Below are 56203 nucleotides of genomic sequence, written 5' to 3' on the forward strand. Positions count from 1 at the left end.
CCGGCGTCGCGGGTCGATGGCTCTCGCCTGGCGGCGTTGTCGTCGGTCGCCGCAGCTCCGCTGCGTCTCCCTTCTCCGCCTTGCCAAACTCGGCCCTCGACCCGCTCCTTTCTCCACCCCGCCTATCCGCGCAGACCTCTTAGCTGTCGTGAGCAGCGAGCCTCTCGGTCGCCCGCGTCGGCAACCCCCCGCCACGCAGCTGCCGCAACGTCCCCGTGCCCGCGAGACTCCGGGCCCCCCAGAGGGGTCGCGAGCCCGCCCGGCACACCGGTCACCCAGGAGTAGCCGCGCACATCCGTGCGGGACTCGCACAGGGCTGTGCGCGGGCCCGGCGCAGGGCGGTATCCAGGCGATGCGTGGAAGTCCCGATGCCCCGCACGTGCGAAGGACGGGTCCTGTCGCCCAGTTCGGTGACCAGGAAGTCCGTGAACCGGGCGCACAGTTGCGGGTCGGCCGTCCGTTCCGCAGCCCGCGGCGCGACGTACGCGCCCTCCAGGTCGGGTCCGAGCAGGTTCCTCGACCGGTGCGGCGGTGAACGGCGCGAGCTGCGAGGTCGGGCTGAGGCCGGCGCGGGGTTGCACGGTCCTGGCTGCCGTGATGACAGCGGGACCCCGGATGCCCCCGTCGCGGGCCGCGGCTGGTCATCGAGAGACGTCTCCGACTGGCTCCGCCCGTCAGGCCGGGCGCACTATGGAGACAAGAACACTACTGTCCAGTCGCGGAGGTGAACCGCGATGACCGTGCCCGCCCACCGCCGGCCCGGCCGGCTCATGGAAGGGTTTCCCGCCCTCGGCTGGGGCGAGCCGATGGCATCCGAGTTCGACGAACTCTTCAGCCGCATGAACGAGCTGCTGGCCTCGGCCGCCGCGACCGGCCCAGGCGCCTCGTCGCCCCTTGCGGACATGCACGAGACCGAAGACGCCTATGTGATCGAGGCCGAGCTGCCCGGCATCACGCGCGAGGACATCGACGTCGAGGTGGACGACCAGCACCTGCGCATCACCGGGGAGTACAAGAAGCGCGAACGCGAAGGCATTTTGCGCCGCAGCACCCGGCGGACCGGACGCTTCGAGTACCGTGCCCTGCTGCCCACCAGCGTCAACGCCGAGGAGGTCAAGGCTCAGTTGGCGGACGGCGTTCTGACCGTCACCGTACCCAAGTCCCAGAGCGCCAAGCCCCGGCACGTCGAGATCACCGGAGGCTGACGGGCGCCCCGTCCCACCTGGCGCCCCGGTCACGGCCCGGCGTGGCCGACGTCCCCGGACGGGGGTAGAACGCGTCGTCCGCGGCCGCGGACGAGCGGCGCTGAGAGACTGCGCTCGGCGCCGCACCATCGGCGCGGCCCGTCTTCGCGCGATGTGACCGCCACCAGCCGCACCGACGCCGCGCACGCGTCTGATCACGGCGGCCGGCGGCGGTCTCATCCGGCGAAGACAGGAGGACCGGAAGCATGCAGAAGCTCTCGCTCGACGCGCTCGCCCGCGAGCACCTGGAACACGCCGCAGCCGCCTCCTCGGGGCGCAGCGCGGCCACGGTCTACGGCGGTCAGGAACACTCCCTGCGCCAGACACTCCTCGCGCTGACCGCCGGCGCCGCCCTCGCCGAACACGAGAACCCCGGCGAGGCCACCCTGCTGGTGTTGCGCGGACGTGTGCGGCTGACCAGCGGCGACGCTTCTTGGGAGGGGCGGAACGGTGACCTGATCAGCGTCCCCGAGGCCCGCCACAGTCTGCAGGCCGTCGAAGACGCGGCGGTGCTCCTCACGGTCGCCGAACGCGGCTGACGCCGGGTCGCTCAGCAACAGGTCGGCGGGCCGGACGAGGCCGTGTCCGTGACGTTCCGTCAGCCGGAGTCCGAGGACATGCGCGGCAGGCTCCGCTCGCCTCATCGAACACCGCCCGCGGCTGCCCTGACGGAGGGGGCGTTACTCTGCGTGGGTGACAACGCGATCGAACACCCCGGCGGGCTGGTACCAGGACCCGCACGGCACGCACGACCTGTTGCGCTACTGGGACGGATTCCGGTGGACGGAACACACCCACCCGGGCGGCGCCCAGGTCCCGCCGCAGGCCACGGCGAGCCCCTGGGAGCTCGGCGTCGACGGCGCCCCCGACCCCTCGCGCGTCCAGCGCCAGGTGCAGCAGCAGGCGGGCGTGGCCCCCACCGGCCACGGCGGGGGGACACTCTTCAGCGAGCCTGTGCTGGTCGTCAACCAGAAGGCCAAGCTCATCGAGCTGAACAACGAGTACAGCGTCTTCGACCAGCAGGGGCGCCAGCTCGGCTCCGTCGTCCAGGTCGGCCAGAGCACCGCGCGCAAGGTGCTGCGGTTCGTCTCGAGCGTCGACCAGTTCCTGTCGGTGCGCCTGGAGGTCCGCGACGCGCACGGTCGGCCGCAACTGCTGCTGACGCGCCCCGCGAAGTTCATCAAGTCGAAGGTGATCGTGCAGCGCGCCGACGGCACGACGCTGGGCGAGATCGTCCAGCAGAACGCCATCGGAAAAATCAACTTCTCCTTCGAGGTGAACGGCCAGAAGATCGGCGCCATCAAAGCCGAGAACTGGCGCGCCTGGAACTTCGCCGTCGTCGACCACACCGGCGCCGAGGTCGCCCGGATCACCAAGACGTGGGAGGGCTTGGCGAAGACGATGTTCACCACGGCCGACAACTACGTCCTGAAGATCCACCGACCGCTGGCCGAACCCCTGCTGAGCATGGTCGTCGCCTCCGCGCTCACCGTGGACACCGCTCTCAAACAGGACTCGCGCGGCCTCGGCTGAGCGGAACACGCATACGGTGCCGGAGTGGCGCGGACCCGGCGCCGTATCAGGACAGAACCGGACAGGTGACGCCTGCGACGGCCCCGCCCGAACAACCGACCGCGCAAAGGCACTAGCATGCCTCGCCATGAGCACTGCCGAAGGCCCCGCAGCCGGCCTGCCCGTTCGTATGCCCCGCCCCCGCCAGCCCGGACGGCACCGGCGGCCGGAGCCGCTGACCGCGCCCGAGGGCGCCCCCGCGCTGGTCCTCGCCGTGCCCGGTACCCCTTCCTCCGCGATACGGAGTCTGGCGGAGGAGATCGTCAGCATCGCCCGTATCGAGCTGTCCGGTCTCGACCCGCGCATCGGCTACGTCGACGGCGACGGCGAGGAGTTCCCGACGCTCGAATCGGTGCTGGCCCAGGCTGCCTCCGAGCGCGGCGACGAGGCTCCCGCGGCCGTGGTGGTCCCGCTGCTGGCCGGCCCCGAGGCCTCGGTGATGCGCCGCGTGCGCCAGGCGGTGGCGGACAGCCGTGCCGCGGCCGAGGTGACCGACGTGCTCGGCCCTCACCCGCTGCTCGCCGAGGCGCTGCACGTGCGCCTCTCGGAGGCCGGCCTGGCACGCGCCGACCGCGCCCGCCTGTTCACGGTCGCCACGGCCGCCGACGGCATCATCCTGGCCACCGTCGGCGGCGAGGAAGCCGTCCAGGCCGCGGGCGTGACGGGGCTGCTGCTGGCCGCGCGCCTCGCGGTGCCGGTGCTGGCCGCCGCGCTGGACATCGAGGGCTCGGTCGCCGCGGCCGCCGAGCAGTTGCGTTCCTCCGGCTCGACCACTCTGGCGCTCGCGCCGTACGTGATCGGTCCAGAGGTCGCCCCCGAGGTCCTGCACGACGCCGCCAAGGAGGCCGACTGCTCCTCTGCCGACGCGCTGGGCCCCTACCCGGCCATCGGCAAGCTGCTCGTGACCACCTACACGGCGGCCCTCGGCGTGGCCCAACCGGTGCAGGGTGCTCCGCTGGTCTGAGCCCGCGGAGCGTCAGACGCTCGACGACGGCGGGCTGGCGACCGCCCGGGATTCCGGGGCGGCCGCCAGCCCGCCGTCGCGCGTACGAGGCAGCTGTCGTCAGCCGAAGAGCACACAGGACGCGGCCGGTACGGCCACCGACCCCGCGAGCGTGGGTGTGCCGGTGGCCGGGTCCACGTCGAACCAGCTGACGTCGCCCGATCGCTCATTGGCCGCGTAGAGCCGCTTCCCCGCGGGGTCGAGCGTCAGGTGGCGCGGCCACTCGCCGCCGCAGGGCACGGTCTCCAGCAGCTCCAGCCGGTCTCCGCTCCCGTCGACGGAGAGCACGGCGATGCTGTCGTGACCGCGGTTGGCGGCCCAGGCGAACCGGCCGTCGGCGGAGACGACCAGCTCGGAGGGGTAGTTCGGGCCTGAGGCGCCGGCGGGCAGCACGGAGACCTCGGCGACGGGCGTCAGCCGGCCGATCCGGGCGTCCCAGTGGCACACCGTCACCACGGAGTCCAGCTCGTTCATGACGTAGGCGCGGTCGCCGCGGGGGTGGAAGGCGAGGTGGCGCGGTCCGGTGCCGGAGCGCAGACCCATCTCGCGCTCCACCTCCAGCTCCCCGCTGTCCGCGTCGAGTGCGCAGACCCGCACGGAGTCCGTACCGAGGTCCACGCTGAGAACCCAGCGCCCGGAGGGGTCGGGCAGCACCATGTGGGCGTGCGGTCCCTCCTGGCGCTCCGGGTTCGGTCCGTCGCCCTCGTGCTGCAGGATGTGGCGCGGCGCCCCGAGCGCGCCGCCGTCCCCGAGCGGCAGCACGCTCACGGTGCCGGAGGCGTAGTTGGCGGTGAGCAGGTGGCCCTGGTGCAGGCACAGATGCGTCGGGGAGGCACCGCGCACCGGCACGGTGGCGCCCAGCAGTTCGGGGCGGGCGGGGTCGGCCAGCGAGAACACGGCAGCGCCGCCGTCCTCGGCCTCACTGACGGTGTAGAGCAGGCCGCGGTCCTTGGAGAGCGCGAGGAAGGAGGGGTCCCCCACCGAGGAGTCGGCGCCCAGCAGCGTCAGCGCTCCAGAGTCGGGGTCGACGGCGGCGGTGGTCAGTCCCTTGCCGCCCGCCGAAGTGAACGACCCGATGTAAACGTGCCCGGCCACTGCCGTACCTCTTCCGCAGGTTGTCTGTACGGCGGCTGAGAGTAACGCAGTGGCCGGAAACCGATCCCGCTGCCCCCGTCACACCAGCGCCTCGCCGCGGGAGAGGGCGAGTGACTCGGGGTGGTGGACATAGGCGGGCGTCAGGTCGCCGGTGTCGTAGTAGCGGTGGAAGACACCCGTGGCCGAGCCCGAGATGGGCGGCACGATCCACGACCAGTCGGCGGGCACCGACCGGCCCTTGCGCTCCTCCCGCTCGATGTGGGAGAGGAAGCGGCGGGATTCGGTGTGGTGGTCCGTGATGCTGACGCCGGCGCGGTCGAAGGAGTGCAGGACGGCGCGGTTGAGCTCGACCAGGGCGCGGTCGCGCCAGAGCGAGCGGTCGCTCGTGGTGTCCAGGCCGAGCCGCTCGGCGAAGCGCGGCAGGAGGTCGTAGCGATCGGTGTCGGCGAGGTTGCGGGCGCCTATCTCGGTGCCCATGTACCAGCCGTTGAAGGGTGCCGCCGGGTAGCAGACGCCGCCGATCTCCAGGCACATGGAGGACACGGCCGGGACGGCGTGCCAGCGCAGGCCCCACTCCGCCAGCCAGTCGAACTCCGGGTGCCCGATGGGCACCTCGAGCGCCGCGTCGGCCGGCAGCGGGAAGTGGCGCGGCGGCTCGGACCCGCCCTGCACGATCAGCGGCAGGACGTCGAAGGGTGTGCCGGGGCCGCCGGGCCAGCCGAGTTTCCGCGCCGCCTCGGTGATGCCGGTGTTGCCGGGGTCGCCGAGCACTCCGCCGTCGGGCCGGGAGTAGCCGGCGTAACGGATGAGCTGGTCGTTCCAGATCCTCGGGCCGGGGCGCTCCGGGGTGTCCGGGGCGAAGACGGTGATCACCGGGCGGATGCGCCCGCCGTTGGTCGCGACCTTCAGATGGGCGGCGGCCTCCCGGGCCACCCCGTGTGCGGTCGCGATGTGGCGGCGGTCGCGGACCTGCAGGGAGTTCCAGTACAGGCGTCCTATGCAGCGGTTGCTGTTGCGCCAGGCGACGCGCGCGCCGAAGACGAGTTCCTCGCCGGTGTGCCGGTAGGTGCCCGTCTCGTCGATCTCATCGAGCACCGCGGCCAGCCGTCGCCGCGGGTCGCGGTCGCCGCCGGGTAGTTCGCGGTGGTACTGCAGGATGAAGTCCGTGGCCAGGGCGCGGACGTCCACGTCCTTGTGCCGGACGGCCGGGGCGCCGTCCCGCCCGGCCGCGCCGCCGACGGGGCAGGCGGACACCGCGTCCTGCGGGCGCCAGGCGTCGGCGCCCTCCTCCACCGGCTGCGGGTGCCCGGCCGGGCACCCGGCCAGCGGCTCCGGGCCGTCCATCCGCGCATGCTCCGACGCGGGCGAGACCCGGCCCGGTCCGGCGTGGCGTTCGTTCTTTCCCTCGGTACGGCGCAGAAACCTCAGCACGCCTGGCACCCCCCAAGACCGTCCTGCGCGGAGCGTTTCCTCACGGTCCGCGGGTACGGCACGAGACTGGAATCGGTATGACCGCTGTCCGGAGTCAGTCATCCTGGCACGCGCCGCCGAACGGATCGCCGCATCAGATGAATTGACGACATCCCGCCCTGCGTCGGACACAGCCGGTCATGGCTCGACCGCTACCGGTCTCGATCGATCCGAGGGTGTGCATGAATCCGGCAGGACCGCAAGCCGTCACCGATCGTGCGGTCTGCGCCGCGGCGCGGCACTGAAAGGCGGCGGCGCCCGGGTACGGGTGGGACCCGCGACCCCGCGCCCTCTGCCGTGGCCGCCCCAAACGCCTGGGCGCCGCTCCGCCCCCGCCGCGTGCAGCGGCACGAACAGTGGGCCCTCGGCTTCGACGCCGCGGACACGCACGGTGGGGCACACAGGACAGGCACAGGCATCGGGAGGCGACGACGCGACGCCCTCAGGGCGAGTCCTGCGGTGGCGCGAGACCGCCGAGCGCGAAGGGGGCAGGCAAGGCCGGCAGAACAGGGCCGCAGCTGCCAGGGCCGCTACCCATGCCGAAACACTTGTTCGGCGTATATTTGAGAGGAAAGCCGTCTCTATAGACGCGAAATGGCCGAACCCACCTTTAATAACGCCTGACGAACCAACTCACCGGATCCGCCCCAGGAGGGGCTCGAGTCGTATCCGACCCGTCCGGAGGAGGACGCGATGAGGGACGTGGCGCACCAGCGGGACGTGGACCGTCCCGCAACCATCGAGCGTGTCGTGACACTCGACGTCAACGGCCGGACCTACACCCTGCGCCTGGACACCCGGGTCACACTCCTGGACGCCCTGCGGGACCGGCTCGGCCTGACGGGCACCAAGAAGGGCTGCGACCAGGGAGCCTGCGGAGCGTGCACGGTGCACCTCGACGGCAGGAGGGTGCTCTCCTGTCTGACGCTGGCCGCACAGGCCGAGGGCCAGGCGATCACCACCATCGAGGGCGTCACCGGCACCGACGGACCGCACCCGGTGCAACAGGCCTTCATGGATCACGACGGCTTCCAGTGCGGCTTCTGCACCCCTGGGCAGATCATGTCGGCGGTGGCGCTGATGACCGAGGGCCGGGCCGGCTCCGACGAGGAGATCCGCGAGTTCATGAGCGGCAACCTGTGCCGCTGCGGCGCCTATCCCAACATCGTGGCCGCGATCCGCGAGGCCGCGTCCGGTGGAGGTCACGATGCGCGCGTTTGAGTATGTACGGGCCACCGACACCCAGGAGGTCGTGCGGAAGCTGGCGGAGGACCCTTCGGCGTCCTGCCTCGCGGGCGGCACGACCCAGCTGGACCTGATGAAGGACGGGGTGCTCGAGCCGCCGACGCTGATCGACATCACCCGGCTCCCCCTGCACGGCATCGAGCGGCGCGGCGAGGCGCTCCACGTGGGGGCGCTGGCCACGATGGAGGAGCTGGCCGCCGACGCCACGGTCGCCGAACGGCTGCCGGTGGTGCGCGAGTCCCTCCTGATGGGCGCCTCGGTGCAGTTGCGCAACATGGCGACCATCGGCGGCAACCTGCTGCAGCGCACCCGCTGCCGCTACTTCCGCGATCCCACGGTGCTCGAGTGCAACAAGCGCGCGCCGGGCACAGGATGTGCGGCCGTGCTGGGCGCGGCCAGGATGCACGCCGTGCTGGGCGCGAACGAGAACTGCATCGCGCTGCACGCCTCCGACCTCGCCGTCGCCTTGGTGGCGCTCGACGCCGTCGTCCACATCCACGGCCCGTCCGGCCGGCGCAGCGTCCCGCTGACGGACTTCTACATCACCGCCGACGAGAGCCCCGAGCGGGAGAACGTCCTAGAGCACGCCGAGCTGATCACCGAGGTGGAGATCCCGCTCCCGCCGCCGTCCGCCCGTTCGGGCTACCTCAAGGTCCGCGACCGGATGTCGTACGAGTTCGCGCTGACCTCGGCCGCCGTGGTGCTCGTCATCGAGGAGGGCACGATCCGTCAGGCCCGGATCGGACTGGGCGGGGTGGGCACGAAGCCCTGGCGGGCGTACGAGGCCGAGCATGTGCTGACCGGCGCGCCCGCCACGTCGGCCACCTTCCGGGACGCGTCCGAGGCGACGATGCGCGACGCCTGGACGGTGCCCGGCACGGCGTTCAAGGTGCCGCTGGCCCGCCGGACCCTCGTTCGCGAGCTGCAGACAGTGTCAGGAGTGACGGCATGAGCACCGTCGAGAGCAGGCCCCTGGTCGGCGCGGGCGTCAACCGGGTCGAGGGACCGCGCAAGGTCACCGGCGCCGCCCCCTACCCCATGGATTTCAGCGTGCCCGGCCAGGCGTACGGCGCCCTGGTGCAGAGCACCGTCGCCGCGGGCCGGATCGTCCGCATGGACACCGCGGAGGCCGAAGGCTCACCAGGCGTGATCTCGGTGCTCACGCACGAGAACGCCCCGCGGGTCGGCACCGGCCCCACGACGGTGCTGGGCGAGGCCCCGCCCGCCCCGCTGCGCGACGACCGGGTGATCCACCACGGGCAGCACATCGCCTTCGTGGTGGCCGAGACGCCGGAACAGGCCGCCGCCGCGGCACGGCTGGTGCACGCGGAGTACGAGGCCACCGAGCCGCTGCTGGACCTGCAGGACCCGCGGGCGCAGCACCTGGTGGACCCGTGGGAGATGGACCACTCGCGGGGCGACGCAGGCGCCGCTCTGGAGACCGCCGACGTCGTCGTGCGCGGTACGTACGTCACGGCCGACAACACCAACAACCCGCTCGGGCTCTTCGCCACGCTGGCCGCGTGGGAGGAGGACACCCTCACCGTCCACGACACCAGCCAGTGGCCGTCGATGGTGCGCACCACCCTAGCCATGGTCTTCGGTATCCCCGAGAGCTCGGTGCGCGTACTCGTGCCCTATGTGGGCGGCGGCTTCGGCGCCGGACTGCGGGCGTGGCCGCACGTGATCCTCACCGCCATGGCGGCCCGCGCCGCCAAGCGCCCGGTGAAGCTCGTGCTGACCCGGCCGCAGATGTTCACCTCCGTCGGGCACCGTCCGAGCGGGGTCCAGTGGATCGGCGTGGGCGCGTCGCGCGACGGCGAACTGGTCGCCCTCGACCACCGCAGCCTCAGCTCGCTCAGCATGGAGGACAACGACTTCGAGCCGTTCTCCCACGGCACCTCCTACGCCTACCGGTGTCCGAACGTGATCACCCGGGACGAGCAGGCCAAGCTCAACATCGCGGTGCCGACGTCGATGCGCGCCCCCGCGGAGGCGCAGGGCAGCTTCGCGCTGGAGTCGGCCCTCGACGAGCTGGCGTACGCCTTGCGCATGGACCCGCTCGAACTGCGGATCCGCAACCACACCGAGGTCGACCCGCGCAACGGGCTGCCCTGGTCCAGCAAGGCGCTCCTGGAGTGCTACGAGGCCGGCGCGCGGCGCTTCGGCTGGTCGGAGCGGAACCCGGAGCCGCGGTCCATGCGCGAGGGGAACTGGCTCGTCGGCTACGGCATGGCGAGCGCGATGTTCCCGTACTTCGCCACGCCGTGCATGGCCGAGGCCACTGTCAACCGCGACGGCAGCGCGTTCGTGCGCAGTGCGGCGACCGACATCGGCACCGGCACGTACACCGTGATGGCGCAGCTGTCCGCCCAGGAACTGGGCCTGCCCCTGGAGAAGGTCCGCTTCGACCTGGGGGACTCCGACATGCCCGACTCGATGATGGCGGGCGGCTCAGGGCTGACCGGCGCGCTCGGCAACGCCGTGCACGACGCCTGCCGCAGGCTGATGGGGCTGTTCGCGGACCTGGCGCGAGGGGACGCCGACTCCCCGCTGCGGGGCGCCTCCCCCGCGGACGTCGAGGTCTCCGGGGGCCGGGTCCACCTCGTCGGCCGCCCGGACCGCGGGGAGTCGTACGCCGACATCCTGTCCCGGCACGAGATTCCCCAGCTCACGGCGACCGGCAGCAGCACGCCCCCGGACCCGGACGAGATCGGCATGTCCTTGGCCGGGGCCTACGGCGCGAAGTTCGTGGAGGTGCGCGTCGACGCCGACCTCGGGATCGTCCGGGTCGCCCGGGTGGTGTCCGCGATCGACGGTGGCCGCATCGTCAACGAGAAGACGGCGAGGAGCCAGATCATCGGCGGGACGGTCGGCGGGATCGGCATGGCCCTGTTCGAGGACACCGTCACCGATCCGCGTACCGGGCGCATCGCCAACGGGACGTTCGGCGACTATCTCGTCGCCGTGAACGCCGACATCCCCGAGCTGGACGTGATTTTCGTCGGCGAACCCGACCGCGGCACGCCGACCGGCACCAAGGGTGTCGGCGAGGTCGGCCTGGTCGGCATCGCACCCGCCATCGCCAATGCCGTCCACCACGCCACCGGGAGGCGCGTGCGCGACCTGCCGATCACCCTCGACAACCTGCTCTGACCGGCGCGGCACGCCGTCGTCGGCACGGCATGCCGCGGCCGGGATCATCGGGGACCGCCGGAGGCGTTCCCGTCCGCGGCGGCCTGCTCACCCCGACGGCCGGACGACGCCGTGGACGCCGGCTTGGCATGCTGGGGGCATGACGCTCCCCGCGGTGATATTCGACCTCGACGGCACCCTTGTGGACAGCGAGCCGCACTACTTCGAGGCGGGCCGGCGGCTGCTGGCGTCGCACGGCGTGCACGACTACACATGGGAGCAGCACCGGCGCTTCATCGGCATCGGCACCAAGGAGACGCTGGAGGTCCTGCGCGAGGAGTACGGCCTGTCGGCGCCCGTCCAGGAGCTGCTGGACGGCAAGAACCGGATCTACCTGGAGCTCGCCCGCGGGGCCACCGACGTGTTCCCGCGGATGCGGGCGTTCGTCGAGTTGCTGGCGAAGGCGGGGCACCCCATGGCGGTGGCCTCGGGATCCTCCCGGGAGGCGATCCGGGCGGTGCTGGCCGGCACCGGGCTCGACGTCCGGTTGCCGACCGTGGTGTCGGCGGAGGAGGTGGAGCACGGCAAGCCCGCCCCGGACGTCTTCCTGGAGGCGGCGCGGCGGCTCGGCGTCGACCCGGCGGACTGCGTGGTCGTCGAGGACGCGCCGCCCGGCGCCCAGGCCGCGCACCGGGCGGGGATGCGGTGCGTCGCCGTCCCTTACCTTGCGGCGCAGGCTGACGACCCCGCCTTCGCGACAGCCGGCCTGCTGGTGCGCGGAGGGCAGGACGCCTTCGACGCCCGGGGGGTCATGGACTGGCTGACGGCCCGGCAGACCGGCGGACGGGCAGCCGGCCGGGACTGACCGGCACGCAGGGCCGCCATGTCCGGCCGGTAGCGCTCGCCGGTCGTCGTTCGGCCGGGACGTGGGAGCCGAGGGGCCTCAGCAGCGGAAACACAGCCGGACCTGACACGGAGGTCGTCGCGGTTGGTGGCCGCCGAACTCCGTCAAGACAACCAACAGCATCGCCGGGCCTCACCCCGAAGCGCCGTCCTGGTGCGGGCTCCATGAGGCGCTTGTGATGTGAGATGCCGCGACGTCGCCTTCCCTGACGGCGCGGCACCTCCCACCGGCTACTTGGTCAGCCGAGGAAGCTCAGCCGGACCTGGCGCCGGGGGTTGTCGCGGTTGGTGTCGACCAGGACGACGGACTGCCATGTGCCGAGTTCCAGCCGGCCGCCGACCACCGGGAGGGTGGCGTGCGGCGGGACGAGGGCGGGCAGCACATGGTCCCGGCCGTGACCGGGGCTGCCGTGCCGGTGGCGCCAGCGGTCGTCGGCGGGCAGCAGGTCGCGGAGCGCGGCCAGCAGGTCGTCGTCGCTGCCCGCGCCGGTCTCGAGGACGGCGATCCCCGCGGTGGCGTGCGGGACGAACACATTGAGCAGCCCGTCGCGTCCGCGGGCGACGCCGTCGAGGAAGTCGGCGCAGGCGCCGGTGAGGTCGTGGACCGTCTCGCGGCTGCCGGTGGTGACATCAATGGTGCGGGTGGAGAAAGCGTCGGCCATGTGACCATGGTGGCCCACGCGGCGGTGCCGCGCGTGCCGGGGTCAGGGGGTCGGCGACGGGCGTTCCAATGGCGGAGACGCCGTTGACGCCGTGACGCCGCTCGGGCGGCCTGGCTACCGTCGTGCACACGTCGCGTCCCGTTCTGTTCACCACGCGCGGTCACATCGACCTGCGGCGAGTGGCCTCCGCCCCCTGTCGCCGCGGCTGCTGACGCTTCCCCGCCCTGTCGCGCGCCCTTCTTCCTCCGCGCGCTTCTCCGCACCTTGGTGCGCCCTTCCGCACCGGCCCCCGTACGCTCTTGACGAGTCGTAGCGCCCATACCTGGGCTGGCCCGTCCGGTTCCGCGTACCGACGGGCGTGCGCGGACGCTCGCCGCCTCCCCTACGTGGCTCCTCCCATGGGCATCAGCAAAGCGGCCGGGCATCTCTCCGGCACCTGTCGAGGTCCCGGCCGGACGTCGTGCATCATGCCCGAACTGGCCGCCGGGGGCTGCTCGATCGGGCGCCGGCCGCGCGCGTTCCCCGGGCGACCAGCCGTCCGGCGTCCGCAGAGAGCGGGGCGCCGCTACTGCTCTCCAGGGGCGGCTGAACGCGCCGGGCGACGAACGGCCGTCCTGACCCGGGCAGCCGACACCGAATTGGTCTGGACCATTAGCCTCCTTCGGGATAGGGTCGGCAGCGCCCGCTGGAGCGCCAGAGGGGGACCCACGTGTACGCACCGCACCGTGTCGCCGCCTTGGTCGACGCCTGCCTGCTGCCCGTCGGCCGGACCCGCAGACCGCCGCAATGGCTCCGGCGCGCACTGGAGCGGGCCGGGGCGGTCACCATCGGCGTCGCGGCCGCCCTCAGCGGGCCCACGGCCACCGAGCTGCTGCGGGAGGAGTACGGCGACGTCACGGTCGTGATCAGCGAGCCACTCGACACGGACGAGGTCGTCGAGGGCTGGGGCGTGCCCGGCGCGGCCGTCCTGGCCTGGCTCTCGGGCGTCGACCTGCTCCAGCTCGGACCCGGCTGCGGGGAGGGAGTCCAGGAGGCCATCCGTACCGCGGCCGCCCGCGCGGTCGCCGACGGCGACCTGCCGCTGTCCCGCCTGGAGGAGGCCGCCGCGCGCGTGGCCCGGCTGCGCGGCGAGGCGTCCTCGGGAAGCTTCCGCGAACGCGCGTAGTTGCTCTGGTCGTGAACCATGTGGACGTGGATGTCGCCGTCATCGGGGCCGGGCAGGCCGGGCTGTCCGGGGCCTACTTCCTGCGTAGGGCCGGGCTGCGGCCCGAGGAGGACTTCGTCGTCCTCGACCACTCCCCTGGTCCCGGCGGCGCCTGGCAGTTCCGCTGGCCGACGCTGACGTACGGCAGGGCGCACGGGGTGCACTCGCTGCCCGGCATGGCACTGGAGGGCGCCGACCCCGACCGGCCGTCCGCCGAGGTCGTCGCCGAGTACTTCGACCGCTACGAGCGCACCTTCGACCTGCGGGTGCACCGTCCGGTCGACGTCTCCGCCGTCCACGAGGGCCCGCGCGGGCGGCTGATCGTCGAGTCCGGAGCCGGCAGTTGGGCGGCCCGCGCACTGATCAACGCCACCGGGACCTGGGACCGGCCCTTCGTGCCCCGCTACCCGGGCCAGGAGACCTTCCGCGGCCGCCAGCTGCACACGGCGGGATACCGCGGGAGGGAGGAGTTCGCCGGGAAGCACGTCGTCGTCGTCGGCGGCGGCACCTCCGCCGTCCAACTTCTGATGGAGCTCCACGAACCGGGCGGCGCGGCAGCGACGACCTGGGTCACCCGGCGGCCCCCGGTCTACCGCGGCGGCCCCTTCGGGCAGGAGCAGGGGCGAGCCGCGGTCGCGCTGGTCGAGGAGCGCGTCAGGCGCGGTCTGCCGCCGCAGAGCGTCGTCAGCGTGACGGGACTTCCCATGACCGAGGCGATGGAGCGCGCCCGTGAGCGCGGCGTCCTCGAACGCCTCCCCATGTTCGAGCGGATCACCCAGGACGGCGTGAGCTGGGCGGACGGCCGGCACGTCTCGGCCGACGCCATTCTGTGGGCCACCGGCTTCCGGGCGGCGCTCGACCACCTCGCCCCGCTGCGCCTGCGCGGGCCCGGCGGCGGCATCCGGCTGCAGGGGCTCACCCAGGTCGCCGCCGACCCCCGTGTCCGTCTCATCGGTTACGGCCCCTCCGCGAGCACGATCGGCGCCAACCGGGCCGGCCGCAGCGCGGTCCGTGAGATCCGCGCCTATCTGCGCGGACTCGACCGGGCTCCGGGCGGGGTCCCGGAGCCGGAGCCGGCGGCCGCCGCTTGCTGAGCCCGGGACCGGCTCTCGGCGCCGCGCGAGGTGGCGGCGGCCTCTCCGTGGAGGGGGCGCCCGGCATGGGCCGGACCTACGGCGGCGCACTCCTCGGCGACGCCCCGCGCCCTCGACCGGCGCAGAGCACACGGGCCCCGGCGGATCGGCCGGCCCCGGCCCGTGACGCTGCCGGACACGGCGCGCTGCGCCGAAGGCTCAGCGCGCGGTCCGGGCGCCCCTTCCGAGGGTGGAGGCGCGTACGACGAGTTCGGGCTGGAAGACGATGCGCCGGTGCTCGTGCTCCTCGGCCGCCTCCCCGGTCTCCTCGATGAGCAGGTCCGCCGCGGCCCGGCCCATCCGGTACGCCGGCTGCCGCACGGAGGTGAGCGGCACCGCGGCCGCCGCCGCGAACTCGATGTCGTCGTAGCCGACCAGCGCGATCTCCTCGGGAACCGCGATGCCCGCGGCATAGAGGGCCTGCAGCACGCCGAGAGCGAGCAGGTCGTTGGCGCAGAAGACCGCGGTCGGGCGGTTGGCCATCCCCAACAGGCGGGCGCCGGCATCGCGTCCTGAGGGGACGTCGAGCCGCTCGGCCTCGATGTGCGCCAGGGACTCGGCGGGGAGGCCCGCGGCGGCGAGCGCGTCCAGGGCACCGGCGCGCCGGTCCTGGCACTGGGCGAGATGCATCGGACCACTCACGTAGACGATGCGTTCGTGGCCGCGCTCGATGAGGTGGTCGACCGCGAGCCGGCCGCCCTCGACGTCGTCCACGGACACCGAGCAGGCCTCCGCGCTCGGCACGACGCGGTCCACGAAGACGAAGGGGATGTTGTGCCGCCGGAAGGAGGAGATGTTCCGGCCGCTGGTGTCCGCGGGCGTCACAAGGACGCCGCGCACCCGCTGCTCGGCGAAGAGCCCCAGGTAGTCGGCCTCCTCCGCCGGGCTCTCACCGCTGTTGCAGAGCATCACGCCGAGCCCCGCCTCCCGGGCGGCCCGCTCGGCCCCCGAGGCGACGTCCACGAAGAAGGGGTTGGCCATGTCGAGAACGAGCAACGCGATGATCCTGCTGCGGCCCGCTCGCAGCTGCCGGGCGGACTCGCTGCGTACATAGCCGAGTTGCTCGATGACCGACAGCACACGGGCCCGTGTGTCCTCGGAGACCATGTCGGGCCGGTTGATCACGTTCGACACCGTGCCGACCGAGACGCCCGCCTGCCGGGCGACGTCCTTGATCCCCACCATCCGTGTCACGAGTTCCGCCCTACCTCCTGCCGCCCGCCCGCCGCAGGCCTGAGAAGACATGCTACGCACAGGAGGACGGCGCGGGGGCACACTGTGTTCCAAGGACCTGAGGACGGGAGCCGGGTCCGCTCTGGCGGAACAGTGCGATCGGCTCGGTAACGGACGGCCGGGAGGCGGGTCGGCGGCTTCCGGGGCGGGGCTGCGTCCCCTTACGGGCAGGGCGGCCCCGTCAGGCCAGGTGGAAGACCTCCGTGAGCGGCCGCATGGCCTCGTCCGGCCGGGACCCGTCCAGCGCCTCGAAGAAGTCCGCCATCTCCGCCTGCCAGCGGGCGTTGACCTCGGTCGCCGCCATGGTCGCCTGGGCGGCCGCGAAGTCCTCGGTCTCCAGATAGCCGACGAGCAGGCCGTCCTCGCGGAGAAAGAGCGAGTAGTTGTGCCAGCCGGCCGCCGAGAGCGCGTCCAGCATCTCGGGCCAGACGGCGGCGTGGCGCTCGCGGTACTCGGCGAGCCGGTCCTCGCGGACCTTCAACAGGAAACAGACGCGCTGCACGGTCGGCCCTGGCCTCTCGGGTCTGATATGAAAGGTTTCAATCGATGGCAGGGACGTTAGGACACCCCGACATGGCTCGTCAATGGCACCCTCTGCGACCCGCAGACATCCGATCTCTGCCCCCTGGTGCGGGGCGCATGCGGCAGTATGAGCTCACGGGTGGCCGTGCCGACCGTGAGGAGGCCCCATGCGCGTAGCGCTGTTCGTCACGTGTGTGAACGACACGCTCTACCCCGAGACGGGGAAGGCCGTCGTGACCCTGCTCGAGCGGCTGGGGCTGACCGTGGACTTCCCCGCCGCGCAGACCTGCTGCGGCCAGCCGCAGTTCAACACCGGCTACCGCCACGAAACGGAGCCCCTGGTCAAGCGGTACGCCAAGGCCTTCGAGGGCTACGACTACATCGTCACCCCCTCCGGCTCCTGCGCCGCGATGGTGCGCGACAACTACCCCCGCATCGGGGAGCGGGCCCGCGCGGAAGGGCGCGGGGACGGTCTTGCCGCCATCGCCGAGTTCGTCGTGCCGCGCACCTACGAGCTGACCGAGTTCCTCACCGATGTGCTCAAGGTGACGGATGTGGGCGCCTACTTCCCCTACCCGGTCACCTATCATCCGACCTGCCACGGCCTGAGGATGCTGGGACTGGGCCGCCGTCCGCTGGAACTGCTCAGCCATGTGAAGGGGCTGGAGCTGGTCGAGCTGCCCGGCGCGCAGGAGTGCTGCGGCTTCGGCGGCACCTTCGCCGTCAAGAACGCGGCCGTCTCCGCCGCCATGGGCGCGGACAAGGCCCGCAGCATCACCTCCACCGGCGCGCGCGCCGTGTGCACGGTGGACAACTCCTGCCTGATGCACATCGGCGGCACTCTCGCCCGACTCGGTTCCGAGGTCCGGCCGGTACACCTCGCGGAAATCCTCGCGTCGACCGAGGAACAGCCCTACGGAGGCATCCGATGAGCGGCACCTATCTGGGCATGCCCGCCTTCCCCGTCGCCGCCGGCGAGGCGGTGCGCGACAGCACGCTGCGCGGCAACCTGCGGCACGCCACCCACACCATCCGGGACAAGCGGGCCCGTGCCGTCGCGGAACTCGACGACTGGCAGCAACTGCGCACCGCGGGCAAGCAGATCAAGGACGACGTCCTCGCCCATCTCGACCACTACCTGGTGCAGATGGAGGAGGCGGTCACCGCCGCGGGCGGCACCGTGCACTGGGCGGCCGACGCCGACGAGGCGAACCGGATCGTGACGGACCTGGTGCGCGCCACCGGCGAGCGGGAGGTCGTCAAGGTCAAGTCCATGGCGACCCAGGAGATCGGCCTCAACGAGGCGCTGGCCGAGGCCGGCATCTCGGCCTACGAGACGGACCTGGCAGAGCTGATCGTGCAGCTCGGCGACGACCGGCCGAGCCACATCCTCGTGCCCGCGATCCACCGCAACCGTTCCGAGATCCGCGACATCTTCACCGACGCCATGGGGCGCTGGGGGCGTCCCGCTCCCGAGGAGCTGTCCGACTCCCCCGCCGAACTCGCCGAGGCGGCACGGCTCCATCTGCGGGAGAAGTTCCTGCGCGCCAAGGTCGGCATCTCGGGCGCCAACTTCATGATCGCCGAGACCGGCACCCTGGTCGTGGTGGAGTCCGAGGGCAACGGCCGCATGTGCCTGACGCTGCCCGAGACCCTGATCTCGGTGGTCGGCATCGAGAAGGTGCTGCCGAGCTGGCAGGACCTCGAGGTGTTCCTGCAGCTCCTGCCGCGCTCCTCCACGGCGGAGCGGATGAACCCCTACACGAGCACCTGGACCGGCACGACGGACGAGGACGGACCGAGCACCTTCCACCTCGTCCTGGTCGACAACGGCCGTACCGACACCCTCGCCGACGAGGTGGGGCGGCAGGCTCTTCGCTGCATCCGCTGCTCCGCCTGCCTCAACGTCTGCCCGGTGTACGAGCGGGCCGGCGGACACGCGTACGGCTCCGCCTATCCGGGGCCGATCGGCGCCATCCTCACCCCGCAGCTCCGCGGCACGGACACCGCGCTCGACGCCTCGCTGCCCTACGCCTCCTCCCTCTGCGGCGCCTGTTACGAGGTGTGCCCGGTCGCCATCGACATCCCGGAGGTCCTCGTCCACCTGCGGGAACGCGTCGTACAGGGCGGCGAGACGACCCGGGGCGGCAACAGGGTGACGCTCCGGCCCGCCAAGGGGCACGCGGCCGAGCGGGCGGCCATGCGCGCGGCGCGCTGGACCCTGGACCACCCGGCGGCGCTGCGCGCCGGCCAGCGGCTCGCGGCGCGGACCCGCAGGTTCCACCCCCGGCGGCTGCCCGGGCCCGGCAAGGCGTGGACCGACACCCGGGACGTCCCCTCGGTGCCGGCGGAGTCCTTCCGCGACTGGTGGCAGCGCACCCGCGGTGCGGGTGCCGCGGGCCCCGGCGCCCGCATCGGAGACGGCACCGCTACCAGCGCCGGCATCAGCACCGAGAACGGGGAGGGCGGCAAGTGAGCACCCGTGACCAGATCCTGGGGCGGATCCGTCGTGCCCTCGCCGACGCGCCGCAGGGCGCGGCGCCCGCGCGCGGCGTGGTGGACCGCGGCTATCTGCGCGTCCACGGGCGGCGGGACGCGGCGCAGACCGCCGACCTCCTGGCCGAGAACCTCGCCGACTACCGTGCGATCGTCCACCGCGCCACCGTCGAGGAGCTCCCGGGCCGGCTCGCGGGCCTGCTGGCGGCGCGCGGCACCCGACGGGTCGTCGTGCCGCCCGGCTTGCCCGAGCAGTGGCTCTCCGCGGTGCAGGGCGTTGAGCGGGTGGCCGACTCCGCGGAGCTGACGGCCCGCGAGCTCGACGCCGTCGACAGCGTCGTCACCGGCTGCGCGGTGGCGATCGCGGAGACCGGCACCATCGTGCTGGACGCGGGGCCCGACCAGGGCAGGCGCAGGATCACCCTCGTCCCGGACCACCACGTCGTCGTCGTGCGCGTCCCGGACCAGGTCGTCGACTCGGTCCCGCAGGCTTTGGAACGGCTCGATCCCGCCCGGCCTTTGACGTGGATCTCCGGCCCCTCGGCCACCAGCGACATCGAACTCGACCGGGTCGAGGGCGTCCACGGGCCACGCACCCTGGAGGTCGTGCTCGTCACGGACTGACAACGCACCTCTCATTTGGCGTCCGCATAGCACTCGACCGCATGAGTCTGCAGCGGAAAGGGCACCGGCGTCGGCCCGAAGAGCAGGCGCCGGGCCTCCTCCGCGGACTCCGCCACCGCACGCTCCACCGCGGGGGCCAGCTCCTGGGGTGTGTGCACGATGACCTCGTCGTGCAGGAAGAACACCAGGCGCGGCCGGTCGTCGAGCGCGGTCAGACGGCGGCGCAGGGAGGCCAGCACGGCCAGCGCCCACTCCGCCGCCGTTGCCTGGATGACGAAGTTGCGGGTGAAGCGGCCCCATGCGCGGGCCTGGGCGTCGGTCAGATCCTGCCGGTCGGCCGGCGGGGCCGGCGACGTACGCCCCAGGTGCGACCGTACGACCCCGCCGCCCTCGCCGGTGCGCGCGGCGGACTCCACCAGGCCCATGGCGTCCGGGAAGCGGCGGCGCAGCACCTCGAGCAGCGGCCCCACCTCGCCGCTGGTCTGGCCGTACATGGCGCCCAGGAGGCCGAGTTTGGCCCGTGCGCGGTCGCCGTCGAAGGCGGTGCGCGCGAGGGCGGCGTAGAGGTCTCCCTCGGCAGCGGCCGCCGCCAGCCCGCGGTCGCCGGACAGTGCGGCCAGGACGCGGGGTTCCAACTGGCCCGCGTCGGCGACGACCAGCCGGTGCCCGGGGTCGGCGACCGCGGCGGCACGGAGCTGCCGCGGGATCTGCAGGGCGCCGCCGCCTCGCGTCGCCCAGCGGCCGGAGACGACACCGCCGACGACGTATTCGGGATGGAACCGCCCGCTGGGAGCCCACTGTTCGCGCCAGGCCCAGCCGTGGGCGCTGTGGATGCGGGAGAGCTCCTTGTAGCGCAGAAGCAGAGCGGCCGCCGGGTGTCCGACCTCCCGCAGCACATGGGAGCGGGTCGAGGTGATCCGCACGCCCACGTGCTCGAAGGCGGGCAGCAACTGGGCCGGGGAGTCCGGGTTCACCGGGCGGCCCAGAGCCTCCTGGATGCCGGCGGCGAGCTCGGACAGCACCCTGGGGCGGACACCGCCCACCGGACGGGGACCCAGCAGCCCGGTGAGCACCGCGTCGTGGGCGGCCGCGCTCCAGGGCAGGCCGTCCCGGCTCATCTCGGCGGCGGCCAGGGCCCCTGCGGACTCGGCGGCGCACAGCAGGCGCATCCGGTCGGGATGTTCGGACAGCGCGGTGCGGCGCTGCTGGTCGGCGTGGACGGCGACCACCGCCTCCAGCGGGTCGGCGCCGGGCGGCAGCTGCTGGCGGTCGGCGGCGAAGAGCACCGGCTGGTCGTCGGGGCCGCCCTCTCGTGCCTCGTCCGGCACGGGGGGCCCACGCAGCCGCGCCCAGGCGGCGCCCAGCGACCGGGGCAGGCCCCAGCGCTCCTCCGAACCGAGCAGCAGGGCCTCGACGAGCTTGAGGTCGTGGCACCGGGCCAGGCGTGCCGGTAGCCGTTCGAGCAAGGGCGGGTAGATCTCGTCGGTCGCCGCCCACACCCAGCGCGGCGCCTCCCGGGCCTCGCGCTCGGCGACGGCGGCCGCGAGGTCGCCGACGGTCTGCGGGGAGCCGTCCGGGGTGCCGTCCTCCCGCAGCGCCTGCAGCCGCCCGCCGATCCCCAGGGGATCGGCGACGACGGCGACGGACAGGCTCCTTGGCGAGGTCACCGTTCGAGACTAGACGGGGGCACCGACAGCGCGGCCGCGAGGTGCGCCGTGTTGCGGGGCGCTGCCCGCGGTGGCGGGGCGCCCGGCCCGCGCCGGGCGGTGGCCGGCGGCCGGACGCGCCTGCCTGGCGCCTCCGGCGGTCTTCAGCGCGCCGTTCCCCGCCCTCAGCCAGGGGCGGTGGCAGGCCGCGTGAAGGGCGGCAGGGCCGCGAAGTCCGGGGCCTGGAGGGAGACGGCCAGTTGGGCCAGCGCGTCCCGGACCCGGGTGAGAGGGTGCTCCGGGAAGCGCGCATCGTGGGCAGGGGCGTCGGCCCGGTGGAAGGGCAGGCCCTGCCGCAGGTCCGGGGCGTAGGGATGCTGCCTGAAGTAGCGCTCGGAGCCGAGTTCGACGAGGACACCTGCCTCGCGGGTTCAGGTGGCGCCCTGCTCCAGGGCCCGCGCCTTCGACGGCGCTGCGAGAGGCGCGGGGCAGGGTGTAGCTGCCCAGGAACGCCTGGCCCGTGGGGCGGCCCGGCAGGGGGACCTTGAGGACCTGGCGCAGTGTGGGCACCGTCCCCGGGTGCAGCACGTCGGCCTCGACGAGGCCGCCGCCCGCCCGGGCCGTGTAGTGGGCCAGAGCGTGCCGCAGGTGCGGCAGTTCCTCCAAGGGCGCGGGTATGTCCGGCGGCGCGTCGAACCGGTGGACGCTGACGAGGTCGCCGTGGTCGTGGTCCAGGCGTCGGCCTCGATCTGCCGGTGGCCGGGGAGTGCCGCCCCCGCGATGGCTCCCACGGCCGAGGATCATGCCGTAGGGGCCAGGCGGGCGTCACGGCGGACCAGGGCGGCGTAGCGGCCGTCCAGGGCGAGCAGTTCGTCGTGGCTGCCGCGTTCCACGATCCGGCCGTGGTCGAGGACGACGATCTGGTCGGCGTCGCGGACGGTCGACAGCCGGTGGGCGATGGTGATGGTGGTGCGGCCCGCCGAGAGGGCGTCGACGGCGTCCTGCACCGCGCGCTCGGTACGGGTGTCCAGCGCGCTGGTGGCCTCGTCGAGGATGAGGACCGGCGGGTCCCGCAGGATCGTCCTCGCGATGGCCAGGCGCTGCTTCTCGCCGCCGGAGAAGCGGTATCCGCGCTCGCCGACCACGGTGTCGTACCCGTCGGGCAGGCCCGCGATGTGGTCGTGGATCTGCGCGGCGCGTGCGGCGGCGACGATCTCCTCGTCGGTGGCGTCGGGTTTGGCGAAGCGCAGGTTCTCGGCGACCGAGGCGTGGAAGAGATACGTCTCCTGGGAGACCACGCCGACCGACGCGGCCAGCGTGTCGAAGGCCAGGTCGCGCACGTCGACGCCGTCGAGCGTCACACGTCCTTCGGTGACGTCGTAGAGCCGGGGCACGAGGTAGCTCAAGGTGCTCTTGCCGGAACCGGTGGCGCCGACGACGGCGAGACTGCGGCCTGCCGGGAGTGTCAGTTCGATGCCGTCGAGGGTGCGTCCGGGCGCGTCCGGGTCGTACGAGAAGCCGACGCCTTCGAAGCGGATCTCCCCGCGGACGCGCGGCAGGCGTAGGGGGTCGTCCTTCTCGGTGATGTCGACGGGCAGGTCGAGGTATTCGAAGATGCGCTGGAAGAGCGGGAGCGAGGTCTGCACCTGGACGCCGGTCGACAGCAGGCTGACGGTGGGCCGGAAGAGTCCCTGCTGGAGCGAGACGAAGGCCACGAGCGTGCCGATGGAGACGGTCCCGCCCGACGGGTGCACGGCGACGCCGGCGACCCAGTAGATGAGCGCGGGCATCGCGGCCATGACGACGCCGATGGTGGACATGCGCCAGCGGCCGGCCATGTTGGAGCGCACCTCGAGGTCGGCCAGCCGGTCGGACTCGGCCGCGAAGGAGCGGGTGAGGGAGTCGGCGCGTCCCATGGTGCGGCCGAGGAGGATGCCGCTGACCGACAGCGACTCGGTGACGATGGCGGACATCGCGGCCATCTGTTTCTGGCGCTGGGTGGTGATCTTCTTCCGCTCGGTGCCGACCCTTCGGCTGATCCACACGAAGACCGGCAGCAGGAGCAGGGAGGCGATGGTCAGCCGCCAGTCGAGGGCGATCATCGCGACGACGGTGGCCACGACGCTGGTGAGGTTGGAGACCAGCGAGGTCGCGGTGGAGGTGACGGTGGCCTGCATGCCGCCGATGTCGTTGGCGATGCGGGACTGCACCTCTCCGGTGCGGGTCCGGGTGAAGAACGCGAGGGACATGCGCTGGAGCCGCTCGTACACGGCGGTGCGCAGGTCGTGCATGACCCGCTGGCCGACCGTGGTGGAGATCAGGGTCTGCAGGACTCCGAAGACGCTGTTGAGGACGGCGGTGGCGATCATGCCGAGGGCGAGCAGGCTCAGCAGCCCGGTGCGGCCCTGGGGAATCGCCGTGTCCAGGATCTCGCGCAGCAGGAAGGGGGAGGCGACCGACACGAGCGAGGCGGCGCCGACGAGGAGTCCGACGAGGGCGAGGCGGCCGCGGTAGGGCCGGAAGAGCCTCAGGACGCGGCGGACGTCGGTGGGCCGGGCCGTGTCCTTGGGCGGCGGGGTCCACCGCGGGGGTTCATCGGGGTGCAAAGGGCCTCCGAAAGGTCCGGGCAGGGCAGGACGGTGCGAGTGTAGTTTATTGTTACCTATACTCACAATGAAGTGCATCCTGATACGCTCCGACCATGGACTCCCGCACCTCCGCCGCGGACGCCGACGAGACCACCGGGCGTCTCGCCGACCAGTTGCTGTGGCTGACCCGTCGGCTGCACCGCGCACAACGGCGTCACCTGGAGCCGGTCGGCATCACCCCCGCCCAGGCGCGCATGCTGCGCACGGTCGCGCACCTCGTCGCGAACGGACCCGCGCCCCGCATGGCCGACCTCGCCGAGCGTCTGGACGTCGTGCCGCGCGCGGTGACGAGCCTGACCGACGCCTTGGAGGAGCGGAGGCTCGTGCGCAGGGCACCCGACCCGGCCAACCGCAGGGTGGTGCGCATCGAGCTCACCGAGGAGGGCGACGACGCCGTGCGACGCTTGCGCCGAGCCCGCCGGGCGGCGGCCGAGGAGTTGCTCTCGCCCCTGGACACGGATCAGCGCGACGCCCTGACGGCGCTGCTCGCCGCCCTGGACACCGGGCCGGGCCGCTGCTGAGGCCCCCAGGACGGCGCTCGGGGAACAGCTCGCTTGGCCCGGGCGACAGTGCTGTGGACCCTGCCGCGAGGATTTCCGGAACCCTCGTCAGGCAGCCAGGTGCGCACGGTCACCCATCACCACGATCGGGTGAAGTGCCGGGTCGAGTGTGCGCAGCAGGTACTCCATGGCGGACTCGGACTGGCTGACGCAGGCGGACGTGCCGCTGCCGTGGTCCATGTGCAGCCAGATGCCACCGCCCTTGGACTGGCCCTCGGGGCGGGTCGGGTCCAGGGGGGACGTGCCCTTGACCCGGTTGTAGTCGACGGCGATGACGAGGTCGAAGTCGTGCCAGTGCGACCGCGGCCACCAACGCGGCGCGGCGAAGGCGGAGGAGCGGTGGTACGGCAGCCGCGACCCCGGGTCGGCCAGCACGCCGCCCGCGTCCGTCAGCGTGAAGACCCCCACGGGGCTCTTCCGGTCGCCCTCATGGTGATCGGTCGTCCACCCGCGCTTGCCGTTGTGCCCCGGCCACGAGCGCTCCCGCTTCCACACGTCGCCCTCGCGGGTGTACAGCACGATGGTCGACTCCGCGGAACGCATGCTGTCCCCGTACACCGCGACCACCTGCCCTGCGTCGGCGGGGATGCGGGACCGCAGCGCGGGACCGACACCCGGAATCTCCCGTGTGGGGGCCGCCCGGGTGGAGCGTGCCGGCTTCTTCACCGGGTGATCCGCCGTGCCCCGCGGCGCCTCCGCGCCCCCGGCACAGCCCGCGAGCAGCACCACTGTCGCCGCGACGACCGCCGTCCCCGCCCCACGCTTCATGCGAACCGCCCCTCCACCGGGCCGTCGCAGTCCATCCTCGCACTCTCCGGTGACGACGGCCGCGAGCCAAGGCCCGTTCCGGGCCACGGAAAAACGGGTTGAATTCGTCACGCCGGTGACGGGACGCTGGCACGTCCGCTCCCACCCCCTGCACCGATGTCGGGACGTCATGTCGCTCAGCGCTCTCCCCCACGCCGACCCGGGTGTCCCCGACACCCGCTCAGGCTTCCGATTGCTGCTCTGGCTGGAACAGCGCCAGCTCGGCGGCCAGATCAAGGCCACACTGTGGGGCACCCTCCACATGGCGGCCGTGGCCTGCTTCCCGGCCGCCGTCGGCATCGCCGTACAGGCCGTCGTCGACGGCTCCGGCGGCCGGCTCGCGCTCGCGGGCGGCATGATCCTCGCCCTGGGCCTGGTGGCCGCCGCGGGCGACACCATGCTGCACCGCAGCGCCGTCACCAACTGGATCACCGCTGCCGCCCGGGTACAGCTCCTGCTGTCGCGCAAGACCCTGGAGTTGGGCGCGCTGCTCACCCGGCGGGTGGCGGCGGGCGAGGTCGTCGCGGTCAGCACCGGCGACGTCGAGAAGATCGGCTGGTTCGTCGAGGCGCTGGCCCGCTTCGCCTGCTCCCTGCTCGCGACCGTCGGCGTCACCGTGGCGCTGCTGGTCTATCGGCCCGAGCTGGGGCTGATCGTCGCCGCGGGCATCCCCGTGCTGGCGCTGGCGGTGCTGCCGTTGCTGCCGCACGCGACACGGCGCGCCGACGAGCAGCGCGCCAAGGCGGGCAAGGCCACCGAACTCGCCTCCGACACCGTGGCCGGTCTGCGCGTGCTGCGCGGCATCGGCGGCGAGGAGCAGTTCCTGTCCCGCTACCGGCGGGCCTCCCAGGAGGTGCGCGGCGCCGCCGTCCGCAGCGCCCGGATGTGGGCGCTGATCAACGCCGTGCAGGTGGCCCTGCCCGGGCTGCTGCTGCTCGCGGTGACCTGGTACGGCGCGCGGCTGGCGCTGGAGGGACGGATCGCGGTCGGGGAGCTGGTCACCGTCTACGGGACGGTGGTCTTCCTGCTGTTCCCGCTGCGGGGCTTCGAGGAGATCGCGATGGCGTACTCCTTCTCCCGTCCGTCCGCCGCACGTGCCGCCGCCGTGCTCTCCCTGCGGCGGGACACCGATGGCGCCGACCGCGGGAGCAGAGGGCACGCGGGCCCGCTGCCGGCCGGCGACCTCTACGACCCGCTGTCAGGGCTGCTCGCCCCGGCCGGAGAGCTGACCGCCGTGGTGTGCGGAGACCCGGACGCGGCGGGCGCGCTCGCCGACCGCCTGGGCGGGCACAGCCCCACCGCAACGGGCGACGCCCCGTCGGTGCTGCTCGGCGGGAAGGCGCTGGACGACCTGCCGCTGGCGTCGGCACGCGCGGCCGTACTGGTGCAGGACAAGGACCCTGTGCTGCTGTCCGGCACGCTGTCCGCGCTGCTGGACGTCCCCGCCTCCGGTCGGGTCGGCGCGGCCGAGGCCCTCGAGGCGGCACAGTGCGGCGACGTGCTCGAGGCGCTGGCACAGGCCTCGGTGGACGCCTCCGGGGACCCGATGCGCACCCGGATCACCGAGCGGGGGCGCTCCCTGTCGGGCGGCCAGCGGCAGCGGCTCGCGCTGGCCCGCTCGCTCGTCGCCGACCCGGAGGTCCTGGTGCTGGACGAGCCGACCAGCGCCGTCGACACGCACACCGAGGCCCGGATCGCCCGCGGTCTCAAGGCGCTGCGCGCCGACCGGACGACGGTGGTCCTCACCTCGAGCCCGTTGCTGCTCGACCTAGCGGACCGCGTGGTGTTCGTCGACGACGGCGCGGTGCGGGCCTGCGGCACCCACCGTGAGCTGCTGCGCTCCGACGTCGGCTACCGCGCCGTCGTCACCCGCGACAGCGAGCAGGAGGAGCCCTCAGGGAAGGCAACGCGACTCGAGAAAGCCGAGGAAACCGCATGATCGGCGTGAAACCTCCGGAGTACGACCCGGCAGCGCCACGGCAGGCGACGACCCTGCCGGTCGGCTCGCCCGCCACGGTGCGCCGTTACGTCGGCGAACTGGCCCGGCGGCACCGGGGAGCGTTCGCGCTGCTCGTCACGGTGAACGCCGTAGCCGTCGTCGCCTCCATGGTCGGCCCCTACCTGCTGGGCGGTCTCGTCGAGGACCTGGCGTCGGGCGAGCGCGACCTGCACATCGGACGCACCATTGCGCTGTTCGCCGCGGCGCTCGCCGTGCAGACCGTGTTCGTCCGCGAGGTGCGGCTGCGCGGCGCGGTCCTCGGCGAGCTGATGCTCGCCGACCTGCGTGAGGACTTCCTCGTACGGTCCGTGGGCCTGCCCCCCGGCGTCCTGGAACGGGCGGGCACCGGCGACCTGCTCTCCCGTATCACCACCGACATCGACCGGCTGTCCAACGCCATGCGGGAGGCCGTGCCGCAGCTGGCGGTCGCCGTGGTGTGGAGCGGCCTGCTGCTCGGCGCGCTGACGGCCACCTCGCCTCCGCTGGCGCTGGCGGTGCTGGTGGCCGTGCCGGTGCTGCTCGTCGGGTGCCGCTGGTACTTCCGGCGCGCGCCGCGTGCGTACCGCTCCGAGGCGGCCGGCTACGCCGCCGTCTCGGCGGTCCTCGCGGAGTCGGTGGACGCCGGGCGCACCATCGAGGCGCACCGGCTCGGCGACCGCCGCGAGGAGCTGTCACGCACCCGCATCCGCCAGTGGGTGGCGTGGGAGCGCTACACGCTGTGGCTGCGCAGCGTGCTCTTCCCCGTGATCAATGTGACGTACACGCTCATCCTCGCGTCGGTCTTGATGATCGGCGGCGCGTTGGTGCTGCACGGCATGGTGTCGGTGGGCGAGCTGACGACGGGCGCGCTGTACGCGCAGATGCTGGTCGACCCGATCAACCTGATCCTGCGCTGGTACGACGAGCTCCAGGTGGCGCAGGTGTCGCTGGCCCGGCTGGTCGGCGTCCGGGAGGTCGAACCGGGCGCCGCGGACGAGCGGGTCGCGCCCGACGGCCGCGACGTTCACGCCGACGAGGTGCGCTTCGGATACCGGGCCGGCAGCGACGTGCTGCACGGGGTGAGCCTGCGGGTCCGACCCGGGACCCGGCTGGCCCTCGTCGGCCCGTCCGGGGCGGGCAAGTCGACGCTGGGACGGCTGCTGGCCGGCATCTACAGCCCCCGGGCCGGCGAGGTCACCCTGGGCGGCGCCGAGCTCGCCCGGATGCCGGCGGAACGGGTGCGCGAGCACGTGGCCCTGGTCAACCAGGAACACCATGTCTTCGTCGGCAGCCTCAGGGACAACCTGCTGCTCGCCCGCGCGCAGGCCGGCGACGAGGAGCTGTGGGCGGCGCTGACCGCGGTGGACGCCGACGGCTGGGCACGGGCGCTCGCGGAGGGCCTGGACACCGAGGTCGGCTCCGGCGGCACCGCGCTGACCCCGGCCCAGGCCCAGCAGGTGGCGCTGGCACGACTGGTCCTCGCCGACCCGCACACCCTGGTGCTGGACGAGGCCACCTCGCTGCTGGACCCCCGCGCGGCGCGTCATCTGGAGCGGTCGCTGGCTCGCGTGCTGGACGGCAGGACCGTGGTGGCGATCGCGCACCGGCTGCACACCGCGCACGACGCGGACCTGATCGCGGTGGTCGAGGACGGCCGCATCAGCGAGTTGGGCAGTCACCACCAGCTGGTGGAGGCCGAAGGCGCGTACGCGGCGCTGTGGCGGTCCTGGCACGGGTAGTGCGGACCGGCACAACGCCGCGTCGCGGTGGCGCGAAGGTGGGGGCGCTCAGCCGAACAACAGCGCTCCTGCCGCGCCCACACCGCCGATCGCGAAGAAGATCGGGGTCAGCACCTTGACCTCGACCTTGCTGCCGGCGCGGAAGCGCATGGGCTTGGGCGTGCCGATCGGGTACCAGCGCCTGCGCCCGATCGGGATGGGCCACAGCACCGGGCAGCCGGACATGGTCAGGGCGTCGCCGAGGCAGTGCACGATGGATCCCAGCACGATGGGGATGCCGATCCACAGGTACTGCTGGTCGGGCTGGGTGAACAGCCAGCCCTTGCCGCTTGCGGTGCTGTCCAGGGCGTCCGCCAGCACCCAGGCGCTGGTCGCGCCGAGCAGCCACACCAGGACGTCGCTGGAGACCCTGGCCTGCCGCCACAGCAGCCCCTCGACGGCCAGGACGGCATGTACGAAGAGGATGACGAGCACCGCCCACCGGCCGCCCACCAAAGCCACCCCGGAGGCGGCCGCGCCCATCAGGACCGCCCACAGCCATGTGTGGGTGAGGGTGCGGTGCCCGCCCTGGCGCACGGGGTCGCCGGGCTTGCGGGTCCTCTTGTAGGCGGCGAACGACAGCTTGTCGATGATCTCGCACAGCCCGCGCGATATGGGGCCGAAGGCGCGCGAAATCGTCGCGGCCTTGTGGTCGAGGTCGGGGGCGAGAGCCGCGCCGGCGCAGATCAGCGCCCCGACCACGATCGTCGGCCAGGGCATCGGATGACCGAGTCCCGCGGAGATCGCTCCCAGCGACAGCCACGCCGCCGCTCCGGAGATGGAATGTGCCGGTCCCATCATGGTGTGTATCCCGCCCTTTCGACCGCTCTTGCAGCGGACTTGACGCCCAGTCGACGGCACACCATACCGTTGGTCGATCTTCGTGAGGCCCGCCGGTTCACCCCCTGGCCCGGGAGGCAGGCAAGATGGTGGGGTGACCCTCATCGACCAGCTGCCTGCCGAGCCCGATCCCGACGCCCTCTTCGAGGCCTTCTCGTCCTGGGCGGAGGGCCGCGGCATCTCCCTCTACCCCGCCCAGGAGGAGGCGCTGATCGAGGTGGTGTCGGGGGCGAACGTCATCCTGTCGACGCCCACCGGCTCGGGGAAGAGCCTTGTCGCGGCCGGTGCGCACTTCGCCGCTCTCGCCCGTGACGAGGTCACCTTCTACACCGCCCCGATCAAGGCGCTGGTGTCGGAGAAGTTCTTCGACCTGTGCAAGCTCTTCGGTACCGAGAACGTCGGCATGCTGACCGGTGACGCCTCCGTCAACCCGGACGCGCCCGTCATCTGCTGCACGGCTGAGGTGCTGGCGTCGATAGCGCTGCGCGACGGCAAGGACGCGGACATCGGCCAGGTCGTCATGGACGAGTTCCACTTCTACGCCGAGCCCGACCGCGGCTGGGCGTGGCAGATCCCCCTGCTGGAGCTTCCCCAGGCCCAGTTCCTGCTCATGTCGGCGACGCTCGGCGACGTCACGCGCTTCGAGAAGGACCTCACGCGCCGCACCGGCCGTCCCACGGCCGTCGTGCGCTCGGCGACGCGGCCGGTACCGCTGTCGTACGAGTACCGGCTCACCCCGCTCACCGAGACGCTGACCGAGCTGCTGGAGACGCGCCAGGCCCCGGTCTACATCGTGCACTTCACGCAGGCGGCGGCCGTGGAGCGGGCGCAGGCGCTGATGAGCATCAACATGTGCACGCGCGCCGAGAAGGACGCCATCGCGGAGCTCATCGGGAACTTCCGCTTCACCACGAAGTTCGGCCGCAACCTGTCCCGTTACGTCCGGCACGGCATCGGGGTGCACCACGCCGGCATGCTGCCCAAGTACCGGCGCCTGGTGGAGAAGCTGGCACAGGCCGGACTGCTGAAGGTCATCTGCGGCACGGACACCCTGGGTGTCGGCGTCAACGTGCCGATCCGCACCGTGCTCTTCACCGCCCTGACCAAGTACGACGGCAGCCGTGTCCGGGTGTTGCGCTCCCGTGAGTTCCATCAGATCGCGGGCCGCGCCGGGCGCGCCGGATTCGACACCTCCGGTTTCGTGGTGGCCCAGGCGCCCGAGCACGTGATCGAGAACGAGAAGGCCCTCGCGAAGGCCGGCGACGACCCGAAGAAGCGCCGCAAGGTGGTGCGCAAGAAGGCGCCCGAGGGCTTCGTCGGGTGGACGGAGAACACCTTCGAGAAACTGATCGCCTCCGACCCCGAACCGCTCACCTCCCGGTTCCGCGTGACCCACGCCATGCTGCTGTCGGTCATCGCGCGCCCCGGCAACGCCTTCGACGCGATGCGGCGGCTGCTGGAGGACAACCACGAGGACCGCAGGTCCCAGCTGCGGCACATCCGCCGGGCCATCGCGATCTACCGCTCGCTGCTCGCGGGCGGGGTCGTGGAGCGGCTGGACGAGCCCGACGAGGAGGGGCGCATCGTCCGGCTGACGGTGGATCTGCAGCAGGACTTCGCGCTCAACCAGCCGCTGTCCACCTTCGCACTGGCCGCGTTCGAACTGCTGGACCCGGAGTCCCCCTCCTATGCGCTGGACATGCTGTCGGTGATCGAGTCGACCCTCGACGATCCGCGGCAGATCCTCGCTGCCCAGGAGAACAAGGCCCGCGGCGAGGCCGTCGCGGCGATGAAGGCCGACGGGGTCGAGTACGAGGAGCGGATGGAGCGGCTGCAGGACATCTCGTACCCCAAGCCGCTGGAGGAGGTGCTGTCGCACGCCTACGGCGTGTACCGCAAGAGCCATCCGTGGGTCGGCGACCACCCGCTGTCGCCCAAGTCGGTCGTGCGCGACATGTACGAACGGGCGATGACCTTCTCCGAGTTCGTCTCCCACTACGAACTGGCCAGGACCGAGGGCATCGTGCTGCGCTACCTGGCGGGCGCGTACAAGGCCCTGGAGCACACCGTCCCGGACGACCTGAAGTCGGAGGACCTGCAGGACCTCATCGCCTGGCTCGGCGAGCTGGTCCGCCAGGTGGACTCCAGTCTGCTCGACGAGTGGGAACAGCTCGCCAACCCCGCGGAGCTGACGGCCGAGGAGGCCCAGGAGCGCGCCGACCAGGTCAAGCCCGTCACGGCCAACGCCCGTGCCTTCCGGGTCCTGGTGCGCAACGCCATGTTCCGCCGGGTCGAGCTGGCCGCGCTGGAGCGGTTCGGTGAACTCGGCGAGATGGACGCCTCGTCCGGCTGGGACGCGGACGCGTGGGCCGAGGCGATGGACGCCTACTGGGACGAGTACCAGGACCTGGGCACCGGCCCCGACGCACGCGGGCCGAAGCTCCTGCAGATCGAGGAGCGTCCCGACGAGGGGCTGTGGAAGGTCCGGCAGACCTTCGCGGACCCCGAGGGCGACCACGACTGGGGCATCTCCGCCGAGATCGACCTCACCGCCTCCGACGAGGAGGGCCGCGCGGTGGTCAAGGTGACCGCTGTGGGGGCGCTGTGACCGAGGGAGCGGCGGCCCGGCGGAAGGGACGCGACCGGTGACCAACCCCGCCGAGCGGCTGGTGGACCTCCTCGATCTGGAGCGGATCGAGGAGGACATCTTCCGCGGGAGAAGCCCTCAGGAACGCCTCCAGCGGGTGTTCGGCGGCCAGGTGGCGGGCCAGGCCCTGGTCGCGGCCGGCCGCACCACGGACGGCAGCCGTCCGGTGCACTCCCTGCACGCGTACTTCCTGCGGCCGGGGCGCCCCGGAGTGCCGATCGTGTACCAGGTGGAGCGGATCCGCGACGGCCGCTCCTTCACCACGCGGCGCGTGGTCGCGGTGCAGCAGGGACGGACGATCTTCCATCTGACCGCCTCCTTCCACGCGCCGGAGCCAGGGTTCGAGCACCAGTTGCCGATGCGCGGGGTGCCGGCACCGGAGAGCCTGCCGAAGCTGGGCGACGAGCTCCGCGAGCACCTCGGCGACCTGCCAGAGCAGTTGGAGCGGATGGCGCGACGGCAGCCGTTCGACATCCGCTACGTGGACCGGCTGCGCTGGACCGCCGAGGAGATCGAGGGCGCCGAGCCGCGCAGCGCCGTCTGGATGCGCGCGGTGGGCCCGCTCGGGGACGATCCCCTGGTGCACACCTGCGCCCTGACGTACGCCAGCGACATGATGCTGCTCGACGCGGTGCGCGTGCCGGTCGAGCCCCTGTGGGGGCCGCGCGGTTTCGACATGGCCTCGCTGGACCACGCCATGTGGTTCCACCGGCCGTTCCGCACCGACGAGTGGTTCCTCTACGACCAGGAGTCCCCCGTCGCGACCGGGGCGCGTGGACTGGCCCGCGGGCGCATCTACGACCGCGAGGGCCGGCTGCTGGTCTCCGTCGTCCAGGAGGGGCTGTTCCGCAAGCACGGCGGCTGAGCGTCCCGTCTCACGAGTCCGGCCCTCCCCGCCGGCGCCAGGGTCGGCCCGAGGCCGGTGCCCGAGGCGGGCGTTCCCAGGCCGCGCGCCCCGGCTCAGCTCATGCGGAAGACCGGGCCCTTGGGTGTGAAGGGAAGGCGGCCGTCGTGGCGGATCAGGAAGGCGTGGGTGCGACGGATCCGCAGGACGTCGCATTCACCGTCGGTGATCAGCAGGATCGGTGCCGTCGGAGGGAAGTCGGGGGCGCGGAGGAGGAGGTCGACACCCGGCTGCAGCACGGTGCCGCCGCGGCCCCTGACCCGCACGCGGTCAGCGATCTCGGTCACCGGCAGGTAGCCCGCGTCGAAGGGGGCGACGTCGCAGAACACCACGCGGGCGGCGGTCACATCGCGGGCGGTGGCGTAGGACGCGATGGCGCCGAGCGCCTTGCCCAGCAGCGTCCGGTCCATGGATGCGGAGGTGTCCAGGACCACACCGAAGGTGCAGCGGGCCACTTCCTGCGGCGGGTGGCTGCGGCCGGCACGGGGGATGTCCGGCGTGGACGCCTGCCGCCGGGAAGGACGGGCGAAGCTGCGTACGGCCTCGGGGCGGGGCACGTACTCGTCGAACCAGCGGGCCAGCCTCGCGTCCCAGGGCAGCGGCGGCTGGGAGAGCGCGCGGATCTCCTCGACGAGGCCGCCCGGCAGGAGCCCCCGTTCGCGCCGGTGCATCTCGAAGCCCTGGAGCAGACCGCGCCGGTAGAACTCGTCCAGGTCCACCCACGCGGGCGCGCTCTCCCCGGGTCGGGGCAGCGGCTCGCCCAGGATGTCGCCGAGGCCCTTGCCGCGCAGTGTGGCCAACCGCCGCAACCGCCGCTGGTCCCCGGCGATGCGGTCATAGACCTCCTCGCTCGACAGCCCGGCCAGGGCCGGGTCGTGCAGCAGGCCCTCGGGCATCTGCCCGACACCCATCTCCAGCAGCCAGCCGTTGACCACGTAATCGGCTGCGACGTTGAACAGGTAGGGATCCCGGCCGCCCAGGCGCTCACCGTGGCGCAGCGCGGCGTGCAGCATCTCGTGGGCGAGGACGAACCGCCATTCCTCGTCGGTGTACCGGCACAGGGGATTGAGGTAGATCTCCCCCGCCTCGGCGTTGACCGCCGCCACCAAGATCCGCTGGGCACGGGCGAGTTCGGCGTCGGCGACCAAGGTCATCCCGGCGGCGATGCCACCGAGCAGCGGGAAGGAGGAGACGAACCAGCTCAGGGCGCGCTCCCACGGACGCAGCGGGCGTCTGTCCCCGGTAAGCTCCTCGCGCCGGCCTCCGGCGACGTCCAGAGCCGCCGACATCGTCCTGGTCAGGGCGGCGACGAAAGCGACGGTCCAGTCCTCCGGTTCGCGCCAGTAACCGATCCAGGGCCGGAGCACCTGGTCCGGCTCCGCGCCCGCGGTGCCGCCCGACGCGAACTCGGCCGGGATGCCGTCGCGGCGCCAGCGTGCGGCGAGCTGCTCCTCGTCGCCGTCCGGGAAGAGCTCGGGCAGCGGGACGGGTGCCCGGCCCACGGAGAAGGTCTCCAGGAAACGGTTGACCACCGTGCAGCGGGCGGCCAGCTCGAACCGGTCGGGCTGGTGCCGCTCGCCCCGGGCGGCCGGCACGTGCCCGAGACCGAGGTGCAGGAGACTGTGCGCGAGCACCCAGGCCCACTCCTCCGGCTCGGCGCGGCGCAGGGGGTCGACGTGCACGACGCCGTTGGAGGTCACCGCGGCCCAGCCGTCGCCGGGGTGCTCCGCGCACTCCTTGCTCCGGCACAGGCGGCCGTCGACGGTGACGAGCGGGGCGAGGGCTGTGTTGTGGCGCAGCAGCTCCACCCCCGCGGCGAACGCCTCGGCCGCGGGGTCCTTGCGGGATGCCGACCGCTCCCGGGACCTGGCACCGTGCGAGCCGCTCACCGGCGGGCCTCGACCAGCCGGGGCATGTCACGGGCGGCCTCGAGGAGGAACCAGGAGGGCAGCACCGGGTTGCCGTCTTCGCCGTCGGCTATCACGGTCTGTGCCACCTCGACGGATATCTCGGCCAACTGCACCAGCAGCGACTTGGCCCGGTAGGCCATCTGCCGTACGGCCTGCGGCGCGCGCTCGCGCTGCGCCGGCAACTCCTTGATCAGACGACCGCGGAAGGAGTCGGCGAGGTAGTAGAGCAGGTCGCGGTCCTCGATGCGGCGCGGCCACGAAGCGTCGCCCTTGAGGATGGCGTCGAGGCCGTACGCGTGCCGGACGATCTTGACATAGCCGCAGAAGGCTGTGGCGTGCGCCGGGCTGAGCGTGCCGTACGCCAGCACCTTCAGCGTCCCCTCGTCCAGAGCTGGTCCGAAGGAGTGCAGCGCGTCGGAGAGCATGTGCCAGGCGCGTGGCGTGGAGAACGACTCCTCCGTCTTGGGCGGCGCGGACCACAGGTGGTCCGGCCGGTCGGTGAGGTGGTCGATGATCCACGGATGGATCCCCGCGCCCGCAGCCCAGATCAGCCAGTCCTCGGCAGAGGCCCGCAGATGGACATGCGCCAGCCGGTTGACCAAGGCGGAAGCCATGGGTCGTGCCAACGCGTTGTCGGTGGCGCGGTTCCCCGCACCGATGACGATGCTGCCGGGAGGCAGCTCGTACGAGCCGATGCGGCGGTCGAGGATCAGCGAGTAGAAGGCCTTCTGCACATCGGGGGTGGCCGCGTTCAGCTCGTCCAGGAAGAGGCAGTAGGGCTCGTCGCGGGCGATCGTCTCCGGCGGGCAGAAGCGGGACCGACCCTCGACGATCTGCGGTACGCCGATGAGGTCCTCCGGAGCCAGTTGAGTGCCGACGAGACTCACGCAGTCCAGTCCCAGGGAGTCGGCGAACTGCCTGACCAGGGAGGATTTTCCGATGCCGGGTGCGCCCCAGAGAAAGACCGGGCGGACGGTGGCCAGGTTGAGCAGCAGCTCGGGCACTTGGGAAGGGGAGACGGTGACAACACCCTGCAAGTTCGGGCTCCTCGGGATCGGGACAATGGCGGGCGGGCACCCTGCAGATGACGGCCGGTCCATGGTCTCACCCTGCCGCCGACCCGCCGCACCTGGTAGCTCGCGCGCACGCCCGTCGACGATCGGCGCGGGGAGAAAGCCCGTCGGCATCTCCCCACCGGCCCCCCGGAGGACAAGATCGTCGGCCTCACGCGCCGCCGCTGCCGCGACTCCGGTCGGGCGCGACGTCGTCGTCACCGCCTGTCGACGTGTCATGTGGCACCGGACCTGGTCGACGCAGGCCGAGAAGGCGCTTCCAGCGGCCGAGCGGCGCTGTTGGCGGTGACGTCGGCGGCAGGGCGAGTAGCGGGGAGGAAGGTGGCGGCGGGGCCATGGCGGGCGGCGGAATGTCCACGGCGACCGGGGCGGCCGCCGGCGCACCGCGCTCGGGTCGCGGGGCTGGACGGATGGCGCGTGCCCTGATCAGTGCGTCAGCGAGCGAGACATGGGCGAAGGCGATCTCGTCGGGGTCGCACGCGACGACCTGGGCCTCGATCAGCTCACGCGACGCGTAGGGGCCCGTGCTCCCCGCGGGGAGCGCCGGACACAGCCCGCGCAGGCAGGCCCGTTCGCGGACGTCCGAAACCGCTTCGGCGGCCGCTCGCGGGCCCAGCAGTGCGGCCCAGGCGGCGGCCTCTGCCCAGGCGTCCTCGGCGTCCCGCACGAGTTCCTCGACGCGTCGGCTCCGCCAGCCGCGGGCGCGCTGGTCCTCACCCCCGTCGAGGGCCTCGCGCAACTCGGCGGGGAGCCGGCCCTCCAACAGCGCCGGATGCTCCCGGGCGAACCGCCGCACGTCCTCGGCGAGGTAGAGCCAGACCACGGCGCGGTAGCGGTTGACGTACCAGCGGACGGGGCGGAGGAAGCCGGACTTGGCGAGCCGGGTGAAGCGCTCCCGGCTGATCCCGATCATCGCCGCGGCCTCGATGCCGCCCACCAGGGCCAGCCGCGCGCGCAGACCGTCGGGAAAGCCCTCCTCCCCCCGCAACCGGTCGACGTCCTCGCGCACGACACGCCGGCGTCCGCCGACGGCCGGCGCGGTGCGCACCTCGCCGATCTGCAGTGCCACCTCGAACTCATCGGCCTGCAGGCACAGTTCCTCCCGGGCACGCTGCATGCCGAGCGCCTCGCGGACGGCAGCCTCCTTCACAGCCATGCGACTCCCCCTGACCTCCGTAGCGAATGACTACTGACAGTCACGACGATAGGTCCTCGCGGCGCCCTCGACGAGGCCTGTGGATAACTCCGGTCACACCGCGTACTCGTACACGGTGACGGCGATCCCGCCGCGCACGAGCCGCTCCTCGATCAACGGCTCGACCCGCTCCCAGACGCCACCCGCCAGTCCGCAGCCGATGCGCGGCATGTGCACGGACGCACCGAGCTCGGCCGCCTTCAGCGCCACCACGGCGAGCCCGGCGTCGATGGCCTCGTATCGGACGGGCACATCTGTACCGCCCCTGCGGATGCCGCGCTGCCCCACGAGGTTGGCGACCCATGTGCTCTCGCCGACCTGGACGAACTGAACGGCGCCCAAGGCGAAGTCGTTGACAGCGCGTTCACGGTGCCACCGCCGGTACGCGGCCTCGGGTCCGGGCCATCGCCGGGAGACGGCGACGACAAAGCCCTTGCCCCAACGGCCCGCGTCGTTGCAGACGTGGACGATCAGCTTGACGCCTTCGCCCTGCGGTGTGGTGGCGTCCCCCCGGACGTATGCGATCCCCTCCATGAGCTCACCGTACGTCCGGGGTCCGACAACGCCGCCGGGGCGACCGGCCGGTTCACAGGGCGCGCAGGCCGTTGATGACGTCCTTGAGCAGCCCCACGTCCGGTAGTTCCGCCGGCGGCACGGGCCGGACGGCCCGCAGATGGCCGCCCCTGAGGAGATCCCCGAGCAGGACACGGACGACGCCGAGCGCGAGGTCGGCCTCCGCGGCCAGTTCGGCCACGGTCAGCGGGCCGTCCCTGCACAGGTCCAGCAGGGCCAGGTGCTCCTCGTCGAGGTCGTCGCCCAGGACCGCGCCGACGGTCGGGACCATGACGGCGATCAGATCGACGTCTCCTTCGGAGTCCGGCCGGGTACGACCACCGGTGATGGTGTACGCGCGCACCATGGGACCGGCCTCGTCGTCATACCAGAGCGCGCCCTCGTCTCCCGGCGGGCTCGGGTTCATGCATCATCACTCCCCCGGTGCCGCCGCGTCGTGCCGGCGCGGCATGACACCGAGGTGTTCACCGACCCGGTGGACCATCAGGGTCATCTCATAGGCGATCTGCCCGACGTCGGCCTGCACCCCACTGAGCACCGAGAGGCAACTGCCCTCGCCCGCCGCCGTGACGAACAGGAAGCCGTCGTCGAACTCGACCATCGTCTGGCGTACGCCGCCCGCGTCGAAGTGCCGCCCCGTGCCCTTGGCGAGGCTGTGGAACCCGGACGACACGGCGGCCAGGTGCTCGGCCGTGGCACGGTCCAGACTGGTGCTCGCCCCGGTCACCAGACCGTCGGTGGACAGCACCAGCGCGTGCCTGACGTGCGGCACCCGCTCCGTCAGATCGTCCATCAGCCATGTGAGTCCACTGCTCACCGTCATCCCCCGTCCTCCCCGTTCTCCGCTGTCCCCTGCGGTGCTACGGCGTCCCTGCCGCGGGCCAGGCCGCGGGCGAACGCCCTGATGGTGGAACGCGCCTCTTCCGGAGATCGTTCCCTTTCGTCTCCCCCATGCGGCTCTCCGGGGCTCTGGTGCACCCCGTCGTCCCTCAGTTGCGCTACGAGAGTGGCCTGCCGCTGCCGCTTCGGCAACCCCGCCCCCGTCCTCCCCTCCTCGCGTGGGCGGGTCGGTCCCCGCCGTGGCATCAGAGCGCGCGGCTCCGCTCCGGCGCGACCGGGTGCCGGCGGTTCGGGCAGGGCTCGTGGGCGGAGCACCTGTCCGCCGGTCTCGACGTCCTCACCCGAGGCGTCCACGAGTACCGACTGCGGGATGAACACCACCGCCACCGTGCCGTCGAACCGGCCGCGGCGCAGGGTGACGCGCACGCCCTGCCGGGCGGCGAGCCGGCCGACGGTGAACAGACCGAGTCGGTCGGTCTCGGGAAGCTCCGTCCCGGCGCCGGCCTCGCCGAGTTCGTTGTTCGCCTCGGCGAGCCGCTGGGCGCTCATACCGAGGCCGCGGTCCTCGACCTCGAGGACGTAGCCACCGGCAACCACCTCGCCACGCACCTCGACCTTGCTGTCCGGCGGTGAGAAGGCGGTGGCGTTGTCGACCAGCTCGGCCAGCAGGTGCAGCACGTCGGCGACCGCGGGGCCGGCCAGCGCCACCCGGGGCATGCGCCGGACCGAGACCCGCTGGTAGTGCTCGACCTCGCCGACAGCGGCGCGCGCCACCTCCGCGAGACGGACCGGCCGACGCCAGGCGCGGCCCGGTGCGTTGCCGGAAAGGATCAGCAGGCCCTCGGCGTGCCGGCGCATGCGGACGGCGATGTGGTCGACGCGGAAGAGGTCGTCCAGATCCGCCGGGTCGGCGGAGCGGCGTTCCATGGCGTCGAGCAGCGTCAGTTGCCGGTGCAGCAGCACCTGACTGCGGCGAGCCAGGGTGGTGAAGACGGCGGAGACCCCGCGGCGCAGCCTCTCCTGGTCGACCGCCGCCTGGACGGCGGCACGCTGGGCGTTGTTGAAGGCCCGGCCGACTTGACCGATCTCGTCGGTGCCGAGGCTCAGGTCGGGTGCGGCCCGGGCCACGGCGGCGGCGTCGAGTTCCTCGCCGGCGCGCAGCCTGCGCAGCACCTCCGGCAGGCGCTTCCCGGACAGTTCCAGGGCCTGGTTGCGCAGCAGTGTGAGCCGCCGGGCGATGTTCCGCCCGATGAGCAGGGAGACGACGAGCGACAGCACGACGAAGAACAGTCCGGCACAGCTGACCGCACCGGTCCGCACAAGCACGCCCATGCCGTCGTCATGCGCCTGTTCGCCCACCTCCCGGGCGGCGGCGAGGTTGATGTCGCCGAGTTCGGTGAGCGCCCGGTCGGCGTTCTGCCGCCAGCGGTCACGCGAGATGCCGAGACCGACGTCGCCGATCTCCGCGGCACGAGCCGTGGACTCCATGGAATCCAGCGTCCAGGCGACGCTGCCGCCCGCGAACTCGTCGAGGCTCTCCTTCGCGGCCTTGGTCAACTCCGGGTCGACGATGGCATGCAGCAGTTTGCGTCCGTCGATGGTGCCGACGAACTCGCGGTACTGCACGGGTGTCATCGGCGGACCGACCTGTGCGGCGGTGAGCATGGCGTCCTCGCGGGACAGCAGTTCCCTGGCGCGTGCGAGGTCGACGACCAGACCGCCCTGCCGGGCGGCCTCACCACTTCGCAGCGTGGCAAGCGATCCGAGCAGCCGGAAGATGGGATCGATCACAGCGGAGTAGCGGTGGAGCGCCATCGACCACGCGATGTCGCGCCGGCCGGCGTCCTCGCGCAGAGGTGCCAGGTCATTGGCGGCGGTGAGCAGCTCCGTGAGCCGCTGCCGCTGGGCGAGGTTCAGTTCGGTGCCCCGCGCCTGTGCCCGCGCGTGCTCCCGCACGATCGTGAGCAGCCGGTCGGTGGTCCGTTCGGCCTGCTTCAGCTCGCTGCCGCCGGTCGCGCCACCGGAGGCCACATAGGTGACGGCGAGGCGTCGCTCCACTTGCAGCGCCCGGCCGAGGTCGTCCGCGGGTGCTCCGTAGTAGCGATAGGTCTCGGCGATCCCCAGGAGGGCGAACGCCCCGCGCACCGAGGTGAAGGTGCTGTATGTCCACAGACCCGCCAGCGAGAGCAACGGCACCAGGAGAAGTGCCACGAGTTGCGTGCGGATGGTGCGGGGGCGCAGGCGCATGCGTCAGGTCCTCGGTCGACCATGGGCTCGATGGGGAGGGGCACAGTCTGGCCCACGAGTGCCCCCTCGGTGACGCCGACTGTGACATCTCACAATTGCCTTCCCCGGTGAACGGTGCCGAGAGGGGGCACGGGAAGGCGCGAGGGGGACGAGCCACGGAGCAGGGTCGGCAGGCCAGGGCACCGTCGTGGGGCCTGGAGACGCGCCGCGCCTCCAGGAGCGGAACACGGCGAAGCGTCGTACCCTGCTTTCCCGCGCCTTTCGCGGCGGGTCCGTTCGCGTCGCGGACACGGTGCGGCATTGCGGGGGAAACCCCGCTGACGCACGCTAGACGCATGGAACGCGGACAGGTCGTGCGCCGGGTCCACGGTCCCGCTTCGGAGGCGGAGGGGGCTCTGCGGGACGTCCCGCTGGTCCATCGGGACATCCACGGCTACCGGCGTGCCTTCCGGCTGGGCGGCAGCGGGCCACCGCTGCTGCTGATCCACGGCCTCGGCGACTCGTCGGCCACGTGGTCGCACATCCTGCCCTTGCTGGGGCGCCGCCACACGGTCGTCGCGCCCGATCTGCTGGGCCACGGCGACAGCCAGCGGCCTCGCGCCGACTACGCGGTCGCGGCCTACGCGTGCGGTATGCGGGACCTGCTGGGTGTGCTGGACATCGACCGGGTGTCGGTCGTCGGGCACTCCCTCGGGGCGGGCGTCGCCATGCAGTTCGCCTACCAGTTCCCGGAGCGGTGCGAACGTCTGGTGATCGTTGGCGGTGGCGGCCTCGGCCCCGAGGTGCACCCCCTGCTGCGGCTGGCCGCGGGCCCGGGGGCCGAGGTGCTGCTGCCCCTGGCCACGTCACCGCCCGTGCGCAAGGCGCTGCGGCTGCTCGCGCCGCTGCTCAGGAACGCGGGCGGGCTGGGGCTGGGCCGGCACGACTTCGACTACGTACTGGAGCGTTACCTCATGCTCGACAGCTCCATGGCGCGTCAGGCCTTCCTGCGCACCCTGCGCGCGGGCGTCGACGCGCGGGGACAGGTCATCACGATGATGGACCGCAGCTATCTGACGGCGGGACTGCCCACCCTCATCATGTGGGGAGAGCACGACGGGGTGATCCCGGTGCGCCATGCGCTGCAGGCCCACACGGCGATGCCGGGCAGCCGGCTGGAACTTTTCGAGGACGCGGGGCACTTCCCGCACCATGACGCGCCCGAGCGGTTCGTCGACGTGCTGGAGGACTTCCTCGCCACCACCACGCCGCAGGAGTACGACCCTGTGCTGTGGCGCCGGTTGCTGCGCCGCGGAAGGGTGGACGTGCCGCTCTACAGGGAGGTCGAGCCGCCGCACCCCTCCAGCGGGTCCTGAGGCCGCCCCCGTTCGCATACGTGGTGCTGGAGGGCCGAGCCGAGGCGATCCGGGTGGCCCACTCCCGCAGGAGAGTGGGCCACCCGGATCGCCGCACGCTCCATGGGCGAGGACACGCCGAGGCCGTGCGGAATCCTCCAGCGGTAGGGGAGCCGGGCCCGTGCACCCCTACCGGCCGGCCGTACGCACGCCGTTCTCGGCCGGTTGCCGATGCACGGTCAATGGCGCCATAGGCGAACGGCGCCAAGGCGCTCGGCCCGCGCGGCGGTCAGCGCACCGACTCCAGGAGGCGGGCCGCGTGCATCCGCCCGGCGTGCTCGACGAGGGCGACCAGAACCTCCTTGCCCGACGCGCGCTCCCGGGCGTCGCAAGGGACGACAGGGGTGCCGGCTTGCAGGTCGAGGGCGCGCGCGATGTCCTCGGGACGGTGTTCCAGCGCTCCGGGGAAGCGGTTGACGGCGACGGCGAAGGGAATCTTCCGGTGCTCGAAGAAGTCCACGGCCGGGAAGCAGTCCTCCAGACGGCGCGTGTCGGCGAGCACGACCGCGCCGAGCGCGCCCTGTGACAGCTCGTCCCACAGGAACCAGAAGCGGTCCTGGCCCGGGGTGCCGAACAGGTAGAGCGACAGTCCCGCCCTGATGGTGATCCTGCCGAAGTCCATCGCCACGGTGGTCGTGGACTTCCGCTCGACGCCCATGGTGTCGTCCACATGACGGCCGGCCTCCGTCAACTGCTCCTCGGTGCGCAGCGGCCGGATCTCGCTCACCGCACCCACCATGGTGGTCTTGCCGACCCCGAAGCCCCCCGCGATGAGGATCTTCAGGGCCATGACCGGCGTCTCAGAGTGCCCGGAGTCCATTGATCACCTCTCGCAGGATGCGCTCGTCCGGTAGCTGCGCCGGCGGTACGGGTCTGCTCACCCGTACGCCGCCGAGCGCCAGCAGGTCGCCGAGGAGCACGCGTACCACGCCCACCGGCAGGTCGGCGTCGGCCGCCAGTTCGGCGACCGACAGGGGCTCGTCCCGGCACAGCGCGAGCAGCGCGCTGTGCTCGGGGGCGAGCGTGGGATCGTCCGCGGCGCCAGGTTCGGCGAGCACCAGGGCGATCAGGTCCAATGCGGCGACAGCTGCGCCTGGCCGGGTGCGGCCGCCGGTCACGGCGTAGGGACGCACCATGGGCCCGGCCGCGTCGTCGTACCACAGGCCGTCCGGCCCGCGCGAGTGTCCGCCGTCCATCACCCGTTCGCCGACCGGCCCGCGGCCGGTTCGGCGGCGCCGAGGCGCGGTGGGGTGTACAGGTGCTCCCCCACGCGCTTGACCAGCCGGGCCATCTCGTAGGCGATCATCCCGATGTCGGCTCCCGCCTCGGTGAACACCGCGAGACACGATCCCTCACCCGCGGCGGCCACGAAGAGGAAACCCTGATCGAGTTCGACCATGGTCTGCCGGACCCGGCCCGCCTCGAAATGGCGACCGGCGCCCTTGGCGAGGCTGTGGAAGCCCGATGCGACAGCAGCCAGGTGCTCGGCGTCCTCCCGGGTCAGCCCGCACGAGGAGCCCACGGCCAGGCCGTCGCCCGACAGCACCACGGCGTGCCGGACGTGGGCCACCCGGTCGGTGAGGTCGTCCAGCAGCCAGTCCAGTTCACCGGACCGGTTCGGTGTGTCGATCATTCGAGCTCTCCTTCGCGGGGTGCCGGGTCCGTACCGCGGGCGTGGTGCCGCCCGCCTTCCTCGGGCAGTGCGTGCGGACCGCCCCAGGGGCCCGTCTCCCCGGGAGCGGGCCGGCCGCCGCCGGGCTCCGGGGCGGGTCGCAGGGGGGTCGGGCCGGCGGCCTGCCCGTCGGTGGTGTCACGGGCCGCAGGACCGCCGCCGCGGACCCAGCCGCGCCGGAAGGCGGCCATCGTCGAACGCGCCTGCTCCGCCGTCCGCTCGGGGGCGTCACGCCCCGTGTCCCGCGGCCCGAAGGAGGGTTCGGGTGCGCGAGGCTCGAGGAGCTGCGGGGCGAGACTCGCGCGACGTACGCGGCGCGGGAGTACGCCGGCGGCGGAGGACGCGGGAGCCTCGGCCGCCGCGGATGCGGGCGCGGCACCTCGCTCCGGGGCGGTGGCCGCAGCCGCCCCGGGTGCGGGCAGACGGACGGGCCGGGGCACGGAGGGGTGCGGCGGTGCGGCGTCGCCGTGGCCGCGAGGGAAGGCCGCCGGGGCCGTCGGGACCTGGGCGGGTTCCTGGCGCGGTGCAGGTCCGTGCGGGCCGGCCACCGGGCTCCCCGCCCCGGCTCCCCGTTCGGCGCGGGCCTCGGGTGCCCTCATGTCGACCAGGGCGGTGGGCAGGAGGACCACGGCGGTGGTCCCGCCGTACGGGGAGGAGCGCAGTGAGACCTTGACGTCGTGCCGCCGGGCGAGCCGGCTGACGACGAACAGGCCCAGCCGGTCGCTGTCGAACAGGTCGAGCGCCTCCGTCCGGGCGATGCGCCGGTTGGCCTCCGCCATGGCCTCGTTGCCCATGCCCAGGCCGCGGTCCTCGATCTCGAGGGCGTAGCCGTTGCCGACCTGCTCGCCGTCGACGCGCACCTTGGTGTGCGGCGGGGAGAACTGGGTGGCGTTCTCGACGAGTTCGGCGATCAGATGGGTGAGGTCGGCGACCGCGGAGCCGATGACCGCCGCCTGCGGGAGCCGGCGGACCTCGACGCGGGCGTAGTCCTCGACCTCCGCGACGGCGGCGCGCACCACATCGGTGAGGGGCACGGGCTTGCTCCAGGCGCGGCCGGGAGCGGAGCCGGAGAGAATGATCAGTCCCTCGGCGTGCCGCCTCATACGGGTGGTGAGGTGGTCGAGCTTGAACAGGTCCTCCAGCTCGCCCGGGTCCTCGGTGCGCCGTTCCATGGCGTCCAGCAGGGCTAGCTGACGGTGCACCAGGACCTGCTGCGGCGGGCCAGGTTGACGAAGACGCCGGAGACGCCGTCGACCAGTTCGGCGCGCTCCGCGGCAGCACGCAGCGCGGCACGCTGCACAGTGGCCACGGCTTCGGCGACCTGGCCGATCTCGTCGGCGCCGTGCCTGCCGAGGGGCGCCTCCTTGCCCAGGTCGATCTCCTCTCCCGCGCGGAGCCGCCGCATGGCCTGAGGCAGTTTGCGGCGAGCGAGCTCGAGTGCGGTGTTGCGCAGGCCGATCAGCTCGACGACGAGGCCGCGGCCGATCCGTACGGAGATGAGGAGAGAGGCGAGGACGGCGAGCAGACCGAGCATGACGGCGATGCCCGAGGGACTCGACAGGCCGTCCGCGACGGTCCGGTCGGCCGGTGCGGCGGCCTCGGCGACGTGGCCCAGCCCGGACAGCACTTGCGCTGCCGTCCGGTCCCAGACGTCGGGACTCGTGGCGTCCGCGGCCGCCTTGCCGGGCCCGGCGTCGAGGACGGCGTCCTCCATGGCCTCGAGGTCCACGTACGCGGTGGAGCGGGCCAGCCGGTCCCAGGCGCCGCGGCCGCGGCCGCCGAGGTCGGCCGTGGAGCCCGCGACCAGGACGCGGCGGGCGGTGACGGCGCCGCTCAGTTCGCGGTAGCGGTCCGCGGGAAGGTCACGGGTGAGGGCCGCCGCGGTGAGCAGCGCGTCCTCACGGGACAGTTGTTCAGCGGCACGGTCGATCTCCAGGGCGACGTGCTCACCGCGGGACGCGGCAAGGGCGCCGCCGATCGCGAAGCCGTCGTCGATGGCGCCGGTGTAGGACTGGTACGTCTCCCGCCAGTCCGCCGTGCCCCGCGTGATGTCCCCGCGGGAGCCGCGCAGGCGCTCCAGTTCGCCGACGAAGGTGCGGACCCGTACGACCGCGGCGCCCGGCAGGCCCGCTCCCTCGGCGACGGTGTGGCCGCCGTCCAGCCGCAGCCTCGCGGCGGCGCGGTCGGTGGCCGCGGCGCGCTTGCTCAGATCGGCGGCCGCCCCGGAGGTGGGCCGGGTCAGGTAGCGCGTGGCGGCGCGGCGTTCGGCCTGCAGGGCGGTCACGGCGCCCGCGACCGGCTCGCGGACCGTTTCGGCGACGCGCTGGGCGCGCAGCCGCCCGGAGACGTCCTGGGCTGTGGTGACGGCCGCGAAGGCCCACAACGCCATCAGGGACACGATGGGCACCATGAGGAGGGACACGATCTTCGCGCGTACGCTCCTCGGCCGCAGGCTCGGCCGCCCGCGCGCGGCGTCGCCCTATATGCCGTCGTTCTCGCCGAGGGGCTTCTCGTCCGCGGGGAGCCCGGCGTGCGCTCTGCGGCCCCGTGGCGGCGTCACAGGGCGCCCTCGCCGACGCGCTGCGCGGTCGCGGAGGCCACGCGTTCCCTCGCCGTCGGTGAGAGCGCGACGAAGGCGGAGGTGAGGAAGAGGTAGGAGCCGAGCCCGACGATGAGGGGGAAGAGGAACGCCATCGCCTCTGCTCCGGGCAGCACATCCGCCGAGGGTCGGACCTGGACGTCCACGGCGAGCATCCCGGTGTAGTGCATGCTGCTGACGGCGGCGCCCATCACCAGGGACGCGACGGCGACGATCACGGGCCGGTGGATGGTGAGCGCCGCCCACAGGGCGGCGGTCGCGGCGGCCCAGGCGATGACGACGGACAGCGCCACGAGCCAGGGTTCGTAGGCCACCGTGCCGTGCAGATGTACGGCGGCCATGCCCAGGTAGTGCATGCTGGCCACGCCGGCACCCGTGGTGAGGCCGCCCACCGCCAGGGCCCGGAAGCGGCTGCCTCCGTACCCGACGGCGAAGACCCCGAGACCGACGACCACCATGGCGACGGCCAGGCTGAGGACGGTCAGGGGGACGTCGTAGCGGATCTCGGTGCCGCTGACGCGGAAGCCGAGCATGGCGACGAAGTGCATCGTCCAGATACCGGTGCCCAGAGCGCTCGCGGCGGTGATCAGCCAGTTGCGCCGGGAACGGCCGGTCGTGGCCAGGGCCCGTACGGTGCAGCGCAGTCCGAGCGCGGCACCCACGCACGCCATGGCGTACGAGAGCAGCGGTGTCAGCCAGCCGAAGGCGGCGTGGTCCATGTGTCCCATGGCCCCGGGACGCTAGTGCGAACGTGGTGGCACGCTCGTGCCATGACTGAACCCTGCCGCTTTTGACAACGCGCTTGCCGACTGGGGACCTTGACGATCGTGTTCGGCACGAACCTGCGCAAAGGAAGCGTCTCAGCCGTTGCGCGGCGCGTACATGATGATGCCCACGCCCACCAGGCACACCAGGGCGCCCGCCACGTCGTAGCGGTCCGGCCGGTAACCGTCGGCCGCCATCCCCCACGCGAGCGAGCCCGCGATGAACACACCACCATAGGCGGCGAGGATGCGGCCGAACTCGGCGTTCGGCTGCAGGGTGGCGACGCACCCGTAGAGCCCCAGGGAAATGACGCCGGCGCCGATCCACACCCAACCGCGGTGTTCGCGCAGCCCCTGCCAGACCAGCCAGGCCCCGCCGATCTCCAGCAGCGCGGCGAGCAAGAACAAGGCGACGGAACGCAGCGGGATCATGCGACCATGATGCCCCGTACCCCGTGCCCTCCCGGGCGGGCCCCCAACCGGAGGTGGTCGTCGTGCACACCGATCCCGCACAGGTCCGCGCCTTCTTCGCCGCCCGCGCCGCCGGCTGGGAGACCCGCTATCCCGACGACGCCCCCGCCTACCGGGCCGCTGTAGCCGAACTGGGCTTGCGGGAGGGACAGGCGGTCCTCGACGCGGGGTGCGGCACGGGCCGGGCGCTGCCCTTCCTGCGGGCGGCCGTGGGAGCGTCCGGGACGGTCGTCGGCGCCGATCTGACGCCCGAGATGCTCGCCGAGGCGGTACGGGCCGGTCGCCGTGAACACGGCGCCCTGCTGCTGGCCGACTGCGCCCGGCTCCCTTTGCGCGACGGCGCCCTGGACGCCGTCTTCGCCGCGGGGCTGATCGGGCACCTGCCGGACCCGCGGGTGTGCCTGCGGGAGCTGGCCCGGGTCACCCGGCCGGGCGGCCGGCTCGCGCTCTTCCACCCGATCGGCCGGGCGGCACTGGCCGCCCGGCAGAGCCGTGAGCTCACCCCTGACGACGTGAGGGCGGAGCCCAACCTGGGGCCGCTGCTGGAGTCCTCGGGCTGGACCATGACGTCGTACACGGACACCGACGAGCGGTTCCTGGCGATGGCGTCGTCACTCGGGTAGCGGTCGTCGCGCGGTGTCGGGCTCCGCCGATGGGCGTCCGCGCCGGCACGGGTGTGCTGAGCGGGCAGGGCCGCCGGCGCCAGCCCGGCGGCCCGCGCCTGGGACTCCTTCAGCCCGGTACGGGCGATCTCCAGGTCGCACACCTTGCTGACGGCCGTGCCCACCACGCCGGGGAAGGTGGCGTAGCCGCCGCCGATGTTGGTGCCGATGACCCGGCCCTGCTTGTTGGCGTGGGTGCCCAGCGGGATGTGCTGCATCCCGCCGGAGATTAGGTTGAGGACCTCCACGCAGTCCCCTCCCGCCCAGATCGCCTCCTCGCCGCGCACGCGCATCGCGCGGTCGGTGAGCAGCCCGCCGTGGGCGCCGACCGGCAGCCCCGCGTCACGGGCGAGGCCGGTCTCAGGCGTGACGCCGAGACCGAGCACGACGACGTCCGCGAGGTACTCGCCCCGGTCGGTGGCCACGGCACGGACCCGGCCGTCCGCCCCGGTGAGCACCTCGCGCACCGGGGGCCCCGGTGACGACGGTGACGCCGAGGCCCTCCATGGCCTCCCGTACGAGCCGGCCCATGTCCGGGTCCAGGGTGGCCATGGGCTGCTCGGAGCGTTCGACGAGGGTGACCCGGAGCCCGTGCCGCAGCATGGCCTCGGCCATCTCCACGCCGATGTAGCCGCCGCCGACCACGACGGCGTTCCGCAGGGGCCTGCTGTCGAGGGCGTCCAGGATGTCCTCCCCGTCACCGAGGGTCTGCACGCCGTACACGCCCGCCGCGTCGATCCCCGGGATCGGCGGGCGCTTGGGGACGGCGCCGGTGGCGATGACGAGCCGGTCGTACCCCGTCCAGTCCTCCGCCCCGAAGACGTCGCGGGTGCGCACCCGCCCTCGGTCCCGGTCGATCTCCACGACCTCGACACCGAGCCGCACGTCGATGTCGCGGGCGCGGTGCTGCTCGGGCGCACGGGCGATCAGCGCGTCGGGGCCGGTGGTGTCCCCCGCGATCCAGTAGGGGATCCCGCAGGCGGAGTAGGAGGTGTGGCGCCCGCGTTCGAAGGCGACGATCTCCAGCTCATCGGGCCCTTTCCTCCTGCGCGCCTGGGACGCCGCCGACATCCCCGCGGCGTCCCCGCCGACGACCACCAGCCGTTCCCTCATGCCCCGCAGCGTATGTGCCGCCCCGGTGTCCGGCACGGCCGCCCCCGTGCCGCAGACTGGAGGCCATGGACCTGCAGATCACCGCGACCTCCCCGGACCATCCGGCGGCCCTCCTCGACCTGCCGTGGAACGTGCCGCTGGAGGAGTGGCCGGAGGAGTACCTGGTGGCGCTGCCGCGCGGCATCTCGCGGCACGTCGTTCGCTTCGCCCTGGCCGGCGACGAGGTCGTGGCGGTCAAGGAGGTCGGCGAGTGGGCCGCCGTCCGGGAGTACGGGCTGCTGCGCGACCTGGACCGGATGGGCATACCCGCGGTCGACGCCCTGGCCGTCGTCACCGGCCGCACCGACGCACGCGGCGAGCCGCTGGAGCCGGTGCTGATCACCCGCCACCTGGTCGGCTCGCAGCCCTACCGCTCGATGTTCGAGACGACCATGCGCCCGGGCACGGTCAACCGGCTGCTGGACGCGCTCGCCGTTCTGCTGGTCCGGCTGCACCTGGCGGGCTTCGCCTGGGGCGACTGCTCGCTGTCGAACACCCTCTTCCGGCGTGACGCGGGCGCCTATGCCGCCTACCTGGTGGACGCCGAGACGGGACAGATCCAGCCCACCCTCTCGCGCGGCCAGCGGGACTACGACATCGAGGTGGCCCGGGTCAACATCGCGGGCGAGCTGCTGGACCTTGAGGCGGGCGGCTCGCTGCACCCCGCGGTGGACCCGATCACCTTCGGCCAGGCCATCGCGGACCGCTACGAGGAGCTGTGGCACGAGCTCACCCGCGAGTCGGTGTACCCGGTGGCCAAGCGGCACTACATCGACCGGCGCATCCGGCGGCTGAACAACCTCGGATTCGACGTCGCGGAGATGCAGATCCAGAAGTCGCCCGACGGCGACAACATCACATTCCTGCCCAAGGTCGTGGACGCCGGGCACCACCAGCGCCAACTGCTCCGGCTCACCGGCCTGGACGCCGAGGAGAACCAGGCCCGCAGCCTCCTCAACGACCTCGAGACATGGATGGCGACCCAGGAGGACTACGCCCCGGGCGACCCGCTGGGCGCCCGCCCCGAGGTGCTCGCCCACCGGTGGGTCCGCGACGTCTTCCGGCCCACGGTCCGCGCCGTGCCGCGGGAACTGCGCGGCTCGCTGGACACCGCGCAGATCTACCACGAGCTGCTGGAGCACCGCTGGCTGATGTCGGAGCGGGCGCAGCGCGACGTGGGCCTGGACGCGGCGGTCGAGGACTACGTCCGCACCGTGCTCCTCGCGTCGCCGCAGGGACCCGCCGTTCCCCTGCCGCCGGAGTAGGGCCGGGGAGTAATCTCGGCGGATGACCGACCGCAGTTCGCTGAGGGGCGTCTTCGACGAGGACGCCGAACTGTACGACCGGGTTCGGCCCGGATATCCCGGCGTGGTCTTCGACGACCTGACCGCCGTGGCGGGCCTTCGTCCCGGCGCGCGCGTGCTGGAGATCGGCTGCGGGACCGGGCAGGCCACCGTGCCGCTCGCGGCGCGCGGCTTCCGCGTCACGGCGGTCGAGCTGGGGCCGTCGATGGCGGCGGTCGCCCGGCGCAGGCTGGCGGCCTCCCCCGGGGCCGAGGTGGTCGTCTCAGCCTTCGAGGACTGGCCGCTCCCGGACGAGCCGTTCGACGCGGTGGTCGCGGCCACGGCCTTCCACTGGATCGATCCCGCGGTGGCCGTCGTGAAGTGCGCCGAGGCCCTTCGCCCCGGCGGGGTGCTGGCCGTCATCGCCACCCACCATGTGGACGGCGGCTCGCGGGACTTCTTCGCCGACGTGCAGGAGTGCTACGAGCGCTTCACACCGGAGAGGCCGCCTCGCCCGCGGCCGAGCGCGGCGGCTCTCGTTCCCGCGGACAGCGGGGAGACCGACCGCTCCGGGTGCTTCGGTCCGGCCGTCTTCCACCGCTACGAGCGCGAACTGCCCTACACCACCGACGAGTACCTCGATCTGCTGCTGAGCTACTCCAACCACCGGGCACTGCCCGCCGTGCTTCGCGAGGGCCTGCTCGCGTGTGTCCGCGCGCTGATCGACGGACGCTACGGCGGCCGCGTCGTCAAGCGGTACCTGACGGAGCTGCGGATCACGCGGCGGCTGTGACGCTGCCGCAGGCCAGGCGCGTACGAGGTGTGCAGGGGCGGCGCGTCACGGCCCCCGCGGGCTCGCAGCCGTTCTCCCCCTGACCGCCGCTGTCCCGGAGGGCAGGCGGCACGCTTCGCCGTGGGGTGGGACGCCGCTTTCGTCCCGCCCCGCCGAGCGCCGGGCATCGGACCTCGAGACACGCCGCAGGCACCGGCGCATCCGGGTGAGGCGAGCCGCCCACCCGGCGTGTCCCCTCCACGCGCGCCGGTCATATGAGCTGATGTTCGCTCCATGGGTTCACACCGTGCGGCCAAGCACGCGCGCCGCCGCGCGGCCGGAGGTCCACGGCGTGCCACCCGCGTCTGGGCGACGGCCGCCGCGACGGCCGGTGCCGTCGCCGTCGCCGCCATCGGGGTGCAGAGCCTGCTCATCCGCACCGACCCACCCCCCGTCCACGCCCGCCCCGCACCAAGCCCGCAGCTCATGCCCCTCCCCGACCCGGCCGCACGGGCCGGGCTGCAGCACGTACCGCTCCACCCGGCCCGCGAACCCGCCATCGTGCCCCGCAAGAGCTGGGGCGCCGACGAGTCGCTGCGCACCGAGCCCCCGCACTACAGCGCCACGGTCAAGGCGGTGTTCCTGCACCACACGGACAGCGGCAACGGCTACAAGTGCGCGGACGTGCCAGAAACCATCCGCGACATCTACTCCGGCCACATCCAGAGCCGCCACTGGGACGACGTCGCCTACAACTTCTTCGTCGACAAGTGCGGCACGATCTACGAGGGACGGGCCGGGGGCTCCGACCGCCCCGTCACCGGGGCGCACTCCCTCGGCTTCAACCAGGACACCATGGGCATCGCCGCGATCGGCACCTACGACGACAAGGGCAGCGTCCCGCCGGCGATGGCCGAGGCGATCGCGCGGCTCGCCGCCTGGAAGCTCGGGCTGTCCGACATCGATCCCCGAGGGAAGGTCACCCTGGTGTCCAGCAGCAGCAAGAGCCGCTTCAAGAAGGGCGAGCGGGCGGTCTTCCACGTGATCGCGGGCCACCGGGACGCGTACATGACCGACTGCCCCGGAAAGGAGCTGTACGCCAAGCTCCCGGAGATCCGCACCGAGGCCGCCAGGCTGCAGGGCCGCCCCCCGCCGGCCGCCGCGCAAAGCGACGACTGACCGGCCCGCCCGCGATCAGCGAGGCGCCAGCGCCAGCAGCGCGACATCGTCGCGCACCGCACCCGCATGCCGGTGCAGGTCTTCCCACACCGCGTCGACAACGGCCTGAGGACAGGGGACAGCACCTTCGGCCAGCCAGGCGGCGAGGCGTTCCGCAAGCGGGTAGAAGACCCCGGCGGCGTCACGGGCCTCGGTCACCCCGTCGGTATAGGCGAGGATCACGTCCCCCGGCACCAGGGGCACGACGGAAGGCGGCGCCGGTTCCTGTCCGGGCAGCCCGGCGCCGAGCGGCGGACCGTGCTCGCACGTGAGCTCCCGTACCTCGCGGCCGCGCAGCAGCAGGGCGGGCGGATGCCCCTGGCAGACCAGCCGCACCCATGACCCGTCGTCGGGAAACTCCAGCAGCAGGGCGGTGGCGAACAGTTCGTCGTCCCCGGCCGCGTCCAGGGACAGCCGCCGTTCGAGACGCCGGGCCACACCGCGCAGCTCCCGCTGGTCGAGCACCGCCTCGCGGAAGGCGCCGAGCAGGGCCGCGACCGTGCCGACCGCGGCAAGGCCGTGTCCCTGCACGTCGGCGACCAGCGCCCGTACGCCATGGGGCCCGTTCCGCACGTCGTACAGGTCGCCGCCCACCAGGGTGCCGCGCTGTGCGGCCCGGTACAGGGCGGCGCAACGCACCTGCCCCACATCGCCGGGCACCGGGGCGAGGACGGCGAGCTGCGCTGCCTCCGCCACCGACCGGGCCAGCACCAGCCGGCCCCGGAAGCGCCGCTGCAGCGCGGCGATGACCACGCTGAGGGCGCCGATGAGCACGACGGCGCCGAGCTCGGCGCCGACCAGCGTTCCCGAGCCCACCACGGGGAGCTCCATGACGACCACGACGGTGGTGGCCAGGATCGCGGTGCCCGCCACGCCGTAGGTGAGCGCGGCGAGCGGCGCGACGGCCGCGTAGTAGGCCCCGAGTTCCACGTCGCCGGGGGTGACGCCCTGAGCCAGGATCAGCGCGCCGAGCAGGGCGACCGGGAGCACGCGCAACCAGCGCGGCGGTGCGCCGATCCGCAGCGTGCCGTCCTCGGCCGGAGCCGTGCCCATGCACGCACCGTATCCGTGAGCGGCGCGGGCCGCGCGTCTCAGAGGCGGCCGCGGTCGCGGGTCGTGGCCGCGTGCCACGACCCGCGGCGAGCTCGCTGTGGTGCCGTCAGCCGACCTCGAGGCGGGCGTGCGCCGCGTCGAAGGCGGCGGCACGGCACCGGCATCGGCGGTACGTCGTGGAAACCGCCGTCGCAACGATCCACCGGCGGGCCGCCGGCCTCGCCGCTACCGGGCCGCGTTCGACGCCCTGACCTCATGGGTGGAGCGGAGCCGGACGCCTCCCGCGGACCGCACGGTGCCCCGGCCGGCGAGCGGGGACGTCGTCGACTCCTGCGCGCTGTCCTGAGTCAGACCCGCTCGAGCGGACGGTGCGGCCCTTCGGGGAGCTCGACGGCGATCGGATCGCCGGGCCGCACCTCCCCGCCGTGCAGGACCACGCCCATGATCCCGCCCTTGCGGACGACCGCCCCGCGCTCGTCCCTGCCCACGACCTGCCGCAGCAGACCCGGCCGGAAGCCGTCGATCTGGCGGCAGGGGTTGCGCAGACCGGTCACCTCGACGACGGCCTCGGCACCAAGCCGCAGCCGTGTCCCGACGGGCAGGCCCAGCAGGTCGACGCCGCGCGTGGTGACGTTCTCGCCGAGCTCGCCCGGGGCGACCTCGAAGCCGGCGGCGCGCAGCTCGTCGTGGAGTTCGCCGTGGATGAGGTGGACCTGGCGCAAGTTGGGCTGCGTCGGGTCCTGGGCCACCCGCGACCGGTGCTGCACCGTCACCCCGAGATGGGCGTCCCCCTCCACGCCGAGCCCGGCCAGCAGCCGGATGCTGCCCCGGGCGGGCTTGCTGAAGTGGTGCCCCTCGTCGCGGCTGACGGCGGTGACGGTCGCGGTCATGGTCGCCTGCTCCCCCCTCGGTCGGTTCGGGATACCCTCAGTCTAACCAGGAGCTTCATTGAACTTTCAATGATGCCGCCGTAAGGTGGACTCATGCCTGTTCGCCGTCTCAACCACGCCGTGCTCTACATCCGTGACGTCGCGCGGTCGGTGGAGTTCTACACCGCCGTGTTCGGCTTCACCGTCGACACGGAGATCCCCGGACGCGCCGCCTTCCTGAGCGCCGCGGGCACGCTCAACGACCACGACCTGGGACTGTTCGCGATCGGCCCGGACGCGCCCGGCCCCGAGCAGGGCCGCGTCGGTCTCTACCACCTGGCCTGGGAGGTCGGCACACTCCGCGAACTGGCCGACACCGCCCGTCTGCTCAGCGAACGCGGCGCGCTCGTCGGCTCCAGCGACCATCTCGTGTCGAAGTCGCTGTACGCCAAGGACCCGGACGGCAACGAGTTCGAGGTGATGTGGCGTGTCCCCCGCGAGGACTGGCCCCAAGACCAGGAACTCGCCGCACCGCTCCCCCTCGACCTGCAGGCGGCGCTGGACCGCTGGGGGCCCGACCGCAGGACCGGCGCCGCCGCTGGCTCCGTGACCTGAGCACGGGCCGCACCGCGCGTCCGCGGCGCCGTCACCTTCCGATCTGGCGCCTGCCGGACCGGCGCAGCCTGCGCCGCTGGGAGGGGTCCAGGGTGAGGTAGGCGGCCACGGGGACGCCCACGATGACCAGCAGGGCCAGCCACCAGGGCAGCACCCACAACAGGATCAGGCCGACGGCCGCGCCGCCGACGGCGACCTTCGCGCGATTCGACATCTTCCCGCCCTCCGTCCGCGGCACATGCCGCGCTCACTGGGATCAACGCGGGACCGCACGCCGCGGTTCCCCGCAGCAGGCGCCGCGGTCCACCCGCACGGCGCGCCCCGCCCGCATCGGGCAGGGCGCGACCGGCGGGAGCTCACTCGTGACGGCGTTCGGCCAGTTCCCTGGTTTCCTGCGGGGGCGCGTCCTGCGGCGCCGAGCACTCCGGGGCCGTCTCCGGCCCGTCGGGGGCGGTCGGCCGTTCACGGTCGCGGACCGCCTCGGCGCGCACG

Annotated in this window: 52 protein-coding genes and 1 pseudogene (1 of these 53 cut by a window edge); 25 read left to right on the forward strand and 28 right to left on the reverse strand. The window is 72.9% G+C overall.

The annotated features are described in order from the left end of the window. The first annotated feature begins 734 nt into the window (after positions 1–734). From ACRWND_RS15025 to ACRWND_RS15040, 4 genes are all read left to right on the forward strand, one after another. Positions 735–1205 carry an Hsp20/alpha crystallin family protein gene (locus ACRWND_RS15025; protein WP_431949347.1) on the forward strand — a complete coding sequence of 157 codons (471 nt, stop codon included), beginning with the start codon at positions 735–737 and terminating at the stop codon, positions 1203–1205. 245 nt (positions 1206–1450) lie between these two features. Then, positions 1451–1783, forward strand: coding sequence for a LuxR family transcriptional regulator (locus ACRWND_RS15030; RefSeq protein WP_431949349.1), 333 nt, complete (start codon positions 1451–1453; stop codon positions 1781–1783). A 154-nt stretch (positions 1784–1937) separates the two neighbouring features. Then, complete coding sequence (locus ACRWND_RS15035) at positions 1938–2777, forward strand: phospholipid scramblase-related protein (protein WP_431949351.1); 840 nt, start codon at positions 1938–1940, stop codon at positions 2775–2777. A gap of 127 nt (positions 2778–2904) precedes the next feature. Further along, positions 2905–3780: a sirohydrochlorin chelatase gene (locus ACRWND_RS15040; protein WP_431949353.1), complete on the forward strand. Its 876-nt coding sequence runs from the start codon at positions 2905–2907 to the stop codon at positions 3778–3780. Between the two features lie 99 nt (positions 3781–3879). On the opposite strand, the gene ACRWND_RS15045 is transcribed toward ACRWND_RS15040, so the two are convergent. Continuing rightward, positions 3880–4914, reverse strand: a complete 1035-nt coding sequence (locus ACRWND_RS15045; RefSeq protein WP_431949355.1) for a lactonase family protein — start codon at positions 4912–4914, stop codon at positions 3880–3882. A gap of 78 nt (positions 4915–4992) precedes the next feature. Beyond that, positions 4993–6258 carry a nitric oxide synthase oxygenase gene (locus tag ACRWND_RS15050; protein ID WP_431949357.1) on the reverse strand — a complete coding sequence of 422 codons (1266 nt, stop codon included), beginning with the start codon at positions 6256–6258 and terminating at the stop codon, positions 4993–4995. A gap of 819 nt (positions 6259–7077) precedes the next feature. On the opposite strand from ACRWND_RS15050, the gene ACRWND_RS15055 reads away from it, so the two are divergent. From ACRWND_RS15055 to ACRWND_RS15070, 4 genes are all read left to right on the forward strand, one after another. Beyond that, positions 7078–7605: a (2Fe-2S)-binding protein gene (locus ACRWND_RS15055; RefSeq protein WP_431949359.1), complete on the forward strand. Its 528-nt coding sequence runs from the start codon at positions 7078–7080 to the stop codon at positions 7603–7605. After that, on the forward strand, positions 7592–8581 hold the full coding sequence (locus ACRWND_RS15060; protein WP_431949361.1) for an FAD binding domain-containing protein: 990 nt from the start codon (positions 7592–7594) through the stop codon (positions 8579–8581). Before ACRWND_RS15055 ends, ACRWND_RS15060 begins: the two co-directional genes overlap by 14 nt. Next, positions 8578–10785: a xanthine dehydrogenase family protein molybdopterin-binding subunit gene (locus ACRWND_RS15065; RefSeq protein ID WP_431949363.1), complete on the forward strand. Its 2208-nt coding sequence runs from the start codon at positions 8578–8580 to the stop codon at positions 10783–10785. Before ACRWND_RS15060 ends, ACRWND_RS15065 begins: the two co-directional genes overlap by 4 nt. 139 nt (positions 10786–10924) lie before the next feature. Beyond that, entirely contained in the window at positions 10925–11629 is a 705-nt protein-coding gene (locus ACRWND_RS15070; RefSeq protein ID WP_431949365.1) for an HAD family hydrolase, read from the forward strand. Positions 11630–11906: 277 nt separating this feature from the next. Here the strand turns inward: ACRWND_RS15070 and ACRWND_RS15075 are convergent, their stop codons facing one another. After that, complete coding sequence (locus tag ACRWND_RS15075) at positions 11907–12329, reverse strand: secondary thiamine-phosphate synthase enzyme YjbQ (RefSeq protein ID WP_431949367.1); 423 nt, start codon at positions 12327–12329, stop codon at positions 11907–11909. Positions 12330–12451: 122 nt separating this feature from the next. Between ACRWND_RS15075 and ACRWND_RS15080 the strand changes: the two genes are divergently transcribed. The 3 genes from ACRWND_RS15080 (at position 12452) to ACRWND_RS15090 (ending at position 14627) form a co-directional block, all read left to right on the forward strand. After that, a complete protein-coding gene (locus ACRWND_RS15080) occupies positions 12452–12541 on the forward strand; it encodes a putative leader peptide (RefSeq protein WP_431949369.1) in 90 nt (29 codons plus the stop codon). 497 nt (positions 12542–13038) lie between these two features. Continuing rightward, positions 13039–13494, forward strand: a complete 456-nt coding sequence (locus ACRWND_RS15085) for a hypothetical protein (RefSeq protein WP_431949371.1) — start codon at positions 13039–13041, stop codon at positions 13492–13494. A 20-nt stretch (positions 13495–13514) separates the two neighbouring features. Continuing rightward, complete coding sequence (locus ACRWND_RS15090; protein WP_431949457.1) at positions 13515–14627, forward strand: NAD(P)-binding domain-containing protein; 1113 nt, start codon at positions 13515–13517, stop codon at positions 14625–14627. Between the two features lie 198 nt (positions 14628–14825). On the opposite strand, the gene ACRWND_RS15095 is transcribed toward ACRWND_RS15090, so the two are convergent. After that, a complete protein-coding gene (locus ACRWND_RS15095; RefSeq protein WP_431949459.1) occupies positions 14826–15851 on the reverse strand; it encodes a LacI family DNA-binding transcriptional regulator in 1026 nt (341 codons plus the stop codon). A gap of 229 nt (positions 15852–16080) precedes the next feature. Next, positions 16081–16401, reverse strand: coding sequence for an L-rhamnose mutarotase (locus ACRWND_RS15100; protein WP_431949372.1), 321 nt, complete (start codon positions 16399–16401; stop codon positions 16081–16083). A gap of 187 nt (positions 16402–16588) precedes the next feature. On the opposite strand from ACRWND_RS15100, the gene ACRWND_RS15105 reads away from it, so the two are divergent. The 3 genes from ACRWND_RS15105 to ACRWND_RS15115 are packed head-to-tail and all read left to right on the forward strand — an operon-like array spanning position 16589 to position 19541. Next, positions 16589–17353 (forward strand): (Fe-S)-binding protein, encoded by a 765-nt coding sequence (locus ACRWND_RS15105; protein ID WP_431949374.1) that lies wholly within the window; start codon positions 16589–16591, stop codon positions 17351–17353. Next, the gene (locus tag ACRWND_RS15110; RefSeq protein WP_431949376.1) at positions 17350–18897 is read left to right on the forward strand and encodes a LutB/LldF family L-lactate oxidation iron-sulfur protein; all 1548 of its coding nucleotides are present in this window, start codon (positions 17350–17352) and stop codon (positions 18895–18897) included. Before ACRWND_RS15105 ends, ACRWND_RS15110 begins: the two co-directional genes overlap by 4 nt. After that, entirely contained in the window at positions 18894–19541 is a 648-nt protein-coding gene (locus tag ACRWND_RS15115) for a LutC/YkgG family protein (RefSeq protein ID WP_431949378.1), read from the forward strand. The genes ACRWND_RS15110 and ACRWND_RS15115 overlap by 4 nt, the downstream gene beginning before the upstream one ends. A gap of 11 nt (positions 19542–19552) precedes the next feature. Here the strand turns inward: ACRWND_RS15115 and ACRWND_RS15120 are convergent, their stop codons facing one another. Then, positions 19553–21208: a bifunctional 3'-5' exonuclease/DNA polymerase gene (locus tag ACRWND_RS15120; RefSeq protein WP_431949380.1), complete on the reverse strand. Its 1656-nt coding sequence runs from the start codon at positions 21206–21208 to the stop codon at positions 19553–19555. A 779-nt stretch (positions 21209–21987) separates the two neighbouring features. Next, positions 21988–23793 carry an ABC transporter ATP-binding protein gene (locus tag ACRWND_RS15125; protein ID WP_431949382.1) on the reverse strand — a complete coding sequence of 602 codons (1806 nt, stop codon included), beginning with the start codon at positions 23791–23793 and terminating at the stop codon, positions 21988–21990. Positions 23794–23888: 95 nt separating this feature from the next. On the opposite strand from ACRWND_RS15125, the gene ACRWND_RS15130 reads away from it, so the two are divergent. Next, the gene (locus tag ACRWND_RS15130; RefSeq protein WP_431949384.1) at positions 23889–24356 is read left to right on the forward strand and encodes a MarR family winged helix-turn-helix transcriptional regulator; all 468 of its coding nucleotides are present in this window, start codon (positions 23889–23891) and stop codon (positions 24354–24356) included. 87 nt (positions 24357–24443) lie between these two features. On the opposite strand, the gene ACRWND_RS15135 is transcribed toward ACRWND_RS15130, so the two are convergent. Beyond that, on the reverse strand, positions 24444–25163 hold the full coding sequence (locus ACRWND_RS15135) for a hypothetical protein (RefSeq protein ID WP_431949386.1): 720 nt from the start codon (positions 25161–25163) through the stop codon (positions 24444–24446). Between the two features lie 169 nt (positions 25164–25332). Between ACRWND_RS15135 and ACRWND_RS15140 the strand changes: the two genes are divergently transcribed. Both ACRWND_RS15140 and ACRWND_RS15145 read left to right on the forward strand, forming a co-directional pair. Then, entirely contained in the window at positions 25333–27141 is a 1809-nt protein-coding gene (locus ACRWND_RS15140) for an ABC transporter transmembrane domain-containing protein (protein WP_431949388.1), read from the forward strand. After that, the gene (locus tag ACRWND_RS15145) at positions 27138–28919 is read left to right on the forward strand and encodes an ABC transporter ATP-binding protein (RefSeq protein ID WP_431949390.1); all 1782 of its coding nucleotides are present in this window, start codon (positions 27138–27140) and stop codon (positions 28917–28919) included. Before ACRWND_RS15140 ends, ACRWND_RS15145 begins: the two co-directional genes overlap by 4 nt. 48 nt (positions 28920–28967) lie before the next feature. Here ACRWND_RS15145 and ACRWND_RS15150 read toward each other — a convergent pair whose 3' ends face one another. Beyond that, positions 28968–29759: a metal-dependent hydrolase gene (locus ACRWND_RS15150; protein ID WP_431949392.1), complete on the reverse strand. Its 792-nt coding sequence runs from the start codon at positions 29757–29759 to the stop codon at positions 28968–28970. Positions 29760–29892: 133 nt separating this feature from the next. On the opposite strand from ACRWND_RS15150, the gene ACRWND_RS15155 reads away from it, so the two are divergent. After that, positions 29893–32406 (forward strand): DEAD/DEAH box helicase, encoded by a 2514-nt coding sequence (locus ACRWND_RS15155; protein WP_431949394.1) that lies wholly within the window; start codon positions 29893–29895, stop codon positions 32404–32406. A gap of 37 nt (positions 32407–32443) precedes the next feature. Continuing rightward, a complete protein-coding gene (locus ACRWND_RS15160) occupies positions 32444–33310 on the forward strand; it encodes an acyl-CoA thioesterase (RefSeq protein WP_431949396.1) in 867 nt (288 codons plus the stop codon). 95 nt (positions 33311–33405) lie between these two features. On the opposite strand, the gene ACRWND_RS15165 is transcribed toward ACRWND_RS15160, so the two are convergent. The 7 genes from ACRWND_RS15165 to ACRWND_RS15195 form a co-directional block, all read right to left on the reverse strand. Continuing rightward, positions 33406–35238, reverse strand: coding sequence for a vWA domain-containing protein (locus ACRWND_RS15165; RefSeq protein ID WP_431949398.1), 1833 nt, complete (start codon positions 35236–35238; stop codon positions 33406–33408). Then, positions 35235–36296: an ATP-binding protein gene (locus tag ACRWND_RS15170; protein ID WP_431949400.1), complete on the reverse strand. Its 1062-nt coding sequence runs from the start codon at positions 36294–36296 to the stop codon at positions 35235–35237. The genes ACRWND_RS15165 and ACRWND_RS15170 overlap by 4 nt, the downstream gene beginning before the upstream one ends. A 187-nt stretch (positions 36297–36483) precedes the next feature. Next, positions 36484–37488 carry a DUF6397 family protein gene (locus ACRWND_RS15175; RefSeq protein WP_431949402.1) on the reverse strand — a complete coding sequence of 335 codons (1005 nt, stop codon included), beginning with the start codon at positions 37486–37488 and terminating at the stop codon, positions 36484–36486. 93 nt (positions 37489–37581) lie between these two features. Further along, the gene (locus ACRWND_RS15180) at positions 37582–38061 is read right to left on the reverse strand and encodes a macro domain-containing protein (RefSeq protein WP_431949404.1); all 480 of its coding nucleotides are present in this window, start codon (positions 38059–38061) and stop codon (positions 37582–37584) included. Positions 38062–38113: 52 nt separating this feature from the next. Next, positions 38114–38506, reverse strand: a complete 393-nt coding sequence (locus ACRWND_RS15185; protein WP_431949406.1) for a DUF742 domain-containing protein — start codon at positions 38504–38506, stop codon at positions 38114–38116. 6 nt (positions 38507–38512) lie between these two features. Next, positions 38513–38923 (reverse strand): roadblock/LC7 domain-containing protein, encoded by a 411-nt coding sequence (locus tag ACRWND_RS15190; RefSeq protein ID WP_431949408.1) that lies wholly within the window; start codon positions 38921–38923, stop codon positions 38513–38515. Beyond that, complete coding sequence (locus ACRWND_RS15195; RefSeq protein ID WP_431949410.1) at positions 38920–41187, reverse strand: sensor histidine kinase; 2268 nt, start codon at positions 41185–41187, stop codon at positions 38920–38922. Before ACRWND_RS15195 ends, ACRWND_RS15190 begins: the two co-directional genes overlap by 4 nt. Before the next feature lie 335 nt (positions 41188–41522). Here ACRWND_RS15195 and ACRWND_RS15200 point away from each other — a divergent pair, with 335 nt between their 5' ends. Then, positions 41523–42542, forward strand: a complete 1020-nt coding sequence (locus ACRWND_RS15200; protein ID WP_431949412.1) for an alpha/beta fold hydrolase — start codon at positions 41523–41525, stop codon at positions 42540–42542. 268 nt (positions 42543–42810) lie between these two features. Here ACRWND_RS15200 and ACRWND_RS15205 read toward each other — a convergent pair whose 3' ends face one another. The 7 genes from ACRWND_RS15205 to ACRWND_RS15235 all read right to left on the reverse strand — a co-directional run bounded on the left by ACRWND_RS15205 (position 42811) and on the right by ACRWND_RS15235 (position 48048). Beyond that, positions 42811–43401 (reverse strand): GTP-binding protein, encoded by a 591-nt coding sequence (locus ACRWND_RS15205; RefSeq protein ID WP_431949413.1) that lies wholly within the window; start codon positions 43399–43401, stop codon positions 42811–42813. After that, on the reverse strand, positions 43382–43777 hold the full coding sequence (locus ACRWND_RS15210) for a DUF742 domain-containing protein (RefSeq protein ID WP_431949415.1): 396 nt from the start codon (positions 43775–43777) through the stop codon (positions 43382–43384). Before ACRWND_RS15210 ends, ACRWND_RS15205 begins: the two co-directional genes overlap by 20 nt. After that, entirely contained in the window at positions 43777–44214 is a 438-nt protein-coding gene (locus ACRWND_RS15215) for a roadblock/LC7 domain-containing protein (RefSeq protein ID WP_431949417.1), read from the reverse strand. The genes ACRWND_RS15210 and ACRWND_RS15215 overlap by 1 nt, the downstream gene beginning before the upstream one ends. Then, positions 44211–45455, reverse strand: a complete 1245-nt coding sequence (locus tag ACRWND_RS15220; RefSeq protein ID WP_431949419.1) for an ATP-binding protein — start codon at positions 45453–45455, stop codon at positions 44211–44213. Before ACRWND_RS15220 ends, ACRWND_RS15215 begins: the two co-directional genes overlap by 4 nt. Next, positions 45440–46663, reverse strand: a complete 1224-nt coding sequence (locus ACRWND_RS15225; protein WP_431949421.1) for a nitrate- and nitrite sensing domain-containing protein — start codon at positions 46661–46663, stop codon at positions 45440–45442. The genes ACRWND_RS15220 and ACRWND_RS15225 overlap by 16 nt, the downstream gene beginning before the upstream one ends. A 146-nt stretch (positions 46664–46809) precedes the next feature. Then, a complete protein-coding gene (locus ACRWND_RS15230; protein ID WP_431949423.1) occupies positions 46810–47580 on the reverse strand; it encodes an MHYT domain-containing protein in 771 nt (256 codons plus the stop codon). A gap of 132 nt (positions 47581–47712) precedes the next feature. After that, positions 47713–48048 carry a YnfA family protein gene (locus ACRWND_RS15235; RefSeq protein ID WP_431949425.1) on the reverse strand — a complete coding sequence of 112 codons (336 nt, stop codon included), beginning with the start codon at positions 48046–48048 and terminating at the stop codon, positions 47713–47715. 62 nt (positions 48049–48110) lie between these two features. Here ACRWND_RS15235 and ACRWND_RS15240 point away from each other — a divergent pair, with 62 nt between their 5' ends. After that, positions 48111–48710 (forward strand): class I SAM-dependent methyltransferase, encoded by a 600-nt coding sequence (locus ACRWND_RS15240; RefSeq protein WP_431949461.1) that lies wholly within the window; start codon positions 48111–48113, stop codon positions 48708–48710. Positions 48711–48751: 41 nt separating this feature from the next. Here ACRWND_RS15240 and ACRWND_RS15245 read toward each other — a convergent pair. Then, positions 48752–49862, reverse strand: a pseudogene (locus ACRWND_RS15245) (NAD(P)/FAD-dependent oxidoreductase); the annotation flags it as partial. A gap of 65 nt (positions 49863–49927) precedes the next feature. Between ACRWND_RS15245 and ACRWND_RS15250 the strand changes: the two are divergent. The 3 genes from ACRWND_RS15250 to ACRWND_RS15260 all read left to right on the forward strand — a co-directional run bounded on the left by ACRWND_RS15250 (position 49928) and on the right by ACRWND_RS15260 (position 53135). Then, complete coding sequence (locus ACRWND_RS15250) at positions 49928–51166, forward strand: DUF4032 domain-containing protein (protein ID WP_431949427.1); 1239 nt, start codon at positions 49928–49930, stop codon at positions 51164–51166. Positions 51167–51188: 22 nt separating this feature from the next. Beyond that, entirely contained in the window at positions 51189–51977 is a 789-nt protein-coding gene (locus ACRWND_RS15255) for a class I SAM-dependent methyltransferase (RefSeq protein ID WP_431949429.1), read from the forward strand. A 273-nt stretch (positions 51978–52250) separates the two neighbouring features. Beyond that, positions 52251–53135: a peptidoglycan recognition protein family protein gene (locus ACRWND_RS15260; protein WP_431949431.1), complete on the forward strand. Its 885-nt coding sequence runs from the start codon at positions 52251–52253 to the stop codon at positions 53133–53135. Between the two features lie 15 nt (positions 53136–53150). Here the strand turns inward: ACRWND_RS15260 and ACRWND_RS15265 are convergent, their stop codons facing one another. Together ACRWND_RS15265 and ACRWND_RS15270 are read right to left on the reverse strand one after the other, a co-directional pair. Next, the gene (locus tag ACRWND_RS15265) at positions 53151–54227 is read right to left on the reverse strand and encodes a PP2C family protein-serine/threonine phosphatase (RefSeq protein WP_431949433.1); all 1077 of its coding nucleotides are present in this window, start codon (positions 54225–54227) and stop codon (positions 53151–53153) included. A gap of 347 nt (positions 54228–54574) precedes the next feature. Continuing rightward, on the reverse strand, positions 54575–55117 hold the full coding sequence (locus tag ACRWND_RS15270; protein WP_431949435.1) for an MOSC domain-containing protein: 543 nt from the start codon (positions 55115–55117) through the stop codon (positions 54575–54577). 93 nt (positions 55118–55210) lie between these two features. Here ACRWND_RS15270 and ACRWND_RS15275 point away from each other — a divergent pair, with 93 nt between their 5' ends. Next, positions 55211–55711 (forward strand): VOC family protein, encoded by a 501-nt coding sequence (locus ACRWND_RS15275; protein ID WP_431949437.1) that lies wholly within the window; start codon positions 55211–55213, stop codon positions 55709–55711. A gap of 31 nt (positions 55712–55742) precedes the next feature. Here the strand turns inward: ACRWND_RS15275 and ACRWND_RS15280 are convergent, their stop codons facing one another. Both ACRWND_RS15280 and ACRWND_RS15285 read right to left on the reverse strand, forming a co-directional pair. Then, positions 55743–55925 carry a hypothetical protein gene (locus ACRWND_RS15280; protein ID WP_431949439.1) on the reverse strand — a complete coding sequence of 61 codons (183 nt, stop codon included), beginning with the start codon at positions 55923–55925 and terminating at the stop codon, positions 55743–55745. A gap of 142 nt (positions 55926–56067) precedes the next feature. Continuing rightward, positions 56068–56203: the 3' portion of a hypothetical protein gene (locus tag ACRWND_RS15285; protein ID WP_431949441.1), read on the reverse strand. 71 nt of this gene lie beyond the right edge of the window; only the last 136 of its 207 coding nucleotides appear in the window; the start codon falls outside the window, past its right edge — the gene reads right to left on this strand; the stop codon is at positions 56068–56070.

The organism is Actinacidiphila sp. bgisy167, from assembly GCF_965342175.1.
In the GTDB taxonomy this organism is placed as follows: Bacteria; Actinomycetota; Actinomycetes; order Streptomycetales; family Streptomycetaceae; genus Actinacidiphila.

What these genes read in the sequence shown, in the direction of transcription:
- ACRWND_RS15225 (WP_431949421.1), bottom strand. Translation starts at nt 46,663, where the DNA reads ATGGTGCCCATCGTGTCCCTGATGGCGTTGTGGGCCTTCGCGGCCGTC.
- ACRWND_RS15065 (WP_431949363.1), top strand. Translation starts at nt 8,578, where the DNA reads ATGAGCACCGTCGAGAGCAGGCCCCTGGTCGGCGCGGGCGTCAACCGG.
- ACRWND_RS15050 (WP_431949357.1), bottom strand. Translation starts at nt 6,258, where the DNA reads ATGGACGGCCCGGAGCCGCTGGCCGGGTGCCCGGCCGGGCACCCGCAG.
- ACRWND_RS15200 (WP_431949412.1), top strand. Translation starts at nt 41,523, where the DNA reads ATGGAACGCGGACAGGTCGTGCGCCGGGTCCACGGTCCCGCTTCGGAG.
- ACRWND_RS15210 (WP_431949415.1), bottom strand. Translation starts at nt 43,777, where the DNA reads ATGGACGGCGGACACTCGCGCGGGCCGGACGGCCTGTGGTACGACGAC.
- ACRWND_RS15075 (WP_431949367.1), bottom strand. Translation starts at nt 12,329, where the DNA reads ATGGCCGACGCTTTCTCCACCCGCACCATTGATGTCACCACCGGCAGC.
- ACRWND_RS15185 (WP_431949406.1), bottom strand. Translation starts at nt 38,506, where the DNA reads ATGAACCCGAGCCCGCCGGGAGACGAGGGCGCGCTCTGGTATGACGAC.
- ACRWND_RS15215 (WP_431949417.1), bottom strand. Translation starts at nt 44,214, where the DNA reads ATGATCGACACACCGAACCGGTCCGGTGAACTGGACTGGCTGCTGGAC.
- ACRWND_RS15250 (WP_431949427.1), top strand. Translation starts at nt 49,928, where the DNA reads ATGGACCTGCAGATCACCGCGACCTCCCCGGACCATCCGGCGGCCCTC.
- ACRWND_RS15260 (WP_431949431.1), top strand. Translation starts at nt 52,251, where the DNA reads ATGGGTTCACACCGTGCGGCCAAGCACGCGCGCCGCCGCGCGGCCGGA.
- ACRWND_RS15140 (WP_431949388.1), top strand. Translation starts at nt 25,333, where the DNA reads ATGTCGCTCAGCGCTCTCCCCCACGCCGACCCGGGTGTCCCCGACACC.
- ACRWND_RS15255 (WP_431949429.1), top strand. Translation starts at nt 51,189, where the DNA reads ATGACCGACCGCAGTTCGCTGAGGGGCGTCTTCGACGAGGACGCCGAA.
- ACRWND_RS15040 (WP_431949353.1), top strand. Translation starts at nt 2,905, where the DNA reads ATGAGCACTGCCGAAGGCCCCGCAGCCGGCCTGCCCGTTCGTATGCCC.
- ACRWND_RS15145 (WP_431949390.1), top strand. Translation starts at nt 27,138, where the DNA reads ATGATCGGCGTGAAACCTCCGGAGTACGACCCGGCAGCGCCACGGCAG.
- ACRWND_RS15025 (WP_431949347.1), top strand. Translation starts at nt 735, where the DNA reads ATGACCGTGCCCGCCCACCGCCGGCCCGGCCGGCTCATGGAAGGGTTT.
- ACRWND_RS15230 (WP_431949423.1), bottom strand. Translation starts at nt 47,580, where the DNA reads ATGGGACACATGGACCACGCCGCCTTCGGCTGGCTGACACCGCTGCTC.
- ACRWND_RS15030 (WP_431949349.1), top strand. Translation starts at nt 1,451, where the DNA reads ATGCAGAAGCTCTCGCTCGACGCGCTCGCCCGCGAGCACCTGGAACAC.
- ACRWND_RS15110 (WP_431949376.1), top strand. Translation starts at nt 17,350, where the DNA reads ATGAGCGGCACCTATCTGGGCATGCCCGCCTTCCCCGTCGCCGCCGGC.
- ACRWND_RS15060 (WP_431949361.1), top strand. Translation starts at nt 7,592, where the DNA reads ATGCGCGCGTTTGAGTATGTACGGGCCACCGACACCCAGGAGGTCGTG.
- ACRWND_RS15180 (WP_431949404.1), bottom strand. Translation starts at nt 38,061, where the DNA reads ATGGAGGGGATCGCATACGTCCGGGGGGACGCCACCACACCGCAGGGC.
- ACRWND_RS15190 (WP_431949408.1), bottom strand. Translation starts at nt 38,923, where the DNA reads ATGACGGTGAGCAGTGGACTCACATGGCTGATGGACGATCTGACGGAG.
- ACRWND_RS15105 (WP_431949374.1), top strand. Translation starts at nt 16,589, where the DNA reads ATGCGCGTAGCGCTGTTCGTCACGTGTGTGAACGACACGCTCTACCCC.
- ACRWND_RS15235 (WP_431949425.1), bottom strand. Translation starts at nt 48,048, where the DNA reads ATGATCCCGCTGCGTTCCGTCGCCTTGTTCTTGCTCGCCGCGCTGCTG.
- ACRWND_RS15270 (WP_431949435.1), bottom strand. Translation starts at nt 55,117, where the DNA reads ATGACCGCGACCGTCACCGCCGTCAGCCGCGACGAGGGGCACCACTTC.
- ACRWND_RS15265 (WP_431949433.1), bottom strand. Translation starts at nt 54,227, where the DNA reads ATGGGCACGGCTCCGGCCGAGGACGGCACGCTGCGGATCGGCGCACCG.
- ACRWND_RS15135 (WP_431949386.1), bottom strand. Translation starts at nt 25,163, where the DNA reads ATGAAGCGTGGGGCGGGGACGGCGGTCGTCGCGGCGACAGTGGTGCTG.
- ACRWND_RS15175 (WP_431949402.1), bottom strand. Translation starts at nt 37,488, where the DNA reads ATGGCTGTGAAGGAGGCTGCCGTCCGCGAGGCGCTCGGCATGCAGCGT.
- ACRWND_RS15275 (WP_431949437.1), top strand. Translation starts at nt 55,211, where the DNA reads ATGCCTGTTCGCCGTCTCAACCACGCCGTGCTCTACATCCGTGACGTC.
- ACRWND_RS15195 (WP_431949410.1), bottom strand. Translation starts at nt 41,187, where the DNA reads ATGCGCCTGCGCCCCCGCACCATCCGCACGCAACTCGTGGCACTTCTC.
- ACRWND_RS15055 (WP_431949359.1), top strand. Translation starts at nt 7,078, where the DNA reads ATGAGGGACGTGGCGCACCAGCGGGACGTGGACCGTCCCGCAACCATC.
- ACRWND_RS15280 (WP_431949439.1), bottom strand. Translation starts at nt 55,925, where the DNA reads ATGTCGAATCGCGCGAAGGTCGCCGTCGGCGGCGCGGCCGTCGGCCTG.
- ACRWND_RS15095 (WP_431949459.1), bottom strand. Translation starts at nt 15,851, where the DNA reads ATGGTGGGGATCAAGGACGTCGCCCGGCAGGCGGGCGTCTCGGTCGGC.
- ACRWND_RS15205 (WP_431949413.1), bottom strand. Translation starts at nt 43,401, where the DNA reads ATGGACTCCGGGCACTCTGAGACGCCGGTCATGGCCCTGAAGATCCTC.
- ACRWND_RS15130 (WP_431949384.1), top strand. Translation starts at nt 23,889, where the DNA reads ATGGACTCCCGCACCTCCGCCGCGGACGCCGACGAGACCACCGGGCGT.
- ACRWND_RS15070 (WP_431949365.1), top strand. Translation starts at nt 10,925, where the DNA reads ATGACGCTCCCCGCGGTGATATTCGACCTCGACGGCACCCTTGTGGAC.
- ACRWND_RS15150 (WP_431949392.1), bottom strand. Translation starts at nt 29,759, where the DNA reads ATGATGGGACCGGCACATTCCATCTCCGGAGCGGCGGCGTGGCTGTCG.